This window comes from Undibacterium sp. GW821-FHT07F11 (assembly GCF_059418665.1).
This window is the reverse complement of the sequence record NZ_JBWKQH010000008.1, coordinates 346028-402937: the sequence shown is the minus strand read 5'-3', so window position 1 is coordinate 402937 and position 56910 is coordinate 346028. Positions and strand designations below refer to the sequence as shown.

Here is a 56910-nt window from a genome sequence, read left to right as displayed (position 1 = left end):
AAAACAGACGGTGTTATCCCTCGCTTGTTGGCAGATATAGGTGGTACCAATGCGCGTTTCGCATTGGAAATGCGTAGCCACGAATTTACCGCTATTGCCGTATTGCCATGTAATGCCTACCCCGACTTGCAATCTGCCATTGCGGCCTACTTATCCAGCCCTGAAGTGCTGGCCGTATGTCAGTCGGCAGTAAAAAATGCTGCGATAGCGATAGCTAATCCTGTGGATGGCGATGTAGTGCGCATGACCAATCATCATTGGACTTTTTCCATAGAAGCTTTGCGGCAGGCTGCCGGGTTTGATAATCTGGTGGTCGTCAATGATTTCACTGCATTGGCGATGGCATTGCCACATCTGGCTGCACACGAGCGTGTACAAATTGGCGGTGGTCAGTCGCAGCCCAACCGTGCCATAGGTTTGATAGGCCCAGGCACTGGCCTGGGCGTATCTGGCATCATCCCATCTGGTGCGCACTGGGTGCCTTTATCCAGTGAAGGTGGACATGTGAGTTTTTCTCCCAGTAATGAAATCGAGATTCAAATCCTGCGCCAGGTCTGGAAAGAATATCCGCATGCGTCTGCTGAACGATTGATTTCCGGCATGGGGCTGGAACTGATGTACCGTATCCTGGCGCAAATGGACGAGCATGCAGATGCTGCAGAAATGAATGCCGCCGATATCACCCGCCGTGCACTCGATGGCAGTTGCGCTATCTGTACCCGTACTGTGGAATACTTTTGTGCCATGCTGGGCACGATTGCCGGTAATCTGGCTGTGACTCTTGGTGCCACAGGTGGTGTATATATAGGTGGTGGCATCGTGCCGCGCCTGGGTGATTTTTTTGCACAATCTGCTTTTCGCAAACGCTTTGAAGCGAAAGGCCGCTTTGCCGATTATCTGGCACAAATACCGACTTACCTGATCACGGCAGAGTATCCTGCATTTTTGGGTGTGTCTGCGATATTGAATGAACGTTTGTCCTTGTCAGATAGTGTCGCCTGAAATTTGAAAAGACCTTGCAGCGCAGAGGTCTTGATTTTGCAGTCAAAACGAAAATACAAATCCATGAATAATTTTTTGGAAGTGCAAACAAGTGACTGGTGGCGTGATGCTGTTATTTACCAGGTTTATCCGCGCAGTTTTTCAGACAGCAATGGCGATGGCATAGGTGATTTGCCCGGCATTACTGCGAAACTTGATTACATCGCCAGCCTGGGTGTCGACATCGTCTGGATTTCGCCTTTCTTTACATCGCCGATGAAAGACTTTGGTTATGACGTGGCAGATTATTGCGATGTCGATCCCATCTTTGGTACGCTGGCTGATGTTGATGACTTATTAAAACGTGCGCATGAACTGGGTTTGAAGATCATGATAGACCAGGTCTTGTCGCACTGCTCGGAGCAGCATCCATGGTTTATTGAAAGTCGCAAGAGCCGCGATAATCCCAAGGCCGACTGGTATGTCTGGGCCAATCCCAAGGCAGATGGTTCGCCCCCCAATAACTGGTTATCGGTATTTGGCGGCTCTGCCTGGCAATGGGATGCACGCCGCCGTCAATACTATATGCATAATTTCCTGGTCAGCCAGCCTGACCTGAATTTCCACAATCCTGAAGTGCAGCAGGCGCATCTGGACAATATGCGTTTCTGGTTGCAGCGTGGTGTTGATGGTTTTCGTCTTGATGCCTGCAATTTTCATTTCCATGATCAGGCTTTGCGTGACAATCCACCCAGTCAGGTGCGTGATAACAAAACAGTACAGGACAATAATCCCTACGGCATGCAGGCACACGTCCACGACAAGACCCAGCCGGAAAATCTGGTCTTCCTGGAAAAAATCCGCAGCCTCTTGAATGAATTTGACGCGATCGCCATCGGTGAAGTCGGGGCCGATGATTCCCTGGCTGTCATGGCAGACTACACGGCGGATGGCAATAAACTGCAGATGGCCTATAGCTTCAATTTACTGACGGCGACGTATTCTGCTGCCTATATACGTCAACAAGTCGAGGAATATGAAGCGCGAGTCAAAGGCGGCTGGGTCTCCTGGTCGGTTGGTAACCATGACTCGGTGCGTGTCATGACACGCTGGGGTGGCGCAGAGGCGACACCTCAATTTGCCAAGATGCTGCTGGTCATGCAGATGGCCTTGAAGGGTACACCTTGTCTGTATCAGGGTGATGAACTGGCACTGACAGAAGCCGACATTGCCTATGAAGATATACAGGATCCCTATGGCATTACTTTCTGGCCAGAATTCAAGGGCCGCGATGGCTGTCGCACGCCTATGCCATGGCAGGCAGATCAGTTAAATGCCGGTTTCAGCTCGGGCAAGCCATGGTTGCCAGTTCCAGCTCAACATGCAGCCAACGCGGTTTCTACACAAGATCACGACGGTCAATCTGTATTGAATTATGCTCGCCACATCCTGGCCTGGCGCAAGAAATATCCACAACTTAGCAGGGGAGAAATCAGTTTCTTTGATGCCCCCGAACCTGTATTGGCGATACGCCGTGATCTGGCTGGTCGCAATAGTTTGCTGGCAGCATTCAATCTCGGAAATGAACCCGTCAGTTTTAGCTGGCCTGCGACAGTGGATGCTACGCAATTGAAGGATGCTGGCTTGCCGGGACAGGTCAATGGTGGGATTGTGGAGCTGCCAGCCTATGGTGCCTGGTTTGGGGAAGTGATCAAGTAAATGTAATGCAGAGCGCTTGACAGGGCTGCACGATGTTCGTGCAGCCCTTTTTTTATTTCTCTTCAAGATAAAACTTGATTTTTTAAGTCAGGCTATTTCACTTTAAGATTGCTGGATTCATTGGCCGCAGGCGAAGGTGGTTCGGCTATTTTTCCAAGCAGCTTGCTTGAAGGTGTCGCTGGCATGCTTAATGAATCGAGAGTATCAGCAGTTTCATGCTTTGTGCTTTTCTGTGCCAAATCCGGATTCGCTGTTTTGCTTTCAATTGATACTGTTCCTGCAACTGATAATTTTTTATCAGGGCACATCTGTTCGGCCAGCTTTGTTGCTTCCTTTATTTCTTGCGCAGGTGCTTGACGTTGTGCCATGGATGTAATGACCATGTCCCAGTCTTTGGAATAAGATTGCTGCTCGCTGGCATTCAGTGGACGCTGCCGTTCAGTTTTTAGGGCTTGTTCTGCCGTGGTTTGTGAGACGATTGATGTTTGGCGATTATCATAAAGTTTACTTTTATTGCGGTCAAAAACTTGTACCTGTATTGATGTGTCAGTTTGCTTGCTTTCCACCAGTTGCAAGGTTTTGGGTAAGCCCTCGTAGGCCGAGGCTTCTACTTCACGAGGGACCCAGCGTGGCGCACCCTGTTGCACACCTTCTTCAAAGCGCTTCAGTACACCAAGATGGCTCACTTCTGGCTGTACTGCCAGAGCACGGACTACCACTTCATATCCAGCGTCTTTGAGCATATTGATTTGTTTTTCAGTACTTTGAGGATTGCCCAGCGTGCCATCAATCATGATATTGCGCCGATTGACGATGGCGGAAGAAAACAGCGACTTACCCCATGCGCTGGCATCTGCATGAGAAAGATCTGCAGCGATTTTTTCGGTTGCAGGATTGCGTTGCCATGAACGATAGGATGGATGGTTTTCACGCAAATTGTCGACATCTATATGCACTGTTTTTTCAGTCGATAATTCTTCCATCGTTTTTCTTGCGAGGCCCCCTTTGCCTGAGCCAGGCTGTCCGCCCAGAAAAATAGCAACTGGCTGCTCTCCAGATTCAAGTGCGCGTGTGCTGGCGAGCATTTTTGCTTCAATTCTTTGCTTGAAGATTTTTTCATGAATCTCTGAAGATAGTTTTCCTTCGTCGCTCATTTTCCATCTTTCGACGCCAGATACGTATCGCGCTCAGCATCTTCAGTTTTGAGTTGCAGCGTGTATGTCTGTATCAGTTGATCCAGTTCTTCCAATTCCAATGTGTAAAACGTGTTGCGCTTCAGTTCCAGCGCCATTTGTTCCTTGTGCAGGACGGCCAGCCTTGCCTCGTCAGGACTATCCTTGATATCTTCGTCGTGCATCCAGGCAGAACGGATCGCGATCAGGCTGCCGACGATGTCCCCTGCCAGTTCAGCTTTTTGTTCTTTCCTGTGAATTGCCTCATCGAAATTGCTCATGGATATCCTTCAAAAATTTGTTCAAAAATTAATTTAATTTTACGACGATTTGCTATTGCGATAATAATTTTCCGAGACTGAATTGTTTCTACATATGACAGACGTTCAGCCATATCAGCCTAGTGTGAATACTCAGGCCAGGCTGTGAAGGGATGTCGTTTACACATTATTTGAGAATTGCTTGCGATAATTGCCAGGGCTGTTAGCGACGATGCGGCGGAAGTGGCGGCGCAAGGATTCTTCTGAGCCAAAGCCTGCCAGCTCAGCTATCTGTGACAAGCTGCTTGCTGGTGACTCCAGCAATTCCTTGGCGATGGCGACGCGCTCACGTATCAGCCATTCACCCGGTGCCATACCTGTGCTGTCCTTGAAATGACGTTGCAGAGTGCGGATACTCATGGTGGCTTTTTCTGCCATCGACGCCAGATTGTGTGGCAGGGCAGGGTTGGATCTGACCCAGTCCATCAATTTTGCCAGACGCGCATGCTCATCACTGGGCATGGGGCGCGGTACAAATTGCGCTTGCCCACCTTCTCGATGCGGCGGTACTACCAGACGCTGCGCCACCAGATTGGCGACCTTGGCACCATAATCTTTGCGCACCAGATGCAGCAGCATATCCAACCCGGCAGCTGAACCTGCAGAAGTCATGATTTGCTCCTGATCCACATACAAGGCGTTGGCTTGAACCTGAATTTGTGGATAGCGCTTGAGCAGTTTTTCAGCATAGCGCCAGTGGGTAGTGACGGTTTTGCCATCAAGTATGCCTGCTGCAGCCAGGATGAACACGCCAGAGCAGATAGTGCAGATGCGTGCGCCGCGTGCATAAGCCAGCCGGACTTTGTCCAGTAATGCCGCTGGTGGTACTTCATCAGCATCACGCCAGCCGGGGATGATGATAGTGTCCGCCTGATCCAGCATGTTCAAGTCATGCGGCACCTCTACCGTGATACCGCCTGCTGCCCGCAATTTGCCAGGTTCGGCGGCACAAACGGCAAAGTCATACCAATCCACGCCAAGTTCGGGGCGGTTCAGGGCGAACAATTCGACGGTGCAGCCAAATTCAAAGGTGCACAATTGATCATAGGCAAGGGCGACGACAAGATGCGGTTTCATGGCTTAATCTTACAATACCTTGCACATCACGACAGAGGAAAATTCATTCACGTAGCCAGTCACGTAATTCGTAATACCAGTACGCACATTGTGCTGCCATCAAACCCAGGCCCCCAAAGCTGGGTGGCAAACCGTAATGATCCAGGCCATCGGGTAAGGCCTGATTAGTGGCAATCGCCTGGGCCACTACTTCCCCAGCCAGGGTGGTCGGTGCCACACCGTGGCCGCCAAACCCCATGGCATACCACACTCCATTTGGCAGACGTCCAATTTGCGGCATCTTGTGCTGGGCGTAGCTCATCAGGCCACTCCAGGCATATTCCACTTTTGTTCCCGCCAATTGCGGGTACACTTTGAGCATGTCCTTGTACAATAATGCGGCAACTTCAGCAGGCTGCTTTTCGCGTATGGAAATACGTCCTCCCCAGAGAAGGCGGCTATCTGCCAATGGGCGGTAATAATCGAAGGCGAAGCGGGTGTCATAGACGGCAGCTGCGGTTTGCATGGCTGTTGGCAGTTTATCGCCAAGTTTTTCTGTCGCCATGACGTAGGTCGCGATCGGCAATACCGAGCGTGCCAGTTTGGGATAAAGTTTTTCAATATAGCCGCCACAACACACGACTACATGCTTTGCCCTCACGGTGCCATTTGCTGTGCGTACTAATTTTTCCTTGCTGTCGGTTTCAATGGCGCTTACCCGGCTTTGTTCAAACACGCGTACGCTTTTAGAACTCAATGCCTCGGCTAAAGCACGGGCATACTTCAAAGGGTGAAAATGAAAGGCATTTTTTTCATGCAAAGCGCCAAAATACCTGTCGGTGTGCAAGGTTGCACGGGTTTGTTCACGTGACCATGGTTCCCATTCCACGTCAAATTCACACAGCATGAATTCTCTTTGCTGCTGGAGTTTTCGCTCATCGTCAAACCAGTTGGCCAGCAAGACACCACTTTCATTGATGTCACAATCCATTTGATATTTCGCGACGCGTTGCCGTATCAGGGCCACTGCATCCAGCGTCAGCTGGTATAGATTTCGTGCAGGTTCGCGGCCTATTTGTTTGATCAGCTCTGCATTGTCTAGACTGAAGCCGCCAAACACAAATCCGCCATTGCGGCCGGATGCCCCATGCCCAATCTCTTCAGCTTCCAGTAAAACGATATTGCTGACACCACGTTCCATCAACCCCAACGCTGTCGACAAACCGGCAAAACCCCCACCGATGATACAGACTTCACAGTCCAGGTTTTCTTGCAGACGTGGATAGTGAACAGATGCAGCACTGGCCTGATAAAAGGTTTGTCTCAGATTTTCTTGGGGAATCATAGGCTCGTATCTTAAACTCTTGGTGCGACAGAAAAGCCGTCAAATTACACGCAACAGCTCTGTCAAGGCAAGCCTGACTTTTTATTGCCCTCTTGTTTACTTTTGTTTTATTGCCAATTACACTGGGCGAACAGACTTCCTATGAGAGTTGTCGTAAGCGCTTATGTCGGTCTATGCGCCTGTCTCGCCGGGGCAGGGTTCATGTCTGGATATATACGTAAAGAACAGGCGTTAGTCTGGTCGGTTTATGAAATTTTCGTGAAAACTCAAAAAAACTCTTCCCCTGGTTAGCAAATGCGTAAATTGCCGGCACGTTATGCAGGATTGGTCATGCCCTTCCTTTTATCGATACTGATGACCTTTATCGTCTCGCTGATCAGTACATTGCGCAGTGTTGGATTGGTGGATCATTTTCTGCAAATCTGGATGGGTTCCTGGGCCTTGTCCTGGGTGTTTGCCTTCCCCACACTGCTGCTTGTCTTACCCTTGGTCCGACGTATGACCAGCATGCTGGTTGAAACTCCGCGTTAAGCGGGATTCAGTGCTTTTCCAGCGCAGCTGCACTGCGCTGGAAGCTATGTTTTTACGTCAAACCTTGCTCTTGTTTTCTTGCCGATCTCTGCTAGCCTGATTGCTGAAGGGCTGTCTTCGATATCGAAACATCTGCTTACAAGTATTTACTATTTATCACGTACAAATCATTGCGAATTTTATATTATTGCTCTTTGTAAATATATTCTTTGATGGTGCAGGATCTTCACCCACTATCTTGATTCGTAACAATGAACACCGCATTTCTACAGGTAGTAAAAGACCGCAAACTTGCTCACGACCTGAGGCAGGTCGCAGATGATTTTGAAATTCTGGATTTTTTCAAACAATATGGCAGTTGCTGTTTTGCGATGTCCGCCATGCTCGCGCAAATACTGACAGAAAAGGGTTATACAGCCAGGGTTCAAGGATGCTATGCTGAAATCAAACAAAATAACGGTATTTTTTATATAGGCTACAAGGGCTTTGTTCACGAGCAGCAAAAAGAAGGGCATGCAGTGTGCATAGTCGATGAACAATACCTGATCGATTTTGGACTGGGTACTTTAAAAAAATTTTATGCAGAAGATTTCAGCCACGCACTGGCTTGCGAAATCTCTGACAACAACCCGGTTCTTGGTTATCTTGACCTGGATAGTGGCGCAACTATTACCTGGCGTACAGACTGGGTTTCACCTATGGTTAAATTGGAGTTGGAACATCAGCTTGCTGCAGTGGAACGCATAATAGGCGGTTATTACGACTTCCAAAAAAACCGTATGGCGTACCTGATCAAGAAGCTATTTGTAGGCAAAAACACTCCGATACCTAATCATGCCTTGCTGGCAAAAGTCAAAGCGCCGGCATCTGCGCAAACGCAAGACGAAAAATTGTCTGAGTTGATTGATTAGAGTTTTATCGGTTTTCGACGGATTTTTTCGCCGCCAAAGCCTTGCTTTCTTTTTTCAGGGCTTTGGATACCGGGCATACAGCCTGCATGAACGAAGCCAGGGTGTTTGCCAGATTGTCACCCTGCAGACGATAGAAAACAAATTGCCCGCGTTTGTCGCTGGCAATCAGCCCCGCCGATTCCAGTATGCGCAAATGCTTGGATAAGGAAGGCTTGGTCATCTCAAAACGCGCAGCAATTTCACCGGCAGACAATTCTGTCTCCGATAAATAAGCCAAAATTTTCCGGCGTGGCGTCGATGCCAGGGCTTCAAATACTTTTTCCATAGCGAGTAAATCAATGGTGATAATTCATCATAGCATTTTGTCGTCCGATCGTGAAGTTAATTAGATAATTAGACATTTAGCTAAATAAGGTATATGCTTGTTTCATCAACCTATGTTCATCAGCTTATGTTGATGAGCTTGTTTCAAGAGTGCTGACGGGTAATCAAATATCATGGAATCTGAAAAAGGTACTACTACGGTCTATTACAACAGCGCCTGTCCGGTATGTGATGCGGGCATACGTGACCAGCGTGGGCGTATGCAGGCATGCAATATCAACTGGATTGACGTGCATGCTGAACCTGACGCAGTGAAAGCAATCAATAGCGAGCTGGAAACTGTACGTGAACGCCTGCATGTGCGCAATGCCAATGGCGAGCTGCTGGTAGGTGAGCAGGCACTGGCTGCCTTGTGGGCACAAACCAGTGGCCGACGCTGGCTGGCCTGGCTGACATTACGCCTGAATTTTCTGACCCGGCCATTGTATAACTTCATCGCCAGACACCTGTACCGCTGGAACCGCAGGCGCGGTCACTGGTAAGCCAATTCATACACCATCAATCAATAGAGAATGCCATGAGTACTATTCACACTATGGAAAACAACGCAGATCCGGCTGAACTGGCACGCTTCAATAGCCTGGCGAGCCGTTGGTGGGATGAGAGTTCAGAATTCAAACCCCTGCACAGGATTAATCCACACAGGCTGGAATGGATAGACAGCCTGGCTCAGCTTGCTGATAAACAAGTCCTGGACGTAGGTTGTGGCGGCGGCATCCTGGCTGAATCAATAGCGCGCAAGGGAGCAAAAGTGACGGGCATAGACCTTGCCGACAAGCCCTTGCAAATCGCGCAATGGCATGCGCAAGCTCAGGATGTGGATGTGCACTATGCTAAAAGCAGTGCAGAAACCTGGGCTGAGCAACATACCGGGCACTACGATGTCATTACCTGTATGGAAATGCTGGAGCATGTGCCATCTCCGGCAGCCGTCATTCAAGCATGTGCAGATATGGTCAAACCTGGTGGTTGGGTATTTTTCTCAACGATCAACCGCAATCCCTTGAGTTATGCACTGGCTATTGTGGCGGTGGAATACATCATGCGTATCCTGCCGCAAGGCACGCATCAATATAAACGCTTTATCAAACCGGCAGAATTACTCGCAATGGCAAACGCAAGTGGCCTGAAATTGCAGGACAAGCATGGCCTTGGTTACAACCCGCTGACCCAGCGCTTCCGCCTGCATGGTTTTATGGGTGTGGGTTATTTATTGGCGATGCAGAAGCCATTGCAGGCTTAGTTCAAGGCTTGGTTCCGTGTTCTATTACAGGTTTTAAATCCAGCACGCCTGAATAGCTGAGCAACAAACCCAGGCCAGGCATGACAAAGCCCACATAAAAACGGTAACGTCCGTCTTCTATGCATTTATAGGCTTGTGATTGAGGGAATAGCCGCACCGGTAAAGGTATGCCATGCAGACTGGCGCCGAGGACGAGCCAGTTCCAGCCACCACCTTCCAGAATGTCTACCGTGAGACGGAACTGCATGAGCCCCGTACTTTCTTGCCAATGACCATGCGGATAGTTGCCATGTGGTGCAAACACGGTGATCAGTTCTTGTGCCACACCATCTGGCGCTAAGAATTCTCTGGCCCAGATTAATTTGCCTGCTGCATGACTGATACTGACTTTGTAGCCGGACCGGGCGTGTCTGGTTGGCACACCCAGCTTTTTTGCCAGCTTGCGGCCCAGTACGCCAGCCAGACCCTTGCCCAGTTTGATATCTATTTCACCTTGCAAGGTGCCGCCGTGTATATGTATTTGCTGCAATAGTGGGTGCAAATCCTTAAAAGATTTACCAAACCAGGCTTGGGCCGAGGTAACTGGAGGAGTCTGAAAGAAGGTTTCCGTAGTCATGGACGCCATTGTAAACCCTGCAAATCCTTGCAAATTAAAAAAACGTAGTGCGAATACCAGCTCAAGCCGCAATCGCTATTTCATTTTCCTCAATTTAGCGCAGTAAAATGCCTGCTCGCATGAGAAAACCAAGGTTCTGCTTCTTTTTTGCAGCCCGTGGCATTAAAATCCCGCACCAAACATCCATTTTACTGACGCCATTGCTTCATACATGCAGGCGCTGTGATAAAAACATACAAGCGGCCATACAAGCGAACGTACAAGAGAAAGCACAAGACATGGTTTTTAGTACGGTTACCTTTTTATTTTATTTTTTACCTGCCTTTCTCGTTTTGTATTTTGCGCTGCCGTTTAGCCACATGCGTAATATAGTGTTGCTGGTCGCCAGTCTTATATTTTATGCCTGGGGTGAGCCGAAAAACCTGCCTTTGCTGTTGATTTCTATCTTGCTTAATTATCTGTGTGGATTGGGCATGGGGAAGGCGCAAGAGAAAGGTGGCACAGGCAAAACCGTTTTTATGGCAGGTATAGGCTTCAATCTCTTATTGCTGGCCTATTTTAAATACTTCAATTTTGCATTGGGTAGTGCGATTGCCGTGCTTGGCAGGGCGGGTATCAATATGCCTGAGGTGGAGGCGGTCACACTGCCCTTGGGTATCTCTTTCTTTTCCTTTCATGCGATCTCTTATCTGGTGGATGTGTATCGTAAAAAGACCGCGCATGAAAAGAATCTGTTTGCCCTTGCCATGTATATCACCATGTTCCCGCAATTGATTGCCGGGCCGATTATTCGCTTCTCTACCATTGCCAGGCAATTGCACCAGCGTCAACATACCTTGCGCAGAGTGGAGCTGGGTATCAAAATTTTCATTCTTGGCCTGGCGCAAAAAGTGTTGATTGCCAATAGCGTCGCTCTGCCAGCCGACCAGATATTCTCATTGGCACCAGAAGCATTAGGTATTGCCAGTGCCTGGCTGGGTATCACTTGCTATACCCTGCAAATCTATTTTGATTTCTTTGGTTATTCAAATATGGCGATAGGATTGGGCCTGGTCACTGGTTTTAGTTTTCCGCGCAATTTCAATTACCCCTATGTCGCGCAGTCGATTACAGAATTCTGGCAACGCTGGCATCTGAGTCTGTCGCGCTGGTTTCGTGATTACCTTTACATACCCCTGGGTGGCAACCGGGGCACCAGCCTGGTCACTTACCGTAACCTGTTCATCGTGTTTTTCCTGTGTGGCCTCTGGCATGGCGCGAACTGGACCTTTGTGGTCTGGGGGCTGTATCACGGCACTTTTTTGGTACTGGAGCGTATCGGTCTGCAAAAAGCCATGGCGAGTTTGCCAAGGCCATTCAGGCATATCTATACTATCCTGATCGTGATGACAGGTTGGGTATTTTTCCGATGCGACAGCTTTGCCCAAGCTTTGCATTATCTGGCTGCCATGGCCGGAGGCATGCCTGCAGATAATGCCATGGCTCCCGTCATGAGCTTTATGAGTGGCACGGTCATCACGGCCTTGATAGCAGGCATACTGGTATCCACTCCCTTGCTGCAGGTACTGAATAAGCCACGTGCAGCAACTCGTATCTTTGCACCTGCTATCAGTCTGATGCTCTTTATTTTGTCGGCTGTCAGTTTGGCGACGGGGGCTTACAATCCATTTATTTATTTCCGTTTCTGAGGCTGGATCATGACTATGAGCGATTCCGGCACATCAAATTTGCAGGCGGCCATGAAAAAGCGCCTAAACGGACGCATTATCTACGGGCGCATCACTTTTATTATCGCTTTCTTTGGCATCTTGCTGATGCCAGCCCTTGTCCAATTAAGTGGAAAATTACAAGGTCCCAGTATAGAAAACCGCGCACTCGCCAGCAAGCCGGAATTGCCTAAAACATTCGCAGAAACCTTGAAATTCCCTGCGCTGGTTGATGCCTATCTTAATGACCACTTCGGCTTCAGAAATAATCTGGTGGCATGGAATAATAAATTGCGTTATTACTTGCTTGGCGACATCAATGCCGTACAACTGACGGCTGGTAAAGATGGTTATATCTTCTTCAACTCGCACGCGGCCAATACTCCCTTGGCCATGATACATTTTTTGTGCGGGAAAAACGTCGCAGAGAAAGACCGGGCAGAGATAGTCAGGACTGCATCTGACTTCATGCACATGGCGGTACAGCTTAAGCCGGAAAGTTATCTGTTGCTGGTGCCGACCAAACCGGTCGTTTATGCAGATAAATTGCCAGACTGGTTGCAACAGCAATGTGCGCAATATACCCCCAGCTTGCCTGACGTCGTAGCCACACTCAAGTCTTTGCCAGGACTAGAAGATAAAATTATTTATCCGCTGACAGAAATGCAGGCACTCAAGAAAAGCATAACCGTATTTCCAAAAAATACTTTTCACTGGACAGGTAATGGACCTGAGCCGGTGGCGCAACTGGTTGCAGAAAATTACCTGCATCGCAAAAAATTAACGACACTGACAAGCAATCTGCATGACGTCGCATCCGACATACAGCAATTCTTGCCGGGCGTGGCATTGACTGTGCCTACTCATGATCCTGATTATGCCAAGGCTGGCATTACTGCCTGCCTTGGCGTTGCCTGTTTTCCTGAGTTTGCCGACACGGCGGGAAAAATTGGTGATGTCTCACGCTATCGCCATAGCAACAGAAAAGGTCCAAAATTACTCGTGATCTCAGACTCATTCGGCCAAGGAATTGCAGGCTTTTTTTCAGAATACTATAGCGAAGTCTGGCATATCTCTTTGAATAGCATCAATCGACTCAGTGATAAAGAGCAAGCCAGATTCAAACAGATTTTGCTCAACGAGTATGCACCTGACCAGATACTGTATGTATTCCATGATGCAGCAGTATCCTATTTTGAGAGAAATAGCAGCATTCTGTTAAACGCTGGTCAGTGATTTCTCCCATGCCTCTGGCTCCTGACCTATGCAGCTGTAGTGTGTTTAAACAAAAGGTCGATATGGTCTTCACCAACGTCCTTATAGAAACACATCACTTTATCGACATCGTTGCCGACTTCAAACAATTCACCATTTTTTTGGATGACGGCAACTGTATAACCGAGGTCAAATAAAAAACGCAAATAGGTTGGACCATCATTGCCACCAGTGAGTGGCATGAAATCAGGGCTGAATTCGCTAATGATAATGGGATGCCAGTTTGATAGTAGGCGCTTGGCTCCCAGCAAGGCGCGATATTCAAAGCCCTCAATATCAATCTTGATGAGATCAATTTTTCGGTCCGCCGGAATAAGATTGTCCAGCGGCATGCAGGCTACAACTGTGCTCTTCATCAACGTCTGCTGATTTGATGACAAATGGGCTGTCGTGCCGTTGCTGTACGAACTATTCAGGCTCAGTATGTCGAAATCTTCACCAGCCGCGCTATTGATGATTTTGATATTCTTGAAATCATTTTCTCTCTTGCTGAGCTCTATGAATTTGACATTATTGGTATTCGGCTCAACCGCATAGACCATGCCTGTGTCGCCTACTAGAGATGCGGCAATCATACTGTAGTAACCAATATTAGCGCCGATGTCGAGCACACCCATGCTAGCCTGAACATGTTCCTTGAAGACTTTTGTCACATGTGGCTCATATTCACCATGTATCAGTGGTAATCCCAGGTCCAGGTCTTCTGGGTCGACAAACATGGGCAGGCCGCCAACATTGACTTGTTGGATCCTGCTAACGTCACGCTTAACGGTCAACTTTTCCTGTCTTTGGGTAAACTCCAGCGAGTTCAAATAGGAAGCAACGACAGCATCAAGGGATTTGCCAGCCTGAGCGCCATGACCTGGCCATTCTTCAGGATTAGGCGAGCGCCCTAGAATCAGGCGAAAGCAATGAAAAATGTCTTCAGTCGTAGTGTGCTCACTGTAGGTCCAATCACCAAATTTTTTAATTGGATTTGCGCCGACATGCATGGCTTGTGCTTCTTGTTGACTCTCCACGATTGTGAGTGGGGCTGGTTTGGAGAATAGTTTTCTAAGCATTATTCGATTTACGCTATTTTAAATGGGTGTTTGCAAGGGTAGCTCATGATTGAGTTTCTTTTCCATTCAGAAAGAGTATTGACATGATCGACATCAAATAGTTCAGTGAGGAACTGCCAGCAGGGTTCAAGCAGATGTTCCGGCTTATTTCTTCTAGTCCTACAAATCGGCGGTCCCGTGTCCTATATCTGGCTACCTGGGGCGCTGCTACGATACAGTCCATGCCTCTGCATTAGTGGTTCAAAAAATTAATCAGGCTAATCAGTTCTTTTTAAATAAAGGAAATATCATGAAAAAAATAATTTCTGTCTTAATGATTTCTGCTGCAGGCTTTACTGCAAGTTCCAGTTTTGCCGCCGCTGACGTAGCAAAAGCAAACTTCAAGGCGACGGAAGAACGTGCCGAAGCAGACTTCAAGGTGGCCAAGGCAAAGTGTGATGCATTGAAAGACAATGCAAAAGACATTTGCGTAGAAGAAGCTAAAGTCGCACGTACCCGTGTCAAGGCAGAAGCTTTGGTGAACTATGAAAACACTCCCAAAAATCACGTCAAAGCAGCAACGGATGTTGCCGATGCAGAGTACGCACTGGCTATTGAAAAATGTGACGATAAATCCGGCAATGATAAGGACGTCTGCAAGAAAGAAGCCAAGGGCACTCAAAAAATAGCGATTGCTGATGCCAAGGCAGGTAAGAAGATTTTTGATGCCAAAGTGGATGCTCTCTCGACAGCACTTGATGCCAACTACAAAGTTGCAATTGAGAAGTGCGATGCCATGTCTGGTCCGTCCAAAGAGAACTGTATTGCTGCTGCGAAAAAACAGTATAAATAATATTGATCAAATTTTGGGCTGGTTCCATGGTGTTCCTGTCAGCTAAATGCCAGCCCGTTGTACACATCAGGTTTGTAGTGCAGTTTTAAAAGCAGTCCCCTAAGGTATTACCTTCCTTCTGAAACATAGATATTAAAAATTTACACTAGGAGTATAAAAAATGAATAACTTAATTAAAAAAATCATGGGCATTTTCCTGGCAACAATGATGGTCACCATGCTCGGCTGTGCTTCAACCAGCAAGCAAGAAAGCACTGGTGAATATATTGATGACACCCTCATTACCACTAAAGTAAAAGCTGCTATCGTCAATGAGCCGACTTTGAAAGCAAGTGAAATTAATGTCGAAACTTTCAAAGGCATAGTGCAGTTAAGCGGCTTCGTTGCTGATCCTGCATCTGCCAGCAAGGCTGTCAGTGTGACGTCTGGAGTGAAAGGCGTGAAATCGGTTAAAAACGATATACGCGTGAAATAGACGTATGGATGACGCGAGTGCTGTGCAAATTTGCGAAGCACTCGCGTTTCGCTTGAGTCGTGCTTATTGTCTTACTTATTAGCCTAAATAAGTACCGGAGTCGGTGAATAGCAGGATGCCATCAATTTACCAGCGTCCTCCAAATTATTCGCTTGCCGGCGATCACGTGACAGCCAGACGTGATTGCCATCTGCTCCGCAAACAGGAATCTTACTGATTGTGGAGTTTTTTTATTTGTGTTCGCTAACGCACTGAAATAGTTTTTCCCTCACCTTAAACTCAAGTTACTTTTATCAGGCGTTCGTTAATAAACCAATTGCAATCTGATTTGCAGTGCTTCCAGTCTGATGCAAGTACCCAATTTTTTGTAGACTTCATTTTTTATACAGGAGCTTCATGATGAATTCAGATCAAGTCAAAGGCGCAGCAAAAAAAGTGGCAGGTAAAGTCCAGCAAGAAGCAGGCAAGCTGGTCGGTAGTAAGGAACAGCAAGTCAAGGGAGCTGCAAAGCAAGTTGAAGGCAGCATGCAAAAAGCCCTGGGCAACGTCAAGGAAGCATTCAAGGACAGTCATAAGCATTAAGTGACTGACATTTTCGGGCTGGTGTACCAGGAACAATGGTGCCAACGCCCGAAAATTTTGTCGGCTGCAGCACGCAAATCGCTTATTACATAATTAAAATAATTCAGACAAGTGGACAAAAGCGATGGATGTACCTCTACCAAATACCCCTTCTGGCAGGGGCTGCAGTGATGACAGCTTAGCCGCCAATACAGCCGATACTGTGCTGCCCGATGTCAAAACGGCTGCGCTGATTGATAATTCATCCCAACTGTTTCCCGGCATTCATGTCAACGCCCGTGGCCTCGCCTTGACGATACTGGCAACCGTTGCTCTTATTTTCGCTTTACGTGCTGCGCAGCGCTTTTTCATTCCCCTGATCTTTGGCATTTTTATTGCCTATACCTTATCCCCCTTGGTCGACGCATTGCAGCGTGTGCGTATGCCGCGTCTGCTTGCTGTTACCGTGGTGATGATCAGTATGCTCACTATCATAGGTACGCAAGTCAATTCCTTGCATACGGAATTTGATGCAATTCTTGACCAGTTACCGGTAGCGACCCGTAAGTTTTCCAATGAAATGAGCAAGCTGAAAATTGGCCAGGCCAGTATGATGCAAAAGATGCAGACTGCAGCTACGGAAATAGAAAAGGCAACCAACCAGGCAACGACAGGTACCCAACTGAATATGAAGAAGGCAGTGGTCAATGAAACACCTGTGCTGAAATTGCGTGAACTACTGCTGGCAGGATCTCTGGGTATCATGGATTTGCTGGGGCAGACAGTCATGATGCTGTTTCTTATTTTCTTCTTGCTCTTGTCAGGCGATAAATTTAAACGAAAACTGGTCAAGATTACCGGTCCGTCGCTGACGCAGAAGCGCATTACCGTGCAAATTCTCAGCAAGATTAATACATCGGTACAGCAATATATGTTCATGTTATTGATCACCAACGGCCTGCTGGCTTTGCTGACCTGGATTGCATTTCATTTGATAGGGCTGGATAACGCTGGGGCCTGGGCAGTAACCAGCGGCCTGCTGCATATCATCCCTTACTTCGGTTCGATTTTAATGGCTCTGGCAGTCTGCCTGATTGCCTATGTACAGTTCGGTACTATCTCCATGGCTTTACTGGTAGCGGGTATCTCAATCGTAATTGCAACACTGGTTGGTACCGTAGTCACAACCTGGATGACAGGTCGCATTACACAGATGAACACAGCAGCCGTCTTTATCTCACTCTTGTTCTGGGGCTGGTTATGGGGGGCATGGGGTCTATTGCTGGGCGTGCCGATTATTGTGATCGTGAAAGTAGTGTCCGAACATATAGACGGCATGCAGACCGTTGCTGAGTTATTGAGTGACTGAGTGAGACGAATGAAAAGTGACGGGCAGTTCGGTAAAAAAAATCATTCCCAATTGCGGGAATGATTTTTTTACCGAACTGCATATCATAGTTTTGACTGCGATAATTTTAATTGCGATAAACGTGATTGTTTTTTACGTAGACTTGTGCACCGACTCGCAGATCGACAATATTATCCTGCACGATGGTTTGATAAACGCCATTATCCAGGCGCACACTGATTTGGTATGCCTCACGTAACTGCTGGTTGCGATTATTTTTTTCTATGTTGTTACCGACGATAGCGCCGCCTACTACACCCGCTGCTGTGGCTGCTGCATTGCCCAGACCACCACCTACCTGATTACCCAGGATACCACCGACAATGCCGCCAACGACAGCACCGGCACCGGGCCCTTTATTTTCACTGTTGACCTGTACTACCTGTATTGATTCAATCACACCATAGCTGCTGTAGGCTACCTGCGAGGCAGGGTAGCCCGCTGTGGTGGATGGTGAGCTGCTGCCGCATGCAGTCAGCATCGCAGATGCAGCAAGGGTTACGACAATGAGAGTTTGCTTGCCCATATTCATGATCATTCTCCACTGTTAGTGATGAGGGCGATCATAAATTTTATGACTTCATCAGTCGGTGCGATAACGCACCTTATTCTTAATACAAGCGAATATACATGCAACAGGACATCCCTCTTGTAGGACTAGTCCCACATTGTGCAGCGCGTTCAGCGTACAAGCGGCTGCCAGACTCTCTGATGCCTGTTTTAAGAAGAACAAACTAAAGTGTAATCAGTTTGACGGACATCAGTAGCGCTAGTAAAAGCAGGTGATGTCAATATCAGGAAAATAAGGTTTGCACCTGACGATTATCGCAGGGACCAAACGACATTGGATGTCTTTGAAAAGAGGAAAAAAATGAATATCACTCAAACACAGGTTTCTATGACCGCGCATCCGTCGCTGATTTCTGGTGGAACACTGCATCGCAGATATTCAGTTGATTATGCTCCGGCTGTCAGCGCGACAGATATGGGTTTGCTGGATGAAGCCATACAAAACGATATCCTTGCTGCTCTGCCTGAAGATGAACTTGCATTTCTCCTGCCACACCTGGAACTGGTACATCTGCCATTTGACAAAGAACTCTATGAATACGGCGCCAAGCTGTCCCATGTCTATTTTCCTACCACCGCAGTAGTAGCCCTGCTGTATGTGCTGGCTGATGGCGATGTGACTGAAATCGGTGTGACTGGGCACGAAGGCATGCTCGGCATTTCTGCAGTAATGGGTGAACGTGCTTTGGGCACAGCCATGGTGCAATGCGCAGGCGATGCGTATAAGCTCAAGGCTTCGGTATTGAAGGAAGCTTATGCCAAAGGCGGGAAACTGCAGCAAATACTGATGCGTTACACCCAGGCTCTGTTCGCACAGATGGCGCAAAATTCTGTGTGTGGGCGTCACTATTCCATAGACCAGCAATTGTCACGCTGGTTACTCGACAGGCTGGATCGCCTGCATTGCAATGAAATAAAAGTGACCCAGGAAATGATCGCCAATATGTTGGGTGTACGCCGTGAAAGCGTTACCGAAGCAGCTGGAAAATTGCAAAATGAAGGTTTGATACAGTACAAACGCGGCAATATCACCATGCTGGATCGCGAAGGTCTGGAAATGCATGCCGGCGAATGTTATCGCGTATCCAAACAAGAGTTTGAACAAATTCTCTCAACCGCTATGGCACGTTAGAGTGCATTTGAGAGTCGTCATCAGGTAGGCCGGCCAGCCTTATCAGGACATTCAAAACCCCGTTGTGAGAGCACCGGGGTTTTTTTATTCTTTGAAAGGAATAAACGCCTCGACGACAGTGCCGCGATTTTTCTCGCCTGGCTTCACCGAAAAACTGCCACCCAATAACAAGGCACGTTCACGCATTCCCAATATGCCATGCGATTTTGGTTTGGCAAAGGCCTCTTTCTGTATGCCTATGCCATTGTCGAGTACCTGCAGCCACAAGCCCTTGTCGGTACGTTTCAGGCTGATCTTGACTTCCGTGGCTTGCGCATACTTGATGACGTTGTTCAGTGATTCCTGGGTAATGCGAAACAAGGCTATCGACCAGGCCGGATCTATGGTATCGAAATCTTCAGTAATATCGGTCACATAAGATAAACCGGCAATTGCTGTAGCCTCTTCACAGTAGTGCTGGATAGATGCAGACAAGCCCAGATTGTCCAGCATGCTGGGGCGCAAATCTTCTATGATGCGCCGCTTCAAATCCACAGTGTCAAGCAGGGCGCGCTTGGTTCTTTGCAATTGCTTGGCGAGTTCAGGTTCTTTGTCCTTGAGTTTTTCCGTGACGACTGAGATATCCATGCTGATCGCTGTCAGATTTGAACCCATTTCATCGTGCAATTCGCGCGCGAGTTTGGCCTTCTCTTTTTCTGAAACATTCAATAAATGGTGCGACAGGACCGACAATTGCTCAGTGCGTTTTAATACTGTGCTTTCCAGATTATCATTGGCGATCTTCAAGGCATTTTCTATGCCACGTTGCTTATAAAAACTGCGGTAGATCAGGCGATAAAACAGTATCAAGACCAGTAAGGCAATGCTATTGGTTGCTGTACCAAAAAAGAGGGCGTCCTTATATTCCTTGTAAAAAGTCTTGCGCCTGGCTGCCAGCACCTCGTTTTCTTCCTTTTCCATGATGATGTCCAGCAGCCTGATTTCATCCATGACATCCCGGCCATCACCAACTTTAGATATCTCGACGATGCCTGTCAGACCAAATTCCCTGTAAGTTGACATGGCAGCTTCAAAGACTTTGGTTTTGCTGTTATACAATCTGCGCAACTCTGCCAGGTTCTTGATCTGCTCCGGATTGTTTTGCAATAGTCTTTCCAGTTCCTTGAAGTCATTTTCCAGCTTGTTCCTGGCAATACCCCAGGGGCGCAAGTAGACTTCATTACCGGACATGAAATAGCCACGCAAGCTGCTTTCAGAATCCATGATGAGCAGATTGATATTCTTGAGCTTGTCTTTGACGCTCCAGTTATGCTCTACCCAGTCATTATTGATCTTGAGTTTTTCCATATTCTGGTAAGCAGAATAGGCATTGCCGATCAAAATGAAAAGACAGGTCACAAATAAAAAAGTAATGTAGAGCGGTATCGAAGTCGATGTGTTTTTTTTCATGAAAATTTCCTCAAATAGCACCTGAATGCATCACGTGATTGATGAAGAAAAATAAAATCAGACATGCAGATTTCCATTTGTGTTCTCATTAAAACCTGGGATTTTCTTCACGTGCAGCCTATGAAAAACAATACCTGAATTGATAAATTATGTGTCGTAAATCTTGAAGAATTTTTTCTAGCCCCAGAAACTTGAGAAGGTAGGTTTATTCCTACAAGCAATTCCGCGAAAGTTTATTGCTAATCAATCTGAGTCTCCTTAAAATGAATTCTATTGAGGCCTCATCATGCGGCGGCGGTTTGAGCACAGCGAGTTTCAGTTCGTAAGAGTTTGGAACATAATGGACGACAAGAAAAAATTGAAAGTATTTTTAATCGAAGATGCGCAAAGAATTCGTTCTGTGCTGATCGAGGTATTGCAGCAGACGGAGAATATAGAAGTCATCGGTTTCGCAGAAAGTGAAAAAGAGGCTTTGTATCAATTGCGTTCTATCGAATGGGATGTCGCCATTGTAGACATAGGCTTGCGTGAAGGCAGTGGCCTGGCAGTATTGTCTGGCCTGAAGAGTGATGGCCGTCAATATGGTTCACGCCTGGTATTTACCAGTAACCCCAGCAATGCTTTGAAAACACGCACCATGTCACTGGGAGCGGAAGGTTTTTTTGATAAATCCCGTGAAATGGATAATCTGGTTGGTCACATCCAGGCGCTTGCTCATTAAGCTGTACTGCGCAACACAGAACAGCTTTATTTCCCGCAGTTGTACCTCTTCTGTCTGACTTGCCGATGCTTGTCTATTCCAGTAAATTATTTTTCATGGCGTAATACGTCAGGTCACAATTTGACTGCAAGTTCATTTTTTCCATGACACGGGTGCGATAGGTGCTGATGGTTTTTACGCTGAGTGACAATGTTACTGCTATATCAGATACAGATTCACCTTTGGCCAGTCTTAAAAATACCTGAAATTCGCGATCAGACAATTCAGTGTGCAAAGCAGTTTCTGCATCATGGTCAAAGCCCTGTGCCAGGATTTCGCCCACGTCAGCGCTCACATAACGGCGCCCGGTCGACACCGTTCTGACAGCCTTGATCAGCTCATCGGCATCACATTCCTTGTTCAGGTAGCCATTCGCACCCATTTTCAAGAGATTCACAGCATATTGCTGGGCTGGGTAGCCACTCAAGATCAAAATGGGTAAATCTGGTTGCCCTTGTTTGATGGTACGCAAAGTGTCAATACCGCTTTGGTCTGGCATACTGATATCCAGCAACATGACATCACAAGCCTCTTTCCTGGCGATCTCCAAGGCTTCACGGCCAGTCGTCGCTTCTGCAACGACTTCGAAGTCGCTGACTTCTGAAAATATCTGCTTGAAGCCGGCCCGTACAATTTGATGGTCGTCACAGACTGCGATACGTATCATTTTCTTCCTTCAAATTTGCGAGTGCACAAAATTGCGTCAACTAGTTTCTATATGGCATCACAAAAATTCATTAAACCAGAACCTGGGGAGTTTTTTAAATGCTCACCATACTTTTCCTTACCCGGGCAAGCATCCAGAATATGCCCTTATTTGTTCCTATAGCATAGCACCTCAACAGAATATGGGTGAATATCGTCGCAACTCCTTCTCGTAACCTTCTCGCAAGCCTCTTGCACATAGTTTTAGCGAAGTTCAGTCTGCTGCATTGTGTGGCATGGAATTGACCGAAAACCGGGGAAACCAGTCGAGAAATATTGTGCCTCTTTCCGCAATAAGAGCAGCAAGACAAGTCGTGCTGCTCTATGAAAGTGATGGAAGAGGAGGCTACAAAAACAGACAAAGGCTCTCCTGAGCTAGCTTTGCCCTGGCACCAGGGCCTGCTAGCGCGTCTGACGCCCGAATAAGACGCCGAGTGCCACCACGGTCGCGACCGCTATACCCAGCATGGTCATTGGCTGTTTTCTGACTTGAACACGGCAGCTATCCAGTAGTTTTACCTGTGATGTATAGAGCTTTTCGCTATGTTCACCCAGCTTTGTCACGGCCTGGCTCACGCCTGAGCTTAATTTGCTTGTGGCCTGCTCTTTGATGACAGTCAGTTTCTCTGCTACTGGTTTGACTGCTTCTGCCGTTTTTTCCTGAACCTGCTCTACCAGGGGTGGCGGGTTATCGCTGGTAGGAAAGGGGACGGAAGGGTGATTAATATTATTTGTGGTTGCTTCAGTCGCAGGGGCTGCAGCATTGCTTGGGTTGCTAGGCATGATTACTCCTTATGTTTTTGATCAAATCCAGCGCCCTGGCTTAAAAGTCGTGGGCTGGTATTGTCGGCATAGGTTTAGTGAGGTTTTACTGAGGTGTCGCGCTATCGTTTGCAACAGGGCGGCTTGCTCTTGGCGGCAAATTACCGCCTTCACCTTCCCAGGTACTGATTTCGGTTTTATGCAATTTCTTGGCAGCATGTTTTTCGTGATATCGTTTTTTGCCAAAAGCAGTCATCAAAGCCCAACTGGCAAGACCGGCGACAAGGAACAAATGTTTAGCGGCTATCATATATTTCTCCAGGTTGTATTCAATTGCTTCAAACTCATTATTTTCAAACTCAATGCTTTAGAGATAATCGGCACTCAGGACCGTGAAATCGAAGTGAGGCTATTTTGCTGGCGTTTGATGCATTGCCTGATCACCTTCTGTGCATCACCGATGGCAACCTGGCATCTGGCATTGGTCAACATTTGATACCCGCTGGCACGCAATTGTTGCTTGCCCAGCAGGTGACCTATGCCCACGCTCAATGCGCCCTGCAGAAAAAAAATCCCACTTTTAAATAGACATGTATTCATTGCGATTTCTCCAGAAAATGGTGAATCCTGATCTATGCTGCAAGTCCTTGGCCATTCTTATTCCGCCAGCGTGTAGCTGTATTGCTATCAACTTGCATTGCATACTAGCATCGGCCTTAATGCCTCCATATAGGACATGGACACTAGCCTTTGTAGGAATAGATGAAGTAAACAGGGGCAAATCAGAAGTAAGTCACTGTAGGAAAACTGAATTTTCGCCGAGTGAAGTTGCAGTGCTGTGGCAGCAAATATGTATTCTGCAAGCATGATGCTTCAGGGCTGTTATCCCTGATCAGACGCTGCTTTTTTGAGCCCGGAAGAAATGGGTCTGACAGGTGCCGAGCATTGTTGTAGACCGCCCGAAGTTCGCCCTGCGACCAGTACCACGTCTGGCTCTACACCTGTTTGAACCATCTGCCCCAATCAGGTTGTTAACCAGATCCTGATCTCTTGAGTTCCTACATGCCAGCAAGCCCACGTCCGATACTGCTACTTCGCTCCGGGTTTTAGTATGTGCTTATGTCAAAGAGAGACGATTTCCTTGACGAAATTCCTGTCATGCCAGTAATCATGATGACAGGCAAGTTGTCGGCAAGCTGTTCTGCCTGCACATATAGCGGGCAATCATATTCAGCATTAACGCTGGCTTATTCACTACCAATAAAGGAAACATCATGGACAACGACGACATCATTTCTACCCTTAACGACCTGATAGAAACCAGCAAAGACGGTGAAGAAGGATTTAAAGTCTGCGCCGAAGATGCGAGTGGCCGCCATCCGCAACTCAAAGCCATGCTGGCTGAACGTGGGCGCGAATGTGCTCTTGCTGCTAACGAGCTGCAGGAACTGGTGCGTAATCAAGGTGGCGATCCAGAAACCAGCAGCAGCGTATCGGGCGCATTACATCGTGCATGGACCAATATCCGCACTGCCATCACTGGCAAGGATGATGAAACAGTACTCGACGAATGCGAACGCGGCGAGGATGTCGCCGTCAAAGCTTATCGCAAAGCCCTGGAACAAGACCTGCCTACTCATGTACGTCTGGTTGTAGAGCGCCAGTATCAAGGTGTGTTGCGCAACCATGACCTGATCAAAGCCCTGCGTAATCAGGTCAGAACCCATGCCTGAGCGGGATACTGACTCACTGTGAAATTGCACTGTGATAATTGATCAACCAGCCTGGTATTCTTGATAAATCCGCTGCGGTTCAAACCCAGCGGTTTTTTTATACGTTTACCTGGATGCATACCAGCCAGCGATAGAGTCGCGAAGCAGTAAAACAGTTATAATTCACCGCATGAAAAAGCTGTTCCGACTATTTCTGTTATGTGTGCTGATGCTGGCTGTCCCTATGCAGGCAGCCTTGGCTGCGTCCAGGGCATGTTGTGCAGCTCAATATCAGCAGACTTCTGACAGTCAACAGCATGCACATCATGCACACCATACAGATGAATCAGGCCACAAAGCTACAATTGATCATGATGCCTCTGGCGACGAGTGTTGTGTTGCTGCTGCCATCCTGAGCACACTGCTGCCTGTTGCATTACTGCGTCCCACTTCAGAAAAAATCGACCTGATTTTTTCATCCTACGCCGGCCATATCGGCGATTGCCCTGATAAACCCCCAAGGTTCTGAATCCCGTAATTGTATTTACCCCTGAACTATTCGGGGTTTAACCGTCATTGCTGCTGGCTTGCATGCTGGCGGACTATGTTCGCGCATGCGATGTCTAATCATCTGCAGCAGTGTGACGCTTCCATCATTGGACAAGGACAAAATTCATGAACACTATTCTAATAGCAAGCCGTACTGTGCTTGCCAGTATGCTGATGGTATCAGGTACCTCCATCGCCATCGCATCCGGCACACACTCAGGTGGCCACAAACACGATGACGCCGCCACAGGCAAGCCTGGCAACGCCGCTGAAGTAAGCCGTATTGTTACTATAGATATGAATGACAATATGCGCTTTAAACCCGCCAGTTTGCAGGCCCGGCAAGGTGAAACCATACGTTTCATCATCAATAATTCGGGCAAACTCACACACGAGTTTGTACTGGGCACAGAAAAAGAGCTCAGGCAACACTATGAGTTGATGAAGAAAAATCCAGAAATGGAACATAGCGACCCCAATATGGTCACCCTGGCAGCAGGGCAGAGTGGTGAAGTGTTATGGCAATTCAGCAAGGCAGGCAAGATAGATTTCGCCTGCCTGCAACCCGGGCACTACGATGCGGGCATGAAAGGCAAAGTATTGGTCAGTAAGTCAGGGGCAGCCGCTGCAAGCAAGGCTCCCTCACATCAACATTAATGAAGATGACAAGGCTCTATATGAAATCGATCAAAATATTCGCAGCGGTCATGCTGCTGGGTATGAATTTGCAACTCGCGTATGCTCAAGAAATTAAAGCAGGCAGTGCAGATAGCAGTGTGACAGCAAGCGCCATCATTGATGCCTCTGAGGGGGAAGTCATCAAAATCGACAAAAGCAGCAACAAGATTACACTCAAGCATGGCCCTATCAAGAATCTTGATATGCCCGGCATGAGCATGGTTTTCAAAATCAAGGATGCTGCCATGCTCGACAAGCTGGTCATTGGTGACAAAGTCAGGTTCAGGGCAGAAAAAGCCAATGGCGCAATTTATGTGACCGATATTCAAACCGTAAAATAATAGTCAAAACCCAGGCTGATCAGACCAGGCAAACCAGGGCTGGTCAGCCTGACCAATCCCAACCAAGCCGGAGAGGTACAAATGAAAAAATACGCATTGCTGCTCTCAATAGGCATCTTCACTTCTGTTGCCTGCGCCAGTGACGCAACAGATGCACTCGATGCATTCCATGCTGCCCTGACCAAAGGCGACAAGGAAAAAGCAGCAGATTTGCTGGCACCTGATGTCATCATCTATGAATCTGGTCATGTGGAACGCTCAAGGGCAGAATACGCAGGCCATCACTTGTCAGAAGATATAGCCTTCGCCAAAACCGCGAGCCGCAAAGTTTTAAAAAGCAGCGAACGCATAGAAGGCAAGGTCGCCATGATCTGGCAAGAAACCGAGACCAGGGCGAAGTACAAAGGTAAGGACATTCACATCTTCGGTACAGAAACCAGCCTGCTCGAAAAGCAGGGTGAACAATGGCGCATCATCCATGTGCACTGGTCTTCGCGTAAACCTAAATAATGACTTGATTTTTGCATCATCAAACTTTGATTAATATCAAAGTTTGATGTGTGATTTGTTTTAGTCTCCAATCAGCATCATTTGGCAAACTGTGCGCCAGCGCACCGAAATCATCATCGTGGCATGTCACCATGACCATCAACATGCAAGAAGTATTGTTGATGCGCTTGATGGCGCAGGTTTAATCGTGGAGAAATCAAAATGCGCAAATTAGGGTTGTTATTGTCAATGATGGCCATGCTGATGCTTTCTGGCTGTGGCTACAACAGCTTCCAGAGTGGCGACGAACAAATCAAGTCTAGCTGGTCTGAAGTATTGAACCAGTATCAGCGTCGCGCAGATCTTGTGCCTAATCTGGTGAACACCGTCAAAGGCTTTGCGGCACAAGAGAAAGATGTATTGCTGGGTGTTACCAATGCCCGCGCCAAAGTTGGCAGCATACAGGCCACACCTGAATTGTTGACCAATCCAGAAGCCTTTGCCAAGTTCCAGTCAGCACAGGGTGAATTGTCCGGTGCCTTGTCCAGATTATTGGTTGTCACTGAAAATTATCCACAACTCAAATCCGATGCTAATTTTCGTGACCTGCAAGCCCAGCTTGAAGGTACGGAAAACCGCATTGCCGTTGCGCGCAATCGCTATATCAAGGCAGTGCAAGAATACAATGTGCTGGTACGTTCCTTCCCGTCCAATCTGACAGCCATGATGTTTGGTTACCAGGTTAAACTCAATTTCGCGGTGGAGAATGAGAAAGAAATTGCCAAACCACCCAAAGTGGATTTTGCTGCTCCTGCGGCTAACAGCGCTGGCAGCGCAAAATGAACATCCCGCAAAAAACAGCGACAGCATTCTTCGCGTGCATGCTGTTGTTTGCCTTTGCTGTTTACGCACAGATTGCCGTACCACCCATACAAACCCGCGTTACAGACCAGACTGCCACACTCAGTGTTGAGCAAAAAAATGCACTGGAACAGAGCCTGCAAAACTTTGAGAACAAAAAGGGCAGCCAGCTTGCAGTGTTGATAGTGCCTACCACCGCGCCAGAAAGCATAGAGCAGTACGCCTTGCGCGTGGCAGAGCAATGGAAACTGGGGCGCAAGAAAGTGGATGACGGCGTCATCCTGCTGGTTGCAAAAAATGACCGCAGCATGCGCATAGAAGTTGGTTATGGCCTCGAAGGTGCACTCAATGACGCCACTGCCAAGCGCATCATTGCGGAGACCATGACACCTTACTTCAAGCAAGGTGATTACTATACAGGCATCAAAGCAGGTACAGACCAGATCATGCGCGTGATTGATGGCGAGCCTTTGCCGACGAAAGAACGGGGGCGCACAGTTGACGCCGGTGGCTTCCAGCAATATGCGCCAATATTGTTTGTGCTGGCGCTGGTTATTGGTGGTGTCTTGCGTGCCATATTTGGTAGATTGCCAGGTGCCATCATTACTGGTGGTGTCGTCGGCGTCATCGCCTGGTTTGTCATAGGTGCTGTCTCCATGGCAGTATTGGCCGCTGTCGTCGCATTGGTATTCAGCCTGTTCAGTGGTGTGCTGGGTGCGCGCGGCATTGGTGCCTATTATGGTGGCTCGGGACGCGGTGGCTTTGGCGGTAGCGGTGGAGGTGGGGGTTTTAGTGGTGGTGGAGGCAGCTTTGGCGGTGGCGGTGCATCGGGGCGGTGGTGATATGAAAAAACTCAATTTCCAGCGTATCGCAAAACACTTGCTGAGCAGCCAGTCACAACTAAAACGTGCCTTCCCGGAGCAGTGTCTGCATGCCATAGAACTCGCCATCAAAGAGAGCGAAGCAACACATCTGGGCGAAATTCGTTTTGTCGTAGAAAGCGCATTGGATTGCCATGCGCTTTTTGCAGACCAGACCACCCGGGCTCGTGCCATTGAAGTCTTTTCTCAACTGGGTGTGTGGGATACTGAAGACAATAACGGTGTCCTGATCTATGTGCTATTGGCAGAACGTGAGGTAGAAATCATCGCTGACAGAGGGATCTATCGCAAAACCGGAATCGATGTCTGGAACCAGGTTTGCCATTTGATGGAAACAGCCTTCAAACTGGGGCACTATGAAGAGGGTGCAATCAAAGGCATACAGACAGTTGGTCAGCATTTGATTACGCATTATCCCGCAAGTGGTGACAACAAAAACGAAATACCGGACAAACCTGTTTTACTCTAACAAGTCAAAAACGACATATGCGTCCTTCACTTACACTAAGCGGCTAGCACCAAAATACGCCATCGTACCAGCGACGCATGACAGCAGCGCACCCCAGCAAATATCAATCGCCGTCAACATAGGCGACCATGCCTTCAGGGTCGCCAGGTTGCTGAGGTCATATGTCCCATAAGCCACCAGACCCAGTAATGCACAAAGGCAAGCCGCTTGCTGCCCGCTACGTGCACGCAAGGCAGGCACTACGCCAAATACCGTTAAGCCCAATGAATACAGGAGATAAAACAGCGCAGCCGGTGTCAGCCTGGGCTGCTCCAGCATCAAGTCACCCAGATAAGAGCGATAGGTATCCGTCATCAACAGGCCCAGCCACACAGCGTCTAGCGCAAGTACGGCGAGTAACGCAACTCCATAAGCAATCAGTATTTGCTTCGCAGATGGTGATTTAATTGCAGGCGGAACGAGCATGGCTTGTCTTTTTGGAGATTGATGTGAAGTCAGTCACTATTTTACCCATTATGGACAAAATGACGGACTCTTCCGTGCACAAGATGATTCAATAAAAACATTGTCAAATGATGAATTTTTAGTGTCTAATGTCCTCACCATGAAAAGCTGATCTCATTCGAACAACAAGTGTTTGCGAAGGATGCATGCTTTTCATCATGACTTGAAATTTCTTTCTTTATAGCCACATTGCCGCTTATCGTCATGCCATCGACTCTAAAACAGCTTTTTGCTTTTCTCACCCTGTGCACCATACTTTTTTCTGGTAATGCCACTGCCATGACCATGCTCAGGTCCAACCAGACCCTGATACTGTTTGGCAAAGTCGTGCCAGAAGACAGCCAGCTATTTCGCAAGAAACTTGAAGAGGGACCGGTCAAAACAGTAGTAGTGACCGAAAGCCCCGGTGGCAATATGCGCGCCGCCTATGACATTGCGGCACTCATTACAGAAGGCAAAATGAATACCGCAGTCAATGGCAATTGCATGTCTGCCTGTGCACTCATCTTTATGGCTGGTACAGAAAGGCAAATGCTTGTAAGCAAGCACCTGGAGCGTACTCGCCTGGGTTTTCACGCCCCGCATAATAAAGTCACCAAAGAAATCTCCACCGCCGCTATCCCCCGGTTCCGCGAATGGTTGCTCAAGGTAACACAAGGCAAATTCCCTGAAGAAGTGTTGGACCGCGCCATGAACATAGAGAGTGCAGGTGACATGCTGTTCTTTTATTACCCCGACGAAAACTACCTTGGTGATATCCGTTTCTGCACCCAGGGCTCACTGCGTTGCGAAGCCATGAAAGGCTACAACATCGTTAAAATCGGTATCTTGACGACTGCTGAATTGTTGAAGGTTGAAAGCCTGGATGACACATCGCAGAGTGCCACCAAACCACAGGAGTAGCTAACACGATCATTCCGCACGATGAGTTCAACAGCAGGCTTTCGATTCACCAAATAAAAGGAAATGAAATGAAAGACGCAACGACAGTCACAACCCTGTTTCCCGGTAAATTAACCGTCTGCACTTACGGTGGGTTCGCCCCGGTTTGCTATAAAGTGGAGAATAAGAAGCTCACAGGTCTGGACGTCTTCTTCCTGAAAAAATTTGCCGACAACCTGAAGTTGGACTTAGTATTGATAGAGCATGAATTCAAGGACATTTGGACTTTGCCTGGTAAGGATGATTGCGATATCGCTGCTGCGGGTATTCAACAACGTAAGGATCGGCCTGTAGGTGACTATGCATCATGGAGTGATTCCTACTTTCATGTTCAAAGGTCATTGCTGGTGCGCGCCAAGGACAAAGAGACGTTTGACAAATATGAAACCGTGGCAGGCAAAAAAATAGTTGTCACCAAAGGATCAACCGCCGATCTCGATGCACATGCGCGTTACCTTCTTTGTCTCAAAACGATCGAGTATGTCGATCAGTATGTTACTTCCGAGTCTGATGCTCAGGCTGTCATTGTCGAACTCCTTATGGGTCGAAAGATAGACGCCTTTGCCGAAGGTGATGTCAGCAACCGCTACCTTGCCGACAAATACGGAGCAGGCAGCTTGGCACTGGCAGATATCCACGATATCGCTGGTACGGACAAAGAGAGCTTCAATTTCGTTACCCGCAATGCCAGTTCAGGATTGCTGGAGGAGTTGAATATCTTCATAAAAAATAACATAGACAGTTACCCATTGGGGAAGGAAGAATATACAAATTAGCCAGCAGGTCCAATGTTGTCTTATACCCCAGCTAAGAAGTATGGCAGCAACTCTTTCGTCAGGCACGCAAAGAGTTGCTGTTCGCATTTGTACAGCCTTAGCGTCTATATAGCACATAGCTGGTACTTGCGACCTCAAATCAGGCGATGCGATTGACCAGTGCATTAACAGGGAATAGTCTTTGGAAACAGAAGGCTGGCACGCTCCCGGCAAGTGCTTGATCGCTTACCTCTCAACGACCCCAGCAATAGTGCGCCTGCTGCCAGCCAGCGCCTTCCCTATTCCCGCAAACGACACAACATTAAGCGGCAATTCCAAAAGCACATGTAAAAGGCTCAGGAAGAATAAAACCTGCAATCCCAGATTGTAATCATAAGCATACAGCGCCATCGACAACAGCCAGATCGCCATCGTCAAAACCAGGGTCTGCCTGGGAACCTTATGCCATTTGATGACCGATGTTTTTGAAAACCAGTTCAGGTAATGATAGGTGTAGGCAAAAGCAATAAACCGCATGATCACAAAACCCGCATTACTGGTGAAAATCTCGCTGGTCTTTTGCAACGTGTCGAGATGAAAAATATTGATCAAACTAAAATTCAATAATTCAAATTGAAAATAACTTTTGTGAACATAATCACTCACTGCATATTGCAAGCCCGCTGGCTGGACAATAAAAAAACTTGCTGCACAGATGATCAAAACCGCGATAGATAAATATCCCGAGAACGACTTTTCTTTCAAGGCACCAAACAACATAAACGCCAGGGTAAAAATAAAGACGTGAATAACGGTAGGAAGAAAAAGACCAACCCAGATTAAATAAGCTGGAGATTTATTAACCAGGCCCACAGCCAGCAAGGCCAGCACCACAAGCACAATCCTATAAATCTTGTCTTCTATCAGCGCAAAAACAAGCGACAAAAAAACAGCAAGCGCAACTACGTCCGCGGCAAAAGTGCTGTCTTTAGATAGATGTAAAAAGGCAGGGAAGAAAAGCAAAACAAAGCACAAACCAATCAAGAAAATAAAATCGTATTTGCCCTTGGTGAAATAATTTTTTTTATGCAGCCAGCCTATTTCGGTCAGGTAATGCAATGGCCCCAGTACGCCGTAAGAGAATAAAAATAATTCGAAAGGAATGACGAACGCAATGACGCAAGAAAAAATGATGAAGGCGGTGTTTATGTAGTTAATGCGATTTGCGTTTATCATTTACGGTATTGATAGCAATAGGGGACGATGCGTTAGCTAGATATGCCATATTAAACTATGTTATGTACTCTTGGCGCAAATGCCCGTTTCTACATGAATACACTAGAACTCATTTCATAAATAGGGTGAGATGCGTTATGAGGCAAACCCTCCGGGAACTGACGATTTGGGCGCATTGCAGCGTTGCGTCGCTTGCAAAGGCGGGCGCCTTAGCTGCGTGTCACGCCTTGCACTGCATGCCAAATCGTCTTGTTCGCACTCATCCTATTTATGAAATGAGTTCTAATCAACTGATAGTAGCCCGATAGCACCGCATACAGACAGAGGCCGGCCAGTTTGCGTCAGTTTGAGCACCATGGTGCGGCCGTCATGAGTGTCGACACTCATTTCCAGTATGCCGACATTGACCAGACTTTGCAGCGTGCAAGTTATGACAAGGTGTGACACATCAAGTTTGTCTTTGAAAGGAGGTGGTAAAACTGTTAGATTCTTTCAGGGATAAAACGGAGTTGTCATCTGGCTAAAACATTAAAACTTTCATCAAACAAAAACCCCCGCTTTCAAGCTGGATTGCGTAAAAGCGCATAGTAACTCAATTCCAAAGCAGGTTTTCCAGGAGTGCAAGATTGACTAATGAATTTTTTGATGCCATCAAAGAAGTAATAAATGGACGAGCTTTTAAGATATTTGATTGCAGCTTAGGAACATCAATAGAGAAATTCCCTCTAAATATGATCACTTCCGCAGATGCAAACTTCTCTTTTGCACGCATTTATAAGGAAGATGGAGTCTATCGCATTCATGACGATGGATCGGAGACTATGCTAAACCTCAAGGAAAGTATTTCGCTAGTATTTAAGCATGGTGGTTGGTTAAGGTCAGATGGATTGGCCTGCAAATATGTAGATAACAAACTTGAGCGAATTTTTGTTCGCAAGCCTCTCTTGGATAGCATGATTGTTGAAACTGAAGACGAACTGGTTAGTTTTTTCGGAGAGCCAGAGTATAAGAAAAGTGGACGTTCAGGTACCGAGTATTATTATTTCTCTAAAATGCTTTGTGTAGCTTGGTCCGTTCGGAAACACTCGATTGAGCATATTGGTATAGGCGATTTTAAGATACCTCTTCACCAGCGTACCGAAAATGCTATGCGGGGAATTTTTTATATAGGGGGCTTACGAGAAGTAAAAATTTCTCTTCTGGAGCAGAGGAATATACACCGAGGGATTATTGCGGGATCTCCGACGAAAGACATGCATGACCAAATCATAGAACGCTGCCGTCTGGATGCAAAATCCCGTTTCACAGATTATCAAGAACCTTATTTTCTAGCGCCGCCAAGAATCACAATTACTTCACCACCGGAAAGTCGTTTTCAACGGGAAAGCATGCCTAAGATTGCTTGTATGGCATTGCTTGAGTCTTTCGAACCTGCCTGTGATGCAAGTGCTGACGGCTCAGGATTAGTGTTGGTATGGTTCCAAGACGAGCTCGCATTACCAATAGATAAGGACGTCGTAGCTTCGATTGAAAACCTAGAATGGGAAAAATATGCAACGGATTATTTTTTCTAATTGAGAGAATCTAATGTTATCCAATTAAGTTTTGGCTAATGCGGTTTATACATACACTGCGTATCTGGTATATCAATCCATATTTCGCTTCTGGAAACGGATACTTGCTTGTAACCCTCGATGCCCAGGCTTGAATGGTATATGCCGAAGGGGTAATATCGTGTGGATACACCTGTTTGCAATTACACATTAAATGATAGAAGTAAATGACTCAAAAACCTATGTCTGAGATTCATTATTGGCCACCCGACTGCCTTGATGAATTGACCAGGGAAGTAAGCATGCATTACCTTCAACTGAGTAATGGCGGGCTGAAAGGAGTGCTGTTAAGTACTCGTGCATCTGGGAGGGCATATCGGAAGTTTTTGCCACTGTACCCTGAAGTGATGTGTGAGCCGCTTGAACGTTACTATCTCCTGAGAAGGGCAATCGGTAAACTAAATATCGGCATGCTTGACGACCTGCTCTTTGGGAGCGGATGGAGAGAGTCCAACTGGGGAGCCTGGTTAGCGGCATTGGCACCCCAAGCTGAATATATTCAATTGTTGGAAAAACGAAGACCAACTCTTCCAAATGGAACAAAGGTAATTGATTTGGCTTTGGCATCGTGTGGTTCTGAATTGCGAGCCGATCTGATAGAGCATTTTGACTTACTTCAAAATGTTCGTGAAATGTTGGATGCACTCTCACCAATAAAGCTGCCAATGCGATTCTCTTTGGCATCCGAAGAGATATTCAATCAGGAAGTGGATGCAGTAAGAGCGGCATTGCGTGCATTGGGATTGAATGTTGCGAATGATCTGGGAAAAACAGGTGTTTTGGGATATTACGGGCAAAGCTATAAAAAGTGGTTCGAAAGCGGAGCTCCTTCATTGGCTGAATGGCTTATTAAATATCCCACTCAATCCTTCTCCCAACGTACGCTAGGACCTGAAACAACAATTTCGAGATAAGAGATAGTGGTTATAAGCTTCTCAAAGCGTATAGTTTTAGCAACCGCTTAATTATGCATATCCCTTTTATTTAAGAAATAAATAGATCGTCAATATATGACATCGAATATGTTGGTAAAGTACAGTAGACGCGAAAATTACTAGATGAACAAACAAAAAACCCGCTAAAGCACAAGGCTAAAAGCGGGTTCTTTGCATCTGGCAGATCGCTCTGCAAGAAAATTCTGGTGGGATAGGTGGACTTTAATAATGCCCTAACATGATTGAAAATAAAGGGATTTTGTTTTTTTAAATCCAAATATGGATTTAAATATGGATGCAAAAAATCTTCTATATGAAATCACTATGTTATTTGGCGAGTTTGCAGCAATCTTATTCGCAGATTTGACCGGGAACAGCCTATATGCGGCTCTTAGTTCGCTTTATGTTACAGACACATAGACCTCAGTTATTCAAAAAATAATTCTTGCTGTAAAATCTAGCAATTGATACCATTCAACGATTGCTTGGTAGCTATGTGTTTTGGTTTGCTCAAATTTCTGATACATAGACTCAGCGTATATTCAAGAAGTCGATTCCGCGTCTTTTGTAATTGAAAGTGCGAAATGTTTCGTCGCAGTTTCTTTATGTTGATCATCAAACAGCAAAGAAATTCATGTCCATATTTGAAAATACCTGATGATTACCTGAAGCGATTAAATTGCCTTGGTAACGTTCTGCCAAAATCCAAAACTATTAATGCCGATGTATTTTTGCATGATCGACTATCACCTGTCTGGATTGATAGTCCGGCTTGCGTATGACCAGTTATATCAAGAAAACCTAAAAGAAAATCCTCATGTTCCGCCAAACTCAATTCCAGCGCTGCATAGCCAGCATAGTTCTGATCACCTTTAGTAACCTGACTCTTTACCCTAGCGCGGCATCTGCCCAGGTGAGAACAGTCTCGGAGCAGGTCGGAAGCATGAGCAGGCAGGTCAATCAAAATCCTCCTGTCGGAATACGATCAAATATTGCTGCACTTGCGGGTAATACGTCATTACCGGTAGTTAAACAAAATAGTGCAGAGGAACGTCTTAGCCAACTGCTTAAACAAATCCAGGACGAACTCAAGGTCACAGTTCCAGCAATCGCTTCTCCTGCTAAATCAGGCGTATTAGCCCTTTCCGCTGCAACAAGTAGCAACAGTGAACTAGTCAACCAACATGTAAGCAATATCCGAAGTGCTAATAATCAGATAAAAACACTCTACAGCGATATTGATCAAAGCTTTAAAGATACAGAAAAGCATCTCAAAGACGCGAAATTATCTGCAGAAATACTTGCACGTCACAGTAAGGCCGTGGCGCTCTATCAGAGCCGTCAGGCCGAGTTTGACAAAATCATGGATCGAGTCGCTCAGGCTGATGATAAACGCCAGGCCAGTGATCGTCAGGCAGCGTTGACAGATCTCAACAGCTTCATGGACAAGTATCCCAATGCCAAACCGCATCAGTATACTGATCCCAGCAGACTTCCATTTGGTAGTCCTGGCAACAAAGTCAGAAAACCTAATGACAGCAAAATCCAATACCAGGCTAGTCTGTTCCCTCCCACTTATAACAAAATTCTGCTGGCTGGCCCTGTCCCTGATGGGTTGATGCTGGCACAGGCAACCTTACCCAATTTTCCTGTCAGTCAAGATACGGCAGAGACAGAAGATATCCAACTGACACCTGCGATTAAAACTCAGGCAGCAGCTCTGAACAACAACCCAGTACAAATTTACAACTGGGTCAGGAACAACATTGGCTTCATTCCGAGCTACGGTAGTATTCAGGGGAGTGAACTCACATTACAAAACAGGCGTGGCAATGCCTTTGATACAGCTAGTTTACTGATCGCTTTATACAGGGCAGCCGGCATACCTGCACGTTATGTTTATGGCACCATTGACGTGCCAACAGATAAAGTTATGAATTGGGTAGGTGGAGTGACTAAGGCAGAGGCTGCACAAAATCTTTTGGGACAAGGAGGTATTCCCAACATCGGACTGTCAAGCGGCGGTACGGTCAGCACTATACGCATGGAGCACGTATGGGTAGAAGCATTTGTCGATTACATACCAAGTCGGGGCGCGATCAATAAAAACCCAAATACATGGGTACCTATGGATGCAAGCTATAAGCAATACGACTTTAGTGCAGGCATGGGCATTAAGAACAAGGTCCCGCTTAATAGTCAGGCCCTGCTAACGCAGTTGCAGCAAGGTGCGACAGTCAATGAAACCGATGGTTACGTGCAGAATTTGAACCAAGCGAATTTGCAAGCACAAATAAACAATCATCAAGTGCAGGTACAAAACTACGTCAACAACCTAAATCCAAATGCGACTGTTGGTGATGTGCTGGGAAACCAGAAGATCAAAGCAGAAAATTACAATATTTTACTGGGTAGCTTACCTTACAAAATTGTTGCCACTGGCAGTCAATTTCAAACACTTCCCGATAACTTGCGCTGGAAATTCAAGACAAACATTTACCCCGCAGATGGGATCAGCACCAGTGACAATGCACTCATTGAGTTGAACAGGAGTACACCAAAGCTGGCAGGAAAAAAGATAACTTTGAGCTTCATTCCGGCAACCCAAGCTGATCAAGATTTAATAAACAGCTATTTGCCAAAACCTCATACGGATGGCACACCAATCCAGTCGAGCGAGCTGCCGACTTCTCTGCCAGGCTATTTGCTTAGCATGAAAGCTGAGTTCAGAGTAGAGGGGCAAGTCGTGGCAACCAGTGCAAGCAGTTTTATGATGGGGAGCAATGTTAGACAAGCTAATCAGTACTTCAATCCTGCCACGGGTTCTTGGATTGGTGGCGACGACAATGATATTACGGTTGGTGAGTATGACGCTATCGGTCTGGATTTGCAGGGGACAGGATCGCAGCAAGTTAGTAATTTCCGATCGAAGATGGAAGAAGCAAAAACAGTATTAACTAAATACCAGCAGAATTTAGGTGATGCTTCAATTATTAGTGGCATAACAAAAGAAGACGTTACTGGAAATATTTTGCAAGCTGGCATACTGGGCTATTTTGCGCAAGTTGATACCAGCGATAGGTTAACCGCGCGCATGGGAGCGAACATTGTCACTTATCGACAGCCAAGCTATGGGCGCTTTTATGTTGCAGCTGAACCGCATTACTTCTATGGCGTAGTCCGCAATGTTAGTTTTCCGGGTGCTGGTATGGATGTGGACCATTTGCGTTATCACACTGCAGCAAAGGATTCTAATCCTTCGGCAGTTATCCAGTTCATGCGACACGCTGGCGCTACAGCTTCTGCAGCGGAACATGCGATACCAGAGGTCTTATTTCATGATCCAAATCTTGCTGCTGATGACTCTAGGCAACCTCAAGGATTTTCAGCAGTTAAAATCTTGAAAATTGCTTCCACATTAGGTCAGAAAGTTTACACACTCAGCCAAAGTAATCAAACATTGCATAATTCAATTTTGCAGAATTTGCAGATTAATCAAAATGTGAAGTCCGAAATTATCAATGCACTGGCGGCTGGAAAAGAAGTTACTGTTCATGAAAAAGACATTAGTTCGAATGGTTGGACTGGCAGTGGATACATTATTTTGGATCCAGTCACAGGTGCCGGAGCTTACAAAATTGATGGAGGTGCAAATGGTGGATTTGCTCCTCTTGAGAAGATCGGATTTGCCTGCCTTTTGATAGCAATAACTGCATTACTAATTGCACTGAGTGCTGTTCTCATAGAGTTAGTAGTAATGATGGCAGTTGCAGGAGAGGCATTCGCAGCAGCCGACGCTGCAGGTGCAGCAATTACTGGTGAAGGTTGGGCAAACCAATATTTAGTAAAAAAATGGCTCTCAGGAGTGTTGTCTGCAGAAGCTGTAGCAGGTGCTGGTTCTCAAGGCACAGGGGCATATATTGCCAATTGCCTTGGCGAGTCATTAGTTATGATGGGATACACTCCCCAGGAAGTATTGGCTTTATTGGGGGCATTGGCTGGTGGAAGTGTTGGATCAATGTTTCCATAAGTACGATTTAATTGTTTTTTTTTTGAATCCTGAAGGTGAGAAGAAAATATTTCATTATGCAAATCGTAAAAAAAATATTTCCGCGATTGTTTAGTAAGCCAACCGACTTAAAGACAACAGATTCATTTAGTGATTTTAATGATGCCGGCGTTGAGTCTTTTAGTGGTGTCGGCACAGTTTTGTCAATTAACATACAAAATATAGGATCACTTACGGAAACAATGCAGCCCGAGGAGATTATTCAGACCCTTTCCGTGAAACATAGGGCAGCTTTAAATTTAATTGAAAAGTGCAAAGGGATTGTCGTCTATCAAATCGGTGGAGAAATTCTCGCTTATTGGAAAAATCTTGAATCGACTTCAGTGCCTGATGAAACTAAGATAGCACTTTCAACCGCAATGGGCCTCATGCAAATATATTCGCCACTAGTGCATGTACGTATTGTTCTTTCAAGTGGGGAAATATTTGGAGATTTTTTTGGTCCTCAGCAGCAGTTTCAAATACGCGGCGCAGCAGTCGAATATTCAAAAAACTTGATGATGCTCTCAAAAGAATACTTTGCAAATCTGTCGGGCTTGTTTTTATTGTCTCCTAAAACCGTAGCACAAGTGAACATAGATGAATCACAAATGCAGTTAGTTCGACATCACTTAATCAACAGCGAGGTTTTTGAATTAGTTGGATATTGAGTGTTTTTTAAGGAAGGATGCAATTCATTTTCCTTAGTCATCTAAGGGACACTCTCTTTAATTTCTGAACTGATTCCAGTTTAGGCATGCGCAATTATTAGGCGCAAGCCTTACCGCCTACAAAAATCTGTATTGGATGGGACAAGACCATATGTTAATGCTTATACTAAAGATCGCAGGCGGAAATAATGAATTTACTTCGATACTATTTTCAAGTTGGTGGTGAAAAATTTGATGCAGAGAATTTTTCACTCGCTGTGGTTAAAAACGGTTTGGAACAGGGAACAGTTCAAACTACAAGCAATATAAAGAAGCTGAAAAGACGCGGAACAAGTGGTGACGTCGAGATTGCGGAAGTCAAAATCCTTCCAGGTATTACAGGTACAAACGGCGGTGCTTTTACACATTGGAGTTCTGCGCACGTCGATTATGCGACTGACAAAGATCAATACATTGCGAATCACAGTCTTGGCTTAAGTACAGATGCAGCCCAATTGTGGCATAAGGAAGAAACTGCACTTTTGGTGTTTTTGCATTTAATAAAAGAACGACTACCGAAAGTGTCAGACTTTTGTGATGGGGACTTTTTTTTGTTGTTGAAACTGATTTACGGATATGACGAAGCTGATAGCCCCGGTGGTGGATTTCATTATTCAGAAGCGCTCATGAAAAGTCTTTGCGACCTAAGTGCAGGTTTATCGTCTGACAGTGAGCCCTTCGAATTACATTTTACTCGCAGATTGGCCTGAAAATGGTTTGGCAATTTACGGTGATAATTTTTAAAAATCACCTCTCTTGGTTTTATATCGTTAGCAAATATCATTTTTAAAATATTCAATATTCCTTGCCATTGCTCCAATTGGCCCACTGCTTCCGTTTATGCAGAAGGATGATTTATAGAAAGTTACTTGCACATGGATGGTTCTTTAGTTGAATTGGTAATATCTGATTTTCAAAAAAAAATAAATCAGATCAAGGGGTTTCAAAACGTTAAACTGTTTTCAAAAGAGTTTTTCTTTGATAGTAAATTTGCAGAATACCGCAGTCAGGTTGCTGTGCTAGGTGGATCGCAAATGCATATAAGCTTATTGTCGTTATTGCTTCGGGAAGGGATGACTGAAGAATACCGTCAAGAGATCTTCTCAGCTAGCTTTGACTTGGGAAACATGCAAACTATCTCACCAGAACTATGTACCTATACCAATTTAGCTCGTGAGCTATTTGGTGAAAGTAGTGATTTGGCCCCTAAAGATGCTTTTGAAACGATACAAAAAGGCATCCTTCAAATTACCGGTCGGAAAGTGCAGGACCATGTCCAAGTCAACAAATCGACTACCTTTAAGGTTCTCAAAACTTTGAGCTTGTTATCCCGAAAACGGGAGTCTAGGCTTATGCAGTTGCTCAATCGGCCAGTGCCTAACAAAAAAACCTCCATGTCATTTAGGGACTCATATCCCTACGAAAGAAATGAAGAGCAAGTGTGGCTCATTGCCGATCTGAAGGCATACCTCAGCGCCGAGTTGAGCGATGAGCGCCTTGAAGAGATTGGTATAACGTTCTCTTCATTACATCCCTTGATGAATAATATTATCAACAATGTAGAAAAAATTTTGGTTGATGCGTACAGTAAGAAATATGAATTAATGATGTCTGCATATGCAGCTCTTATAAAAGTTGTACAAGATTTTCCTGTTCAGCATCAGTCGAAGAATGTGCCATTGGATGAAGAACTTTTTATTCACATCCATAGACTTGAGTTTGCCCATTTTGCGATCGGTTACGAACAATTAATTCATGAAGCTATCCCAGACTGTCCGATTAACTCCATATTTAAAGAAATTCGTGCCTGGGTAGCGAACGTATATTCGGACAAAATTAAAGATGCTAGAGAATCCGATTCATTAATTTCCATTGAGGAAGTGCCTACAATTTGCCTGCAATGGAAGACTGAAATATCGGTCATCATTGAAAAAGCAATGGGGATAACCATGGCAGCCGATGAAATTGAAAAAAATGCAGTGGATATTCAGAATTTGCTACGTAATTTTTACTATTTCCGATTCGATGGTGAGGACACTCAGCAAGAGGAGACAAAACAGGTAAGCCCCTTGAATCTCATTGCAGCCGTTTGTTGTGTTTTTTATTCCATTAAAAGGGCTACGAATTTCAAGCCTTACTGGTTAGGTCAACCGGCTCAAGGTGGAAGTATTAATGCCTCGAACAAGGTATCGCTATTGGATATTAAATATTCAACAGACAGCGTTCCAGAGGAACATCGACATTTATGGGCCAACCGCCTGGAATGGTTTGCCAGTGCGTTACTTAATCAGTCAGAAGTTAGAGAGCTACGATTTGCATTCAGGACTGCAATATGTGACAAGGTACTGAATATCCTTAGCGCAAATGACACTGATTGGATTGTTGAGGAACTGGCTAATTTGATGGATTGTGTAAAAGGTCAAGCGCTTCAACATGAGCGCGTAGCACCTGATTACAGGCAGCCTCACTACTATAACTAAGACTCTTTTTGAGAAAAGTCTCTAGTTTTACGTTATGTCGAAATTGGTTTTAAGTTAATCGTCGAAGCCAATTTCGTTTCACAATTTCCTGCCCTTTAAGATTCTCCCGACCCCATAGAACATAAATTCAGCGATTCTTCACTCCCCGATGCCGGAATTCCTCCGGCTGGAATTTGGAGAGTCCATATGAGTTCAATTAAACCCCTTACCTATCGTGGCAGCGAAGTTGATACGCTGCTTCGTTCTAGCAAATCTTCACGCTATAACCGCCAGGATCCAAAGTCGCCTCAATATGACCCGACCTGGCCTTTGCCCGTAAAGCTTTCTGCGCGCAGCAATGGCTATCTCGTGACTGAGGTCGAGGCGTGGCTCGCGTCCCGCCCGCGTGCCCGTATCACCCAACGTGAGGAGGCATAATTATGCATAATTTTTCTCCTTTTGCTTCCCATTACCCCTTGCACGCCTTTCCTGGTTTGTTGGGCGAGATTATGGATTGCCTTTCGACCAGTGGCATTGCCGCTGAAATCATTGGCATCCAGTTGATGGCATTTGTGTCGCTGCTGGCGCAGGGCGTTGCTGATGTAACTTGGCCAAATGGTATCAAAGTGCCTGTTGGTGCCAACGGTCTTTTGGTTGCACCATCTGGTACTGGTAAGACCTTAATTTTCAAAATTCTGAGTGGTCCAGTTGAGCAATATTTGGCGAATCGTGAAGCAAGTAACGGCACAGTCAAAAATTTTGATCCATTCATAGAGGACGCAACCCGTGAAGCCATTCTCCTAAGTTTGCGCGACTGTCCTGTAGCTGCGTTATTTACAGATGAAGCTGGTCAGTTAAAAAATCTTTTGAAAGATGGGCCGACTCTTGTAAAGCTATTGGACGGATCTCCGTTGCGTAGTGCCCGTGTTTCAACCGGTCGTATTGAATTGCATGGTCATCGCTTTTCAATGCTTGTGATGGGACAGCCGGAAGTATTCAAAGTCACGGAATCGATATTTGGAACTGACAAAGGTGGAGTTGGCTTGCTCAACCGTTTTTCTGTCGTATGGTTTAATGGACACGTGTCGGGCACCTCACTTCATCTGGTCGAGCTTTTTCCTTCGCTTAAACAGGCCTATGCAAAAAAAATTGAAGAGCTTCTTGATATAACCATCAATCATATCGACACAAAGACTGCTGAACGTCCAGCGCTACGTCTAAGCGACGACGCTGCGCAGTATTTGAACGATATTGGAAACAAGGCTCGCAAAAATTCTGCTTCAGGATCGCCTTGGTTTTTTATTGCCGAATATATCGCAAGGCATGCAGAACGTGTTTTGCGCCTTGCCGGTGCTTTCCATGTTTTCGAACATGGCACAGCGGGCGAAATTTCATTGGAAACAGTTCAGCGCGCTGCAACATTGGATGGTTGGCATATTGAGACGTTTGCGCAGATGGCGTACGTCGCGCCAAAGCAAACGCAATCTGAGGCCGATGCTATTCAGCTAAAAGAAGCATTTCGCCAAATCTACCGCACTACTGGCAACACGAAATTTCGACAAAGCGAGATGCGGTCCAGCTCGGTAAACATTGGCATGACGCCTGCTCGCTTCAATCGCGGCCTGTCTATTTTGGGTGGCCAGGGTTCAATTCAGGTGGTTGTTGAAAATGGCAAACCCTGGGTAGTGTTAAATACAGCTCACTTTTTTTAACCCGATAAATCAAATATCGACACAGATTCGTATGTGGGAAGTTAGGGCATCATCGGTGGTGCCCCAACTATATTTAAAATTGTAGATGAGGTAAGTATGAGTACAAAGAAAAATCAGGTTTCAACGCGGATATCGTCAATTGGCTGTTTGGTTTTCGCGTTGATGGCCACGACAATTTCAGTTTTGGTATCAATGTATACAGGCTGGCAATTGGGTGAGACCTTAACAGATAAGCTGGCCTTGGGATCGGTCGGTGTGCTGGCGGTGTTTGCTGCACACCTGCTATTGGCTCTATGCCGTCCCACGCCAATTTTTGTCAAGACAGGAGCCATTGCCCTTTGGATATCCTGTATTGCTTATGTCATTTTCAGCCACGCGAATTTTTTCTCATTGTCGCAACAGCAGGCAGGTATGCGTCGTGTTGCTGCAGTAGATCAATCATCATCCAGACAGGCGCCTCAGCGCGATTTAATGACGATACTTTCTGACCTGGGAAAAGTCAAAACAGAATTGGCAATTAAGTCGCATGCCCCGTGTGCTAATGGCTGTTTCACTCTACGAGCTAAAGTGATTGCTCTCCGGTCTAAGTTGGATGTGCTGAATGCCGAGGCAGATGACTTTCAGCGTTGGCAAACCAGACAAGACCGTCTATATGAAATCAAAGATGGCGTGCGTGACGATCCGGTAACTTCACGACTGGCAAAGTCGTTAAACCTGACTGTTAGCCAGGTAGGGCTGGTAATAAGTCTTTTATTTTCGGTCATCCTTGAAGGTGTAGCATGTTTATGCTGGTATATCGCGTTACTGCCGCGTGACTCAACCATGACTCATCAAGACGCACAGTCAGTCACGACAGCTCTGGATTTACCGATAAGTGACATCACCGCCATTACTCATCCGCTTCCCGCTCTGCCAAGTCTGGTGGAGGAGTTAATAACGGAAGTCAGGTCAGGGCAGCTGAAATTGACAGTTGGCGCAATCCGCGAGTATTGCAACTGTGCCCAGAAGACTGCGGCAGATTTAAGAAAACAGGTTGCCGAAAGGTTAGATGCAGATGCACGGCATGCTTGAGTCTCAGTGAGTCGCTGAGTAGTTTGTTTCACTGGTGATGGCTGTTTATGCCATATCGATTGATGCAAAGGGATGCACATATTCGTCTGCCTTTTGCATCAATCTGCACCGCTAAATAGTCCAACATTTTCTGATCCAGAGCAGATACGACCTTTGTATTTGTCAGCCGCGTCGGAATATTGAGAACGCCAGCGACTGGGTTTTGAATGCTGTAGTCGATGCACTGGCCTAGTACTTGACGTTTGGTCTTTCAGACGCACACTTGGGGCAATAACTAGCCCTTCTGCCGGGGTTGCCAAGAAGGTGGGGCATATGCAGGGAAAAACGATTCATCAGGAAAAGTAAACCGCAAAAAAAACCAGAGCATAAAAAAAGTATTAAAACTGATTTTCATAGGGAGACGGAACTAAGATTTCTGGGGTTTTCTACAGTTGGCACGCTGGTTATTTGCACTAACTTTTCATTTTGATAATTTTATTATTGGGCGTATTTCCTGTTGCAGATGATGCATTTTATCCGAATCCATGAGTCTTTTTCTCTGCTTGATTATTGGTATATATGTTATTAAAAAGAAATATCAATAAATAATTTTAATTGAATTATTTTCAATAATTTTAATGCTCAACAACGACAGGTATATCTGTAATTGATATGCAAAGTGAAGCTCAGCCACGATCAGCATATTGCTTGTGACCTGTAGGCCACAGCTTAAGAAAGTTAAAAAAATGGATGATAAACAAAGATCGATTATTACAGTAGCTTCACAACAAAGCAGCATTGCCTATGTAAACCTTGATGGTAAAGTTGTACCAGCGATAACGAATGAGTGGTCTTTTATTGCAGACCTGAATCAGGTGGTATCGGTGGTTAAGGACGTCATCAAAACAGATGATGTTCTTTTTATGGAGAAAGTGAATAAACATACACGGCGTAAATATGTTTATGCAACCTCATTAGGTAAGAGGTTTTTAAATGCATTGAAAATTGACTTAGGCGGTATCAGAAAAAACTTTCCAATGCACAAATTTAATCCATATGTTGAATTGTTTATGCCTCTGGTTGACGTTCTTTACCTGGATGAGTTTCCGTTCATAGTTCACGTACTCTCAGGGGAAGAGGTGGATCATTGTATCGGCCATTTAAATAATGGAGTCGTTGAACTTCGTAAGCAGGGACGCAGTGAAAAATTTAAATCACAGATTGATGCAAGTGAAAGATCTGGTAATAAAAATTATGCAGGCCTGACCAAATATATAGACGCACATTTTGCAGTGTGTTCACGAATACTTGCCATTCGTCTGGATCTGCATTATCACAACGCGCATGACTGGCCTATGCGTGTTGAAAGTCAGGTTACATACATTGAGGTTAAAAAACATTGGAAGATGATGCTTCACTATTTGCGTAACAAGCTGCCAGGAGATTGTTTCCTGGGGTTTGCCTGGAAGCTTGAGTATGGGGCCAAGAAGGGTTTTCACTATCACCTGCTGCTATTGTTAAACGGTGCAAAGGTGCAGGAGGATGTGACGATTGCACGATTGATTGGTGAGCACTGGGGAAACGCTATCACCTTAGGCAAAGGCTACTATTACAATTGCAATCGCATGAAAGCAAAATATAAATCCTGTGGAATAGGGATGGTCAATCATTCCGATATTGAAATGCGTAAGGATCTAAGTAATGCTGCAATATACCTTACTAAGACCGACTACTTTATCAAATTGGTTGCACCTGGAGGCGGTCGAATTTTTGGTAAAGGTAATATGCCTAAGCCAAAATCAAGCAAAAGAGGCAGGCCGAGGAAGGTAATTCAACCAGACTTGTGTTGTTCACAAATCGGGTTCTGAGCGTGATATCTGCTTGGCTGGTAATGCCAAGCAGATTGATTGCAGTTTAAGCAACGATTCAGTTACAGTTTCTCAAATCCTGAAGCTCGAAGTCAGACAGCTTCGCCCATCCCACAACCTTGCCACCGTTTTTTTCTGGTGCTGGCTTATCTTCGTCTGGTACGGTCACCAATTGTATAAAGCCATTGGCTTCTGCTTTTATAGTGAATGAAGAGAGGGTTTTGAGTGTTTGTGATTCTGTAGAGTTTGGAGCTGTATAAATCTGAATTGGCTTCTTGAATTCAAGATTGCCATTCTTTGCTGGTTTTGTTTTTGGAAAAACACATTGTCCAACGTGTCCGGCTGCATAGGCATTGACAGCAGAGAAAATACTTAGTGCTGCGATGATAAAGATTTTTTTCATTTGAAAATTCCTTTAATAATAGAGATGAAATTGACGCGTTGTTTTGCGCTGTAACGTAGTGCCTTTGTCAGAAAAGTCCTTTGTACCCCAAGACATTTCCCATAAAGCCATTGCAAGCGATCAAGCCAATAAACCAGCCAATGAATTGCGGGCCGATCATCCAGAAGACTTTCTTCTGAAATGTCTCGACTGCATTGCTTGTGAGGATAATGTCTGGGCGCACAAACCTTCTTACTGCGTCACCGATTACGACACCTATGGTTGTGAAGAATGTGCCTGATACCAGCAGTGCAAGGCAGCCAAAAAAGCCGATGTGAATCTTTGGTGAAAATACAGCGATAAGGGTGAAGCAGAAAAATATGCCGAAGCAAATAAGTGCGTGTTTTATAAATCTGTCTGTTGCGTTCATGGATAGCCTTTAAAGGTGAGGTAGGGGTTTGAAATGAATAATGCGTACGTAGTAAATGAGAGCGAGATATTTGCTTACGCAAATTGTGCTTTGTGTAAGGTGACAAATATTTTAGCCTAGATCATGCTAAAATTAAACCAAATAGGATATAAATATCTTATTTGGTTGGAGTGTAGGCATACACGTTGCCGCAAAATGCGCACATGCCTACCATTGACGAAAAAGCTTCGTTTTCTAAACGATTGGAAATTGCCCTGAGGCGCAGCGCGGTCCCTATAAAAGGAGCTACTGAACTTGCCTTGCGATTTAATTTGCTTTATTCGGGAGAGCCAATATCTGCACAAACCGCACATAAGTGGTTATCCGGTAGAGCCATCCCAACTAACGATAAGTTGGCGACTTTAGCCAAATGGCTTGATGTGGATGAACATTGGTTGCACTACGGACCTTCACCAGGTGTGCAAAAAGATAAAGGCAAAGAAGATATTGCTTCAAGTGAATTTCAACCAACACCTGAAGCAATTGCTTTAGCGCAAAAGATTTTATTGTTACCACCGCATCAGCGTTACCTGATAGAAGATCTGATTATTCAATTGCGTCAAGACTAATTCTTTTGTCCATCGACAAAAATCTCCATATCAACGTTGAACAGATGCAGGCACTAATAAGGCTGCTCTTGTGCCTAGTTTCTCTTTCAAGCTTGGTTTAGGAATTTTGATTACCTGCTGTTGACCAACAGTAACCAGATCACCATCCTTCATATCGTCGCTATCCAGAGAGTGGTTTGAAGCAGGGTAGAATTCTTCCAGAGTGTCTACCATTTCCTCCTCGCTTTCCTCAAAAGCCCCATTCGCAAACCCATGTGCGACAGCCACATCCAGCGCCACCTGGTCATACCCGCCATCCCTGCGTCGCTGATCCGTCTCCCTGGCGGTTGCAATCGCAGCCTCCAGCGTCAATCCCTCCCGCACAGTTAGATCTACGTAATAAATAGCAGACCGATGACTCATGGTCGTGCTTTTACCCCTGAGTCTCAGCTCCAGCGGCAGACAAGCCAGCAGGTTGCCTGACACCGCCTGGTAATAGCTGAGCCGTGCCGCCAGCGTGCGAATGCTGTTAAACCCAGTGGTCCGGAAAATAAACGACCCCAGTTCATCCTCATCCCCGATCTGCACATTCAGGCGGCCATAAGGCTTGCAGGCACCATTCTTAGCCAGCTCACAGCCATCCGGCGAAGGGCAGGGCAGGCTTTGCATGCCTGAGTTTGTGAACCGTCTGCAAGTATCCCCATTCCCCACACACAGAGGACGCCCGGTCTGCCGGTCAAACAAACTGTATTCCGCCCGCAGGTTCAACTCAGGCGCATTGAACAAGACCCGTACAGGAATCGAGCGCAGCTTGTCCACACCAGCCTTCTTGCGTAGCTCCTCATCCAGCGGGTGATTGACCCAGCCATTGCGTCCCTGTACCTGCGAAGTGATCGTAAAGAAATCTTCTTTCACTGGCAGGCGCTTGCCATTCTTCTCAACGACACTACCTATGGAAATACGTCCTAAAATCGGTGGCGTGATTGCAAGACCCTTAATCATGATGTTTCCTCTAAATAAAAAAGAAAGCCTGCTCCGGCATATGGAATCAGGCTCTATGGATGGGTTTGACTTGTTACTGATGGCTGGTACTTTGGGTTATTGTCCTGAATCGGCATCACCATTCATGGTCTTGGGCGTCAGCAAAAACCTCCGGCTGCCTGGTCTGGTCAAAGGATACTGTTGCAGCAGACTTGGCTGATCGAGCAACAGCTTCTCGACATCAAGACGCTTACTGTCCTTAGAGCGTTTCCAACTGACCCGCCCGCTATCGAAGCTTGCCGTGCTGGCGTCCCCCAGGCGCTGTTGAATTTGCTGTGTCAGCAAAGCTGCGAGTTCTTCCCGGTTCTCTATATCCGCCCGCAGATTCACCAGATCCGCAAAGAGGGCCGACATTTCCGTGTCAGTGGTGAAATCAAGATGATTGCCAGAGTCATGCGGATACAGACAGCGCAAAGCCATATCTGCTGATTCTGAACCATCTGCCGGTGGCGGCGTATCCGTTTCCACGTAATGCCAGAACTGCCTTTCCAGCTCTACCAGCCTGGCAATCAGTTCATCGTCACGGGTAATGCGGAAAATCCTGATTTCCTGTCCGCATACCAGCACACAGACATCTGCAGCCGCCTTGCCAGTGACAGCAAGCTGATGCTGGACCTGGCAGACGATGTATTCAGGTACTCCATCCCTCCACAGGCGGACACCAAATTCACCCGCAGTCTTGCATTCCAGTATCTGGACATCTGGTGCGCCAGTTACTTCCCGGTCAATATTTGCCAGCATCCAGGCCTTGTCTGGATCAGGGTGCTGTAAAACGGCATTGATCTTGCGCACCCGGTTACCGGTGCGGCGCGTGTAGTGGGCTGCGACTATAGGTTCCAGCAAACTTCCCCAGTAGGTAGGACTGGTTTCGTCATTTGGATCTATTTTGGGTAAATCTGCATCCCGACCAGTCTTGACCATCCACAGTTCCAGCGGTGACTGATAAGGATTCAGACCAACGGCAGTACCTGCATCACTACTACCTATGCCTTGCTTGCGTACTGTCAGCCAGTCATCCCGGCTGAGTTCCTTGGTCTTGACCAGCTTCAGAGCTGGCCGGTTTGGTTTGGGTACATCGGTTTTTTCTGCGGCAGACATATTAGCTCCGGGTTGAATTTGATGGATTGATGAAGGAGAAAACAAAGAAATAAAGAAGAGCCAGGTCTTAAAGGCAAAAAAGCCCTGCAAGCGTATGCTGCCGGGCAGGGAGAGTGGTGTTTTCAGTTTTTGGTGCCCATAACACCCAAAGACACTTGCTTTTATCTGTGCTGCGGAACAGCCATGCAAATACACTTGCCTGGCTGTTTTCTGTCAGAACCTGTTTTTTCCTATGACTTGAATACGCTTAGGCCACCATCAGCAAAGCCTGATCCAGCGCTTTCTGCTTCAGAGACGCACCCTGACCAAACCAGGCTGATTCCAGTCTGTGGTCAGTGGTACGCGCCCGTTTCTGGTGATCGACATATTCAGTGACGGAATTCAGCAAACCAAATGCTGTTCCCTTGGATGAACTCAGTTCAGCGCCTTTGCCCTGGCCGTCATATAGCTCCTGTACCTTCTTCATTGCACGTTCATTGGTCAGGCCTGAGGCCGTATTGCTGGGATCAGTGAAGACACGCAGGAAGTAGTTCATTGCCTCATGCGATTTCACCTTGCGTTCAGACAGGGTTTTCATGCGATACATAAAGGCATCCCAGGAAGCAACAGAGATACCCAACTGACGTTTGACGGCCTGCGCATCAAAGTTGGTGTTGTGCGGCACCTTGACTGCGCCACTACTGTTATTTAGTGCAACTGCCAGCGTGTTATTGCATACCACCCGTATGCTGGTGAATTGTGCCGTCGTCGCCAGACTGCCATCGCAGGCAGTTGCCAGCAAAAGGTAGGCATTCACTACATCATTGCCCTTGATGGTCGCCGACTGATTGGTTTTAGCCAGCGCCCAGACCTTGCGACCTTCTTTTAGGACACCGGCAGTTTCCAGTTCGAAGCCAGATACTTCTGTCAGGTCGCGGTAGAACTCCAGGATTTCACGGGGCTGCACAACCTGGTAACGGTTGGATACGACTGACAGAGCTGCCTTGGTATCTGAGCGATACAGCACCTTTTGCTCGGGGAAGGTCATGATAGCCCCGAGACTGCCAACACTTTCAGTCATAAAGCGGACAGGGGATTCCTTGATTTCAAATGCCATACCGGCTTGCTTTGCCCATACTTCTATGGGCTGTTTGGCTGTCAGTTGATTGCCCAGACCATGCCAGGGAACTTCATTAACGTATGCCATGTTTTCGATGAGGTGTGCCATAAAGAATTTTCCTAAGATAAAGACGCACGTAGTCATGCCGCAGAGACAAAACAGCGGAACAAAACAACTAAGTGAATACGATGCGAGAGGGGATTGAATGAAGGTATTGCTGGAAGGGTAAAACGAAGGATGGAACAGAAAAAAGAGAGGGGTTGCAGAGTTACCGGGTTTGCATGCTGAAGTGATAGCTGCAATCCAGGCACTCATAATTGTCAAGGACACGGTCATCTACGACCTGACCCAGTTTGACGCCGACTGAGCAGCCGGTAGCTCCACCGATCAGACCGCCAATGATGGCACCGGCCAGTGTGCCAAGGGCGATACCCAAAGGGCCACCGGCGACACCTATAGTCGCACCTACCTCGGCACCACCGACCAGGCTGGCTGTGCCTGCGGCGACTCCGGCTACTGCCCCGACCGTGCCGCCAGCTTTCTTGCCATAGTTTTTAATACGGATGCGGGTTGAACTGCAGCAGGGGCAGGCTGGGTCTGCTGCCGCTGATATGTTTAATACGGATGCGTTGATTTCTGACATGAGATGCCTTTTGTTTTGAAGGATTGATAGGGAAGGGTAGTACCAGGAAGGGAAACTAGGCTCGAATGAATTTCTGAGTGAGCTACAAGAAGGGTAAAACGAACTCAGGGTTTGCCCAGCATCATTCTCAGCATCCAGACTCTGGACAATGACACCAGGAACAGGACAAACAGGGTGAAGGCTGCAAAGTCCATGTCCACATTGTCGTGGACGGCAAGGAACCCATACGCAATCAGAGAAATGAAGAAATACAGATAGACACGGAGGTAGCTGCGGTTGCTCTTGCGGGCGACTGCTTTTGCCAGGGCTGGACGGGATTTGATTGCTTCGTGCAGATCAGCTGCGTTTGAAGCTTTTAGCAATGGGTAATACAAGGCCATCGCAAAAATCGTGAGGATGGCGTTGACGAGCGAAAAGAAGAGATTTTGATCCATGAAGATTTCCTTGGTTTGAAGGTCTAATCAGAATTGAGAAGTTGACTGGGCACCAGGTGAGAAGATTGCCTGATTCCATTTTGGTGATATGTATCTGAGATCTCTTTGAATGGTGCTTGATTAATCTCAAACATTTTTAGTGACATAAGCGATGAACTATTGTAAATTTATTACTTAATATTGACTACGCGCCGCAAGCGACCGTTATAACTATGTGAAAATTTGCTTTGGTACTAGAACAATGTGATGGGTTTATCACTGACATTGCCAAGGCAACTGAAATCGTGTTTGATCGCCTGGTATTTTCATGCTTCACAGACTAATGAACGGATGTTTACTCCGCATGAGCTTTCAATTCAACATTCTTATCGACGACATTTTTTTAGCGCTAAACACAACGGATGGTTTAGCACCGATTGATAGAAAGCATGTTCTGAGTATTGCCAATGGTTTTGAGGACGGAAAATGGAGATTTTCCAATTTTCAAAGTTTTATTTGGGACAATATTGCTGAAACTGCGCTATCCCAACGAGAGCGTGAGAGTTTAGTCAACAGATCGCAAAGTCAACTGATTGCCGCAGCGAAAAATCTTCGTCTGACCGACAAAACGGACGATATAGGTAAAGGAAGCGAACTCGCCGAGATAGTACTTTATGGAGTAATGAAAAATCACTACAGCGCATTACCAGTTGTACCTAAAATATTTTATAAACAAAATCCGCAGGACAATGCTAAGGGAGCTGATAGCGTGCATATCGTTCTGGAAGGGACGGATGAGTTTTCTCTCTGGTTCGGTGAAGCAAAGTTTTACAATAGCATTGAGGATGCCCGTCTCGGAGCGGTAATAGAATCTATTAGAAATGCGCTTGATACGGACAAGCTTAAGAAAGAGAACACAATCATTGCTAATGTCCAGGATATTGACAGGCTTGTGCAGGACATTTGCCTGCGCGATAAAATCAAGTCTGCCATTGGTAGCAGAAATTCTATCGACGACATCGCGACAAAAATTCATGTTCCGATACTTCTAATCCATGAATGCCAGATTACATGCTCGGCCTCCACGTTTGACGATGCGTACAAGAATGCAATTATTGAGTTTCACAAGGATAGAGCAAATGCTTATTTCAAGAGTCAAATTTCAAAACTGAATTCGATTCATAAATATCCAAAAATCAGTTTTCATTTAATTCTCCTCCCAGTCCCAAACAAAAAGGTGATCGTCGATAAGTTTATTTCCAATGTCGAGCACTATAAGGAGCAATGACACATGGAAAACGACTTGTTCGTCAAATGCAGTAAGGTGAACGATCTTATCGCCAGCGGAAAAGAAGCACTGGCTCGTGATGAGCTAATACAGATTCTTGATCAGTGTGAAACTAGCGGGACGGCATATTCGCCATTAATTAATCACTTAATCCGAGAAACTGGGCTTTACCCTTACTTGAAAGTGGAGTCGTCAGCCTGGCAGGACCGGTTTGTTTATGAAATTTTCAAAGTAAATATTGGAACCGGAGAGCCAGCAACACTACATCGAGAACAGTCCGCTTTGTTGCGTGCACTGGTTGATGGACAGAACCTAGCGATCAGTGCGCCAACAAGTTTTGGAAAAAGCTTTGTGATAGATTCTTTTATCGCCATAAGGAAGCCAAAAAATGTTGTGATCATCGTACCGACAATTGCTTTGGCAGATGAAACAAGACGGCGACTGCATAGGAAATTTTCAACTTCGCACAAAATCATAACCACGGCAGATGTCGAACTTGCGGAAAAGAACATCTTCATATTTCCCCAGGAGCGTGCAATTGGTTATGTTAATAAAATTGTTGAACTCGATATCCTGATAATTGACGAATTCTATAAGGCAAGTGCAAAGTTCGACAAGGAGCGGTCGTCGTCGTTGTTACGGGCTATTCTAAAGTTGAGTGATCTCGCGAAACAGCGGTATTTCTTGGCACCGAACATATCCAACCTAAATCAGAGTGCGTTCACCAGAGGAATGGAATTTAGAAAATTCGAATTTAATACCGTCTTTCTCGAAAAAAAAGAGCTATTCAAGGAAATTAAAAATGACGAAGTGAAGAAGAGTCAGTGTCTCTTGGATATCCTTAAAGGAAGCAAGGCAAAGTCGCTCATCTACGCAGGTACATACTCTAATATAGACAAGGTTGCCAACCTGTTGATAGACAACACCTTGCCAGTCAAGAGTAAGTTACTGTCTGCATTCGAATCATGGCTTTCAAGAAACTATGATAAGAACTGGCATTTGACCAGCCTTGTAAAGCGCGGAACGGGGATACATAACGGACAATTGCATCGCTCACTGAGTCAAATACAGGTTCGTTTGTTTGAAGAGCCTGACGGCTTGATGAACATCATATCAACTTCATCGATTGTAGAAGGAGTAAATACGTGCGCAGAAAATGTAATTATTTGGCGAAATAAGAATGGCAAGTCCAATCTCAACGACTTTACTTATAAGAACATCATTGGCCGTGGAGGCCGCATGTTCCGCCACTTCGTCGGAAAAATTTACATACTTGAAAGTCCGCCTGCAGATGAGCAGACTTCATTGGAACTTGAGATGCCAGATGACCTCCTGCGTACTATTGATGAGGAAAAATATAAAAAAGAACTGACAAGCGAACAGATCAAGACAATCACAGACTACAAAACGGAGATGGGGGCTTTGGTCGGTCAAGCAAGTTTCGCGACCATGTTGCAGGAAAATGCATTTCAGTCCAGCGATTCATTCCTGTTAAAGCGAGTCGCTGCTGATATTAGATCAAATCCCAATGGATGGAACGGACTTGGTTTTTTAAATTCGCCTGACCCTGACGATTGGGACCGTTTGCTATATAAAGTTATCAATTTGCAGCCTGGAGCATGGGACATCGAATATGGACGCTTTGTTGAGTTTATTAAGGTGTTATCCAAGAATTGGAGCCTCACGATACCTGAACTCCTTCGTGCACTTGACAGCATAGACATTGGCATTGATCAATTTTTTAAATTGGAGCGGAACGTCGTGTTTAAGTTTGCTGCGCTACTCTCTGACGTTAATGTCCTGCAAGGAGCGATCCTAAAGGACAAGAAGTATGATGTATCCTCTTTTGTGACTCGGCTTTCATTTGCATTCCTACCACCTGTCGTGTTTCAACTTGAGGAATATGGATTGCCGCGAATGTTAAGTCGCCGCCTTCAAAAAGCTCAAATAATCAATTTTGAAGACCAAGGGTTGACGCTTCATAAGGCGATAGAATTGTTGGGGGATATTGGTTTGGGCAAGACTAAATCAATAGTGAGCGGACTTGATAAGTTTGATCTCTACTTGCTTGAGTATTTTTTTGACGGGATATGTGTTGGCGATAGGCGGGAAGGGATTAGCCAATGATATTGCGATTTGAAGATGTTTGGTTCTCTTAAAGACGTACATAGTGCTCCCAGAGCAAGTGAATTTCGTCACTCGCATCCTGATAGGATGGAATGTGACGATATGGTCCTATCTCTGTTTGATGGGCTGGCTGATGATTCACGCAAGTCATGCCAGAATCCGCATCATCGCTGCAAAGGAACATAAGGGAGCTATCGCTGTTCTTGCAATCATTTCAGTCGCTTCATTGGCAAGCCTTGCGGCCATTGTCCTGGAACTCTCCGTTCTTAAAAACTTGTCGTTGAGCCACAGATTGCTGCACTATTTGCTTACAGGTTCAACGGTATTAGGGTCCTGGTGTTTAGTCGCTATCTTGTTCACGTTTCATTACGCACTCGTATTTTATAAATCTGCAGTGATACAACGTCCGCTGCGCTTTCCAGAGGATGAACAAAATCCTGACTATTTGGATTTAATGTATTTTTCATTCACCATTGCTGTAGCCGCTCAAACCTCTGATGTTGCGGTGATGACACGTTCCATGAGAAAGACCGTATTGGCATTCAGTGCTAAGTTTCTTTTTCAATGTGGCGATTATTGGATTGAGCATTAATATTGCCGCCAGCGTTGCGGGATAGGCAAAGTACTTTCTAGATGGAAATTCATGTCTCTGAAAATTGATGATACAAAATGGAGTTACGGAATCCATGCATCTATATCTGGTGCACGGACGCAGAAAAAAGGCGGATTGCTGGCTGCGAACTTTACCTGCTCTTGTGGGCGAGTCTGGCGTGCGACCACTGCAAAAGACAGTATGGTAGATGGATATTTCGTAGAAACTCAGTCAGGCCTTAAAATCCGGTGCTCTGCCTGTTAGCAGGAATGGTCCGTGTCGCGTCAGGAATATGGCAATTTGTAGTCACAGCTAGCAAAAAAATCATCAACCTTGTGAAGTATCATTCCTTCTCCTGCTGTGTTCCACATCCTCAGAATCTGTTGTCAGGTCTTCACGCAGAATTTTGGATTTGAAGTAAACC

General features: G+C 46.1%; 60 protein-coding genes (2 of these 60 only partly in view). 37 read left to right on the top strand and 23 right to left on the bottom strand.

Annotated features, from left to right (window positions below):
- On the top strand, positions 1-1002 hold the 3' portion of the coding sequence (locus AC07OI_RS21355) for a glucokinase (RefSeq protein ID WP_495258638.1). 21 nt of this gene lie to the left of the window's left edge; only the last 1002 of its 1023 coding nucleotides appear in the window; the start codon falls outside the window, past its left edge; its stop codon occupies positions 1000-1002.
- 63 nt (positions 1003-1065) lie between these two features.
- Positions 1066-2700 carry an alpha-amylase family glycosyl hydrolase gene (locus AC07OI_RS21350; protein WP_495258637.1) on the top strand — a complete coding sequence of 545 codons (1635 nt, stop codon included), beginning with the start codon at positions 1066-1068 and terminating at the stop codon, positions 2698-2700.
- A 92-nt stretch (positions 2701-2792) separates the two neighbouring features.
- Here AC07OI_RS21350 and AC07OI_RS21345 read toward each other — a convergent pair whose 3' ends face one another.
- From AC07OI_RS21345 to AC07OI_RS21330, 4 genes are all read right to left on the bottom strand, one after another.
- Complete coding sequence (locus tag AC07OI_RS21345; RefSeq protein ID WP_495258636.1) at positions 2793-3854, bottom strand: zeta toxin family protein; 1062 nt, start codon at positions 3852-3854, stop codon at positions 2793-2795.
- The gene (locus AC07OI_RS21340) at positions 3851-4153 is read right to left on the bottom strand and encodes a hypothetical protein (protein WP_495258635.1); all 303 of its coding nucleotides are present in this window, start codon (positions 4151-4153) and stop codon (positions 3851-3853) included. The genes AC07OI_RS21345 and AC07OI_RS21340 overlap by 4 nt, the downstream gene beginning before the upstream one ends.
- A gap of 159 nt (positions 4154-4312) precedes the next feature.
- The gene (ftrA, locus tag AC07OI_RS21335) at positions 4313-5269 is read right to left on the bottom strand and encodes a transcriptional regulator FtrA (RefSeq protein ID WP_495258634.1); all 957 of its coding nucleotides are present in this window, start codon (positions 5267-5269) and stop codon (positions 4313-4315) included.
- A 43-nt stretch (positions 5270-5312) separates the two neighbouring features.
- On the bottom strand, positions 5313-6593 hold the full coding sequence (locus tag AC07OI_RS21330) for an NAD(P)/FAD-dependent oxidoreductase (RefSeq protein ID WP_495258633.1): 1281 nt from the start codon (positions 6591-6593) through the stop codon (positions 5313-5315).
- A 294-nt stretch (positions 6594-6887) separates the two neighbouring features.
- Between AC07OI_RS21330 and AC07OI_RS21325 the strand changes: the two genes are divergently transcribed.
- A complete protein-coding gene (locus AC07OI_RS21325; RefSeq protein WP_492706308.1) occupies positions 6888-7124 on the top strand; it encodes a DUF2798 domain-containing protein in 237 nt (78 codons plus the stop codon).
- Between the two features lie 251 nt (positions 7125-7375).
- A complete protein-coding gene (locus AC07OI_RS21320; RefSeq protein WP_492706310.1) occupies positions 7376-8035 on the top strand; it encodes a hypothetical protein in 660 nt (219 codons plus the stop codon).
- Between the two features lie 4 nt (positions 8036-8039).
- On the opposite strand, the gene AC07OI_RS21315 is transcribed toward AC07OI_RS21320, so the two are convergent.
- A complete protein-coding gene (locus AC07OI_RS21315; RefSeq protein WP_492706312.1) occupies positions 8040-8360 on the bottom strand; it encodes a metalloregulator ArsR/SmtB family transcription factor in 321 nt (106 codons plus the stop codon).
- A gap of 172 nt (positions 8361-8532) precedes the next feature.
- On the opposite strand from AC07OI_RS21315, the gene AC07OI_RS21310 reads away from it, so the two are divergent.
- On the top strand, positions 8533-8901 hold the full coding sequence (locus AC07OI_RS21310) for a thiol-disulfide oxidoreductase DCC family protein (protein ID WP_492706314.1): 369 nt from the start codon (positions 8533-8535) through the stop codon (positions 8899-8901).
- A gap of 35 nt (positions 8902-8936) precedes the next feature.
- Positions 8937-9662 carry a bifunctional 2-polyprenyl-6-hydroxyphenol methylase/3-demethylubiquinol 3-O-methyltransferase UbiG gene (ubiG, locus tag AC07OI_RS21305; protein WP_492706316.1) on the top strand — a complete coding sequence of 242 codons (726 nt, stop codon included), beginning with the start codon at positions 8937-8939 and terminating at the stop codon, positions 9660-9662.
- Between the two features lies 1 nt (position 9663).
- Here the strand turns inward: ubiG and AC07OI_RS21300 are convergent, their stop codons facing one another.
- Positions 9664-10278: a DUF4166 domain-containing protein gene (locus AC07OI_RS21300; RefSeq protein WP_492706318.1), complete on the bottom strand. Its 615-nt coding sequence runs from the start codon at positions 10276-10278 to the stop codon at positions 9664-9666.
- A gap of 359 nt (positions 10279-10637) precedes the next feature.
- On the opposite strand from AC07OI_RS21300, the gene AC07OI_RS21295 reads away from it, so the two are divergent.
- Complete coding sequence (locus AC07OI_RS21295; RefSeq protein ID WP_492706320.1) at positions 10638-11966, top strand: MBOAT family O-acyltransferase; 1329 nt, start codon at positions 10638-10640, stop codon at positions 11964-11966.
- A gap of 51 nt (positions 11967-12017) precedes the next feature.
- The gene (locus tag AC07OI_RS21290; RefSeq protein WP_492706322.1) at positions 12018-13220 is read left to right on the top strand and encodes an alginate O-acetyltransferase AlgX-related protein; all 1203 of its coding nucleotides are present in this window, start codon (positions 12018-12020) and stop codon (positions 13218-13220) included.
- Positions 13221-13246: 26 nt separating this feature from the next.
- Here the strand turns inward: AC07OI_RS21290 and AC07OI_RS21285 are convergent, their stop codons facing one another.
- Complete coding sequence (locus tag AC07OI_RS21285) at positions 13247-14320, bottom strand: FkbM family methyltransferase (protein ID WP_495258632.1); 1074 nt, start codon at positions 14318-14320, stop codon at positions 13247-13249.
- A gap of 235 nt (positions 14321-14555) precedes the next feature.
- On the opposite strand from AC07OI_RS21285, the gene AC07OI_RS21280 reads away from it, so the two are divergent.
- The 4 genes from AC07OI_RS21280 (at position 14556) to AC07OI_RS21265 (ending at position 17557) form a co-directional block, all read left to right on the top strand.
- Positions 14556-15152 carry a hypothetical protein gene (locus tag AC07OI_RS21280; RefSeq protein ID WP_492706326.1) on the top strand — a complete coding sequence of 199 codons (597 nt, stop codon included), beginning with the start codon at positions 14556-14558 and terminating at the stop codon, positions 15150-15152.
- Positions 15153-15312: 160 nt separating this feature from the next.
- Positions 15313-15627, top strand: a complete 315-nt coding sequence (locus AC07OI_RS21275; RefSeq protein ID WP_492706328.1) for a BON domain-containing protein — start codon at positions 15313-15315, stop codon at positions 15625-15627.
- Between the two features lie 399 nt (positions 15628-16026).
- Positions 16027-16209 carry a CsbD family protein gene (locus AC07OI_RS21270; protein ID WP_492706823.1) on the top strand — a complete coding sequence of 61 codons (183 nt, stop codon included), beginning with the start codon at positions 16027-16029 and terminating at the stop codon, positions 16207-16209.
- 124 nt (positions 16210-16333) lie between these two features.
- Positions 16334-17557, top strand: a complete 1224-nt coding sequence (locus AC07OI_RS21265; protein WP_495258631.1) for an AI-2E family transporter — start codon at positions 16334-16336, stop codon at positions 17555-17557.
- Between the two features lie 106 nt (positions 17558-17663).
- On the opposite strand, the gene AC07OI_RS21260 is transcribed toward AC07OI_RS21265, so the two are convergent.
- The gene (locus AC07OI_RS21260; RefSeq protein WP_495258630.1) at positions 17664-18128 is read right to left on the bottom strand and encodes a glycine zipper 2TM domain-containing protein; all 465 of its coding nucleotides are present in this window, start codon (positions 18126-18128) and stop codon (positions 17664-17666) included.
- A 453-nt stretch (positions 18129-18581) separates the two neighbouring features.
- Here AC07OI_RS21260 and AC07OI_RS21255 point away from each other — a divergent pair, with 453 nt between their 5' ends.
- A complete protein-coding gene (locus tag AC07OI_RS21255) occupies positions 18582-19298 on the top strand; it encodes a Crp/Fnr family transcriptional regulator (protein WP_492706825.1) in 717 nt (238 codons plus the stop codon).
- An 84-nt stretch (positions 19299-19382) separates the two neighbouring features.
- Here the strand turns inward: AC07OI_RS21255 and AC07OI_RS21250 are convergent, their stop codons facing one another.
- Positions 19383-20747, bottom strand: a complete 1365-nt coding sequence (locus tag AC07OI_RS21250) for a sensor histidine kinase (protein WP_492706334.1) — start codon at positions 20745-20747, stop codon at positions 19383-19385.
- A gap of 340 nt (positions 20748-21087) precedes the next feature.
- On the opposite strand from AC07OI_RS21250, the gene AC07OI_RS21245 reads away from it, so the two are divergent.
- Positions 21088-21468, top strand: a complete 381-nt coding sequence (locus tag AC07OI_RS21245; protein WP_492706336.1) for a response regulator — start codon at positions 21088-21090, stop codon at positions 21466-21468.
- Positions 21469-21541: 73 nt separating this feature from the next.
- On the opposite strand, the gene AC07OI_RS21240 is transcribed toward AC07OI_RS21245, so the two are convergent.
- The 4 genes from AC07OI_RS21240 to AC07OI_RS21225 form a co-directional block, all read right to left on the bottom strand.
- Positions 21542-22174 carry a response regulator gene (locus AC07OI_RS21240; protein WP_492706338.1) on the bottom strand — a complete coding sequence of 211 codons (633 nt, stop codon included), beginning with the start codon at positions 22172-22174 and terminating at the stop codon, positions 21542-21544.
- Between the two features lie 440 nt (positions 22175-22614).
- Positions 22615-22995, bottom strand: a complete 381-nt coding sequence (locus tag AC07OI_RS21235; protein WP_495258629.1) for a hypothetical protein — start codon at positions 22993-22995, stop codon at positions 22615-22617.
- Between the two features lie 85 nt (positions 22996-23080).
- On the bottom strand, positions 23081-23284 hold the full coding sequence (locus tag AC07OI_RS21230; protein ID WP_492706341.1) for a hypothetical protein: 204 nt from the start codon (positions 23282-23284) through the stop codon (positions 23081-23083).
- Positions 23285-23358: 74 nt separating this feature from the next.
- Entirely contained in the window at positions 23359-23574 is a 216-nt protein-coding gene (locus tag AC07OI_RS21225; RefSeq protein WP_492706343.1) for a hypothetical protein, read from the bottom strand.
- 674 nt (positions 23575-24248) lie between these two features.
- Between AC07OI_RS21225 and AC07OI_RS21220 the strand changes: the two genes are divergently transcribed.
- The 7 genes from AC07OI_RS21220 to AC07OI_RS21190 all read left to right on the top strand — a co-directional run bounded on the left by AC07OI_RS21220 (position 24249) and on the right by AC07OI_RS21190 (position 28954).
- On the top strand, positions 24249-24707 hold the full coding sequence (locus tag AC07OI_RS21220; RefSeq protein ID WP_492706344.1) for a PA2169 family four-helix-bundle protein: 459 nt from the start codon (positions 24249-24251) through the stop codon (positions 24705-24707).
- Between the two features lie 654 nt (positions 24708-25361).
- The gene (locus AC07OI_RS21215) at positions 25362-25892 is read left to right on the top strand and encodes a cupredoxin domain-containing protein (RefSeq protein ID WP_492706346.1); all 531 of its coding nucleotides are present in this window, start codon (positions 25362-25364) and stop codon (positions 25890-25892) included.
- A gap of 20 nt (positions 25893-25912) precedes the next feature.
- Positions 25913-26254, top strand: coding sequence for a copper-binding protein (locus AC07OI_RS21210; RefSeq protein ID WP_492706348.1), 342 nt, complete (start codon positions 25913-25915; stop codon positions 26252-26254).
- Positions 26255-26335: 81 nt separating this feature from the next.
- Positions 26336-26764, top strand: a complete 429-nt coding sequence (locus tag AC07OI_RS21205) for a YybH family protein (protein ID WP_495258628.1) — start codon at positions 26336-26338, stop codon at positions 26762-26764.
- Between the two features lie 201 nt (positions 26765-26965).
- Positions 26966-27586, top strand: a complete 621-nt coding sequence (locus AC07OI_RS21200; RefSeq protein ID WP_495258627.1) for a LemA family protein — start codon at positions 26966-26968, stop codon at positions 27584-27586.
- Positions 27583-28446 (top strand): TPM domain-containing protein, encoded by an 864-nt coding sequence (locus AC07OI_RS21195; RefSeq protein ID WP_495258626.1) that lies wholly within the window; start codon positions 27583-27585, stop codon positions 28444-28446. Before AC07OI_RS21200 ends, AC07OI_RS21195 begins: the two co-directional genes overlap by 4 nt.
- Before the next feature lies 1 nt (position 28447).
- On the top strand, positions 28448-28954 hold the full coding sequence (locus AC07OI_RS21190) for a TPM domain-containing protein (RefSeq protein WP_492706356.1): 507 nt from the start codon (positions 28448-28450) through the stop codon (positions 28952-28954).
- A gap of 30 nt (positions 28955-28984) precedes the next feature.
- Here AC07OI_RS21190 and AC07OI_RS21185 read toward each other — a convergent pair whose 3' ends face one another.
- On the bottom strand, positions 28985-29419 hold the full coding sequence (locus AC07OI_RS21185) for a DUF2177 family protein (RefSeq protein ID WP_495258625.1): 435 nt from the start codon (positions 29417-29419) through the stop codon (positions 28985-28987).
- A 243-nt stretch (positions 29420-29662) separates the two neighbouring features.
- On the opposite strand from AC07OI_RS21185, the gene AC07OI_RS21180 reads away from it, so the two are divergent.
- Together AC07OI_RS21180 and AC07OI_RS21175 are read left to right on the top strand one after the other, a co-directional pair.
- On the top strand, positions 29663-30361 hold the full coding sequence (locus AC07OI_RS21180) for a hypothetical protein (protein WP_495258624.1): 699 nt from the start codon (positions 29663-29665) through the stop codon (positions 30359-30361).
- 68 nt (positions 30362-30429) lie between these two features.
- Positions 30430-31176 carry a substrate-binding periplasmic protein gene (locus tag AC07OI_RS21175; protein WP_495258623.1) on the top strand — a complete coding sequence of 249 codons (747 nt, stop codon included), beginning with the start codon at positions 30430-30432 and terminating at the stop codon, positions 31174-31176.
- Positions 31177-31401: 225 nt separating this feature from the next.
- Here the strand turns inward: AC07OI_RS21175 and AC07OI_RS21170 are convergent, their stop codons facing one another.
- Positions 31402-32391, bottom strand: coding sequence for a hypothetical protein (locus AC07OI_RS21170; RefSeq protein ID WP_495258622.1), 990 nt, complete (start codon positions 32389-32391; stop codon positions 31402-31404).
- Between the two features lie 626 nt (positions 32392-33017).
- On the opposite strand from AC07OI_RS21170, the gene AC07OI_RS21165 reads away from it, so the two are divergent.
- The 10 genes from AC07OI_RS21165 (at position 33018) to AC07OI_RS21120 (ending at position 46786) form a co-directional block, all read left to right on the top strand.
- The gene (locus AC07OI_RS21165) at positions 33018-33965 is read left to right on the top strand and encodes a hypothetical protein (RefSeq protein WP_495258621.1); all 948 of its coding nucleotides are present in this window, start codon (positions 33018-33020) and stop codon (positions 33963-33965) included.
- A gap of 206 nt (positions 33966-34171) precedes the next feature.
- Positions 34172-34918: a hypothetical protein gene (locus tag AC07OI_RS21160; protein ID WP_495258620.1), complete on the top strand. Its 747-nt coding sequence runs from the start codon at positions 34172-34174 to the stop codon at positions 34916-34918.
- 838 nt (positions 34919-35756) lie between these two features.
- Complete coding sequence (locus AC07OI_RS21155) at positions 35757-38969, top strand: transglutaminase-like domain-containing protein (RefSeq protein WP_495258619.1); 3213 nt, start codon at positions 35757-35759, stop codon at positions 38967-38969.
- 56 nt (positions 38970-39025) lie between these two features.
- Positions 39026-39658 carry a nucleotidyl cyclase domain-containing protein gene (locus tag AC07OI_RS21150; RefSeq protein ID WP_495258618.1) on the top strand — a complete coding sequence of 211 codons (633 nt, stop codon included), beginning with the start codon at positions 39026-39028 and terminating at the stop codon, positions 39656-39658.
- Between the two features lie 188 nt (positions 39659-39846).
- The gene (locus tag AC07OI_RS21145; protein WP_495258617.1) at positions 39847-40407 is read left to right on the top strand and encodes a hypothetical protein; all 561 of its coding nucleotides are present in this window, start codon (positions 39847-39849) and stop codon (positions 40405-40407) included.
- 165 nt (positions 40408-40572) lie between these two features.
- On the top strand, positions 40573-42177 hold the full coding sequence (locus tag AC07OI_RS21140) for a hypothetical protein (RefSeq protein WP_495258616.1): 1605 nt from the start codon (positions 40573-40575) through the stop codon (positions 42175-42177).
- A 186-nt stretch (positions 42178-42363) separates the two neighbouring features.
- Complete coding sequence (locus tag AC07OI_RS21135; protein ID WP_495258615.1) at positions 42364-42594, top strand: helix-turn-helix transcriptional regulator; 231 nt, start codon at positions 42364-42366, stop codon at positions 42592-42594.
- Positions 42595-42596: 2 nt separating this feature from the next.
- Positions 42597-43868 (top strand): DUF3987 domain-containing protein, encoded by a 1272-nt coding sequence (locus tag AC07OI_RS21130; protein ID WP_495258614.1) that lies wholly within the window; start codon positions 42597-42599, stop codon positions 43866-43868.
- A 96-nt stretch (positions 43869-43964) separates the two neighbouring features.
- The gene (locus AC07OI_RS21125) at positions 43965-44939 is read left to right on the top strand and encodes a hypothetical protein (RefSeq protein ID WP_495258613.1); all 975 of its coding nucleotides are present in this window, start codon (positions 43965-43967) and stop codon (positions 44937-44939) included.
- 725 nt (positions 44940-45664) lie between these two features.
- A complete protein-coding gene (locus tag AC07OI_RS21120; RefSeq protein WP_495258612.1) occupies positions 45665-46786 on the top strand; it encodes a YagK/YfjJ domain-containing protein in 1122 nt (373 codons plus the stop codon).
- A 58-nt stretch (positions 46787-46844) separates the two neighbouring features.
- On the opposite strand, the gene AC07OI_RS21115 is transcribed toward AC07OI_RS21120, so the two are convergent.
- The gene (locus AC07OI_RS21115; RefSeq protein WP_495258611.1) at positions 46845-47189 is read right to left on the bottom strand and encodes a hypothetical protein; all 345 of its coding nucleotides are present in this window, start codon (positions 47187-47189) and stop codon (positions 46845-46847) included.
- A 67-nt stretch (positions 47190-47256) separates the two neighbouring features.
- Complete coding sequence (locus AC07OI_RS21110; RefSeq protein WP_495258610.1) at positions 47257-47598, bottom strand: hypothetical protein; 342 nt, start codon at positions 47596-47598, stop codon at positions 47257-47259.
- A gap of 203 nt (positions 47599-47801) precedes the next feature.
- On the opposite strand from AC07OI_RS21110, the gene AC07OI_RS21105 reads away from it, so the two are divergent.
- Entirely contained in the window at positions 47802-48206 is a 405-nt protein-coding gene (locus AC07OI_RS21105; protein ID WP_495258609.1) for a transcriptional regulator, read from the top strand.
- A 30-nt stretch (positions 48207-48236) separates the two neighbouring features.
- Here AC07OI_RS21105 and AC07OI_RS21100 read toward each other — a convergent pair whose 3' ends face one another.
- The 5 genes from AC07OI_RS21100 to AC07OI_RS21080 all read right to left on the bottom strand — a co-directional run bounded on the left by AC07OI_RS21100 (position 48237) and on the right by AC07OI_RS21080 (position 52500).
- A complete protein-coding gene (locus AC07OI_RS21100) occupies positions 48237-49187 on the bottom strand; it encodes a recombination directionality factor (protein ID WP_495258608.1) in 951 nt (316 codons plus the stop codon).
- Between the two features lie 96 nt (positions 49188-49283).
- Positions 49284-50324, bottom strand: coding sequence for a YqaJ viral recombinase family nuclease (locus AC07OI_RS21095; protein ID WP_495258607.1), 1041 nt, complete (start codon positions 50322-50324; stop codon positions 49284-49286).
- A 247-nt stretch (positions 50325-50571) separates the two neighbouring features.
- On the bottom strand, positions 50572-51531 hold the full coding sequence (locus AC07OI_RS21090; RefSeq protein WP_495258606.1) for a DUF932 domain-containing protein: 960 nt from the start codon (positions 51529-51531) through the stop codon (positions 50572-50574).
- Between the two features lie 160 nt (positions 51532-51691).
- Positions 51692-52066 carry a hypothetical protein gene (locus tag AC07OI_RS21085; protein WP_495258605.1) on the bottom strand — a complete coding sequence of 125 codons (375 nt, stop codon included), beginning with the start codon at positions 52064-52066 and terminating at the stop codon, positions 51692-51694.
- 104 nt (positions 52067-52170) lie between these two features.
- Positions 52171-52500 carry a hypothetical protein gene (locus tag AC07OI_RS21080; protein WP_495258604.1) on the bottom strand — a complete coding sequence of 110 codons (330 nt, stop codon included), beginning with the start codon at positions 52498-52500 and terminating at the stop codon, positions 52171-52173.
- Positions 52501-52843: 343 nt separating this feature from the next.
- Here AC07OI_RS21080 and AC07OI_RS21075 point away from each other — a divergent pair, with 343 nt between their 5' ends.
- The 3 genes from AC07OI_RS21075 (at position 52844) to AC07OI_RS21065 (ending at position 56486) form a co-directional block, all read left to right on the top strand.
- A complete protein-coding gene (locus tag AC07OI_RS21075; RefSeq protein WP_495258603.1) occupies positions 52844-53767 on the top strand; it encodes a HamA C-terminal domain-containing protein in 924 nt (307 codons plus the stop codon).
- Between the two features lie 3 nt (positions 53768-53770).
- Positions 53771-55894 carry a DEAD/DEAH box helicase gene (locus AC07OI_RS21070; RefSeq protein WP_495258602.1) on the top strand — a complete coding sequence of 708 codons (2124 nt, stop codon included), beginning with the start codon at positions 53771-53773 and terminating at the stop codon, positions 55892-55894.
- A gap of 94 nt (positions 55895-55988) precedes the next feature.
- Entirely contained in the window at positions 55989-56486 is a 498-nt protein-coding gene (locus tag AC07OI_RS21065) for a DUF1345 domain-containing protein (RefSeq protein ID WP_495258601.1), read from the top strand.
- Between the two features lie 327 nt (positions 56487-56813).
- Here AC07OI_RS21065 and AC07OI_RS21060 read toward each other — a convergent pair whose 3' ends face one another.
- A protein-coding gene (locus AC07OI_RS21060; RefSeq protein WP_495258600.1) for a hypothetical protein crosses the window boundary here: on the bottom strand, positions 56814-56910 show its end. Its footprint extends 158 nt past the window's final position; only the last 97 of its 255 coding nucleotides appear in the window; its start codon lies beyond the right edge, outside the window; its stop codon occupies positions 56814-56816.

Bases quoted from the DNA above. Each gene is read 5' to 3' on its own strand.
- AC07OI_RS21265 (WP_495258631.1), top strand. From the start codon at position 16,334: ATGGATGTACCTCTACCAAATACCCCTTCTGGCAGGGGCTGCAGTGAT.
- AC07OI_RS21095 (WP_495258607.1), bottom strand. From the start codon at position 50,324: ATGTCTGCCGCAGAAAAAACCGATGTACCCAAACCAAACCGGCCAGCT.
- AC07OI_RS21245 (WP_492706336.1), top strand. From the start codon at position 21,088: ATGGACGACAAGAAAAAATTGAAAGTATTTTTAATCGAAGATGCGCAA.
- AC07OI_RS21175 (WP_495258623.1), top strand. From the start codon at position 30,430: ATGAAAGACGCAACGACAGTCACAACCCTGTTTCCCGGTAAATTAACC.
- AC07OI_RS21100 (WP_495258608.1), bottom strand. From the start codon at position 49,187: ATGATTAAGGGTCTTGCAATCACGCCACCGATTTTAGGACGTATTTCC.
- AC07OI_RS21330 (WP_495258633.1), bottom strand. From the start codon at position 6,593: ATGATTCCCCAAGAAAATCTGAGACAAACCTTTTATCAGGCCAGTGCT.
- AC07OI_RS21220 (WP_492706344.1), top strand. From the start codon at position 24,249: ATGGACAACGACGACATCATTTCTACCCTTAACGACCTGATAGAAACC.
- AC07OI_RS21215 (WP_492706346.1), top strand. From the start codon at position 25,362: ATGAACACTATTCTAATAGCAAGCCGTACTGTGCTTGCCAGTATGCTG.
- AC07OI_RS21120 (WP_495258612.1), top strand. From the start codon at position 45,665: ATGGATGATAAACAAAGATCGATTATTACAGTAGCTTCACAACAAAGC.
- AC07OI_RS21285 (WP_495258632.1), bottom strand. From the start codon at position 14,320: ATGCTTAGAAAACTATTCTCCAAACCAGCCCCACTCACAATCGTGGAG.
- AC07OI_RS21150 (WP_495258618.1), top strand. From the start codon at position 39,026: ATGCAAATCGTAAAAAAAATATTTCCGCGATTGTTTAGTAAGCCAACC.
- AC07OI_RS21205 (WP_495258628.1), top strand. From the start codon at position 26,336: ATGAAAAAATACGCATTGCTGCTCTCAATAGGCATCTTCACTTCTGTT.
- AC07OI_RS21110 (WP_495258610.1), bottom strand. From the start codon at position 47,598: ATGAACGCAACAGACAGATTTATAAAACACGCACTTATTTGCTTCGGC.
- AC07OI_RS21295 (WP_492706320.1), top strand. From the start codon at position 10,638: ATGCGTAATATAGTGTTGCTGGTCGCCAGTCTTATATTTTATGCCTGG.
- AC07OI_RS21225 (WP_492706343.1), bottom strand. From the start codon at position 23,574: ATGAATACATGTCTATTTAAAAGTGGGATTTTTTTTCTGCAGGGCGCA.
- AC07OI_RS21200 (WP_495258627.1), top strand. From the start codon at position 26,966: ATGCGCAAATTAGGGTTGTTATTGTCAATGATGGCCATGCTGATGCTT.
- AC07OI_RS21140 (WP_495258616.1), top strand. From the start codon at position 40,573: ATGGATGGTTCTTTAGTTGAATTGGTAATATCTGATTTTCAAAAAAAA.
- AC07OI_RS21090 (WP_495258606.1), bottom strand. From the start codon at position 51,531: ATGGCACACCTCATCGAAAACATGGCATACGTTAATGAAGTTCCCTGG.
- AC07OI_RS21080 (WP_495258604.1), bottom strand. From the start codon at position 52,500: ATGGATCAAAATCTCTTCTTTTCGCTCGTCAACGCCATCCTCACGATT.
- AC07OI_RS21070 (WP_495258602.1), top strand. From the start codon at position 53,771: ATGGAAAACGACTTGTTCGTCAAATGCAGTAAGGTGAACGATCTTATC.
- AC07OI_RS21185 (WP_495258625.1), bottom strand. From the start codon at position 29,419: ATGCTCGTTCCGCCTGCAATTAAATCACCATCTGCGAAGCAAATACTG.
- AC07OI_RS21170 (WP_495258622.1), bottom strand. From the start codon at position 32,391: ATGATAAACGCAAATCGCATTAACTACATAAACACCGCCTTCATCATT.
- ubiG (WP_492706316.1), top strand. From the start codon at position 8,937: ATGAGTACTATTCACACTATGGAAAACAACGCAGATCCGGCTGAACTG.
- AC07OI_RS21275 (WP_492706328.1), top strand. From the start codon at position 15,313: ATGAATAACTTAATTAAAAAAATCATGGGCATTTTCCTGGCAACAATG.
- AC07OI_RS21160 (WP_495258620.1), top strand. From the start codon at position 34,172: ATGACTCAAAAACCTATGTCTGAGATTCATTATTGGCCACCCGACTGC.
- AC07OI_RS21190 (WP_492706356.1), top strand. From the start codon at position 28,448: ATGAAAAAACTCAATTTCCAGCGTATCGCAAAACACTTGCTGAGCAGC.
- AC07OI_RS21125 (WP_495258613.1), top strand. From the start codon at position 43,965: ATGAGTACAAAGAAAAATCAGGTTTCAACGCGGATATCGTCAATTGGC.
- AC07OI_RS21300 (WP_492706318.1), bottom strand. From the start codon at position 10,278: ATGACTACGGAAACCTTCTTTCAGACTCCTCCAGTTACCTCGGCCCAA.
- AC07OI_RS21085 (WP_495258605.1), bottom strand. From the start codon at position 52,066: ATGTCAGAAATCAACGCATCCGTATTAAACATATCAGCGGCAGCAGAC.
- AC07OI_RS21340 (WP_495258635.1), bottom strand. From the start codon at position 4,153: ATGAGCAATTTCGATGAGGCAATTCACAGGAAAGAACAAAAAGCTGAA.
- AC07OI_RS21315 (WP_492706312.1), bottom strand. From the start codon at position 8,360: ATGGAAAAAGTATTTGAAGCCCTGGCATCGACGCCACGCCGGAAAATT.
- AC07OI_RS21310 (WP_492706314.1), top strand. From the start codon at position 8,533: ATGGAATCTGAAAAAGGTACTACTACGGTCTATTACAACAGCGCCTGT.
- AC07OI_RS21105 (WP_495258609.1), top strand. From the start codon at position 47,802: ATGCCTACCATTGACGAAAAAGCTTCGTTTTCTAAACGATTGGAAATT.
- AC07OI_RS21230 (WP_492706341.1), bottom strand. From the start codon at position 23,284: ATGATAGCCGCTAAACATTTGTTCCTTGTCGCCGGTCTTGCCAGTTGG.
- AC07OI_RS21320 (WP_492706310.1), top strand. From the start codon at position 7,376: ATGAACACCGCATTTCTACAGGTAGTAAAAGACCGCAAACTTGCTCAC.
- AC07OI_RS21255 (WP_492706825.1), top strand. From the start codon at position 18,582: ATGGGTTTGCTGGATGAAGCCATACAAAACGATATCCTTGCTGCTCTG.
- ftrA (WP_495258634.1), bottom strand. From the start codon at position 5,269: ATGAAACCGCATCTTGTCGTCGCCCTTGCCTATGATCAATTGTGCACC.
- AC07OI_RS21195 (WP_495258626.1), top strand. From the start codon at position 27,583: ATGAACATCCCGCAAAAAACAGCGACAGCATTCTTCGCGTGCATGCTG.
- AC07OI_RS21250 (WP_492706334.1), bottom strand. From the start codon at position 20,747: ATGAAAAAAAACACATCGACTTCGATACCGCTCTACATTACTTTTTTA.
- AC07OI_RS21235 (WP_495258629.1), bottom strand. From the start codon at position 22,995: ATGCCTAGCAACCCAAGCAATGCTGCAGCCCCTGCGACTGAAGCAACC.
- AC07OI_RS21325 (WP_492706308.1), top strand. From the start codon at position 6,888: ATGCGTAAATTGCCGGCACGTTATGCAGGATTGGTCATGCCCTTCCTT.
- AC07OI_RS21075 (WP_495258603.1), top strand. From the start codon at position 52,844: ATGAGCTTTCAATTCAACATTCTTATCGACGACATTTTTTTAGCGCTA.
- AC07OI_RS21350 (WP_495258637.1), top strand. From the start codon at position 1,066: ATGAATAATTTTTTGGAAGTGCAAACAAGTGACTGGTGGCGTGATGCT.
- AC07OI_RS21290 (WP_492706322.1), top strand. From the start codon at position 12,018: ATGAAAAAGCGCCTAAACGGACGCATTATCTACGGGCGCATCACTTTT.
- AC07OI_RS21210 (WP_492706348.1), top strand. From the start codon at position 25,913: ATGAAATCGATCAAAATATTCGCAGCGGTCATGCTGCTGGGTATGAAT.
- AC07OI_RS21270 (WP_492706823.1), top strand. From the start codon at position 16,027: ATGAATTCAGATCAAGTCAAAGGCGCAGCAAAAAAAGTGGCAGGTAAA.
- AC07OI_RS21260 (WP_495258630.1), bottom strand. From the start codon at position 18,128: ATGAATATGGGCAAGCAAACTCTCATTGTCGTAACCCTTGCTGCATCT.
- AC07OI_RS21135 (WP_495258615.1), top strand. From the start codon at position 42,364: ATGAGTTCAATTAAACCCCTTACCTATCGTGGCAGCGAAGTTGATACG.
- AC07OI_RS21115 (WP_495258611.1), bottom strand. From the start codon at position 47,189: ATGAAAAAAATCTTTATCATCGCAGCACTAAGTATTTTCTCTGCTGTC.
- AC07OI_RS21155 (WP_495258619.1), top strand. From the start codon at position 35,757: ATGTTCCGCCAAACTCAATTCCAGCGCTGCATAGCCAGCATAGTTCTG.
- AC07OI_RS21145 (WP_495258617.1), top strand. From the start codon at position 39,847: ATGAATTTACTTCGATACTATTTTCAAGTTGGTGGTGAAAAATTTGAT.
- AC07OI_RS21240 (WP_492706338.1), bottom strand. From the start codon at position 22,174: ATGATACGTATCGCAGTCTGTGACGACCATCAAATTGTACGGGCCGGC.
- AC07OI_RS21345 (WP_495258636.1), bottom strand. From the start codon at position 3,854: ATGAGCGACGAAGGAAAACTATCTTCAGAGATTCATGAAAAAATCTTC.
- AC07OI_RS21130 (WP_495258614.1), top strand. From the start codon at position 42,597: ATGCATAATTTTTCTCCTTTTGCTTCCCATTACCCCTTGCACGCCTTT.
- AC07OI_RS21180 (WP_495258624.1), top strand. From the start codon at position 29,663: ATGCCATCGACTCTAAAACAGCTTTTTGCTTTTCTCACCCTGTGCACC.